Annotated in this window: 54 protein-coding genes (1 of these 54 only partly in view); 25 read left to right on the top strand and 29 right to left on the bottom strand. The window is 68.3% G+C overall.

All coding sequences use genetic code 11. The features are described 5' to 3' along the window. The 3 genes in view from DK847_RS18765 to DK847_RS18755 are tightly spaced (at most 19 nt apart) and all read right to left on the bottom strand, a layout consistent with a single transcriptional unit that may run on beyond the window. On the bottom strand, window positions 1-1,449 hold the 5' portion of the coding sequence (locus DK847_RS18765) for an ABC transporter permease (RefSeq protein ID WP_245414675.1). Its footprint begins 531 nt before the window's first position; only the first 1,449 of its 1,980 coding nucleotides appear in the window; the start codon lies at window positions 1,447-1,449; its stop codon lies off the left edge, out of view. Then, window positions 1,442-2,509, bottom strand: coding sequence for a quaternary amine ABC transporter ATP-binding protein (locus tag DK847_RS18760; protein ID WP_111200081.1), 1,068 nt, complete (start codon window positions 2,507-2,509; stop codon window positions 1,442-1,444). The genes DK847_RS18765 and DK847_RS18760 overlap by 8 nt, the downstream gene beginning before the upstream one ends. 19 nt (window positions 2,510-2,528) lie before the next feature. Continuing rightward, window positions 2,529-3,440 (bottom strand): ABC transporter substrate-binding protein, encoded by a 912-nt coding sequence (locus tag DK847_RS18755; RefSeq protein WP_245414678.1) that lies wholly within the window; start codon window positions 3,438-3,440, stop codon window positions 2,529-2,531. 407 nt (window positions 3,441-3,847) lie between these two features. Here DK847_RS18755 and DK847_RS18750 point away from each other — a divergent pair, with 407 nt between their 5' ends. Beyond that, entirely contained in the window at window positions 3,848-5,272 is a 1,425-nt protein-coding gene (locus tag DK847_RS18750) for an alpha/beta hydrolase (RefSeq protein ID WP_161957374.1), read from the top strand. A gap of 56 nt (window positions 5,273-5,328) precedes the next feature. Here DK847_RS18750 and DK847_RS18745 read toward each other — a convergent pair whose 3' ends face one another. The 12 genes from DK847_RS18745 to DK847_RS18690 all read right to left on the bottom strand — a co-directional run bounded on the left by DK847_RS18745 (window position 5,329) and on the right by DK847_RS18690 (window position 19,098). Continuing rightward, window positions 5,329-6,342 carry a LacI family DNA-binding transcriptional regulator gene (locus DK847_RS18745; protein WP_111200078.1) on the bottom strand — a complete coding sequence of 338 codons (1,014 nt, stop codon included), beginning with the start codon at window positions 6,340-6,342 and terminating at the stop codon, window positions 5,329-5,331. A gap of 10 nt (window positions 6,343-6,352) precedes the next feature. Further along, window positions 6,353-7,516, bottom strand: coding sequence for a dihydrodipicolinate synthase family protein (locus DK847_RS18740; RefSeq protein ID WP_111200077.1), 1,164 nt, complete (start codon window positions 7,514-7,516; stop codon window positions 6,353-6,355). A 3-nt stretch (window positions 7,517-7,519) separates the two neighbouring features. Continuing rightward, window positions 7,520-9,106 (bottom strand): GMC family oxidoreductase, encoded by a 1,587-nt coding sequence (locus DK847_RS18735; protein ID WP_111200076.1) that lies wholly within the window; start codon window positions 9,104-9,106, stop codon window positions 7,520-7,522. A gap of 10 nt (window positions 9,107-9,116) precedes the next feature. Beyond that, on the bottom strand, window positions 9,117-9,875 hold the full coding sequence (locus DK847_RS18730; RefSeq protein ID WP_111200075.1) for a 3-ketoacyl-ACP reductase: 759 nt from the start codon (window positions 9,873-9,875) through the stop codon (window positions 9,117-9,119). Next, window positions 9,872-11,371 carry an FAD-dependent oxidoreductase gene (locus DK847_RS18725; RefSeq protein WP_111200074.1) on the bottom strand — a complete coding sequence of 500 codons (1,500 nt, stop codon included), beginning with the start codon at window positions 11,369-11,371 and terminating at the stop codon, window positions 9,872-9,874. The genes DK847_RS18730 and DK847_RS18725 overlap by 4 nt, the downstream gene beginning before the upstream one ends. After that, window positions 11,368-12,480 (bottom strand): ABC transporter ATP-binding protein, encoded by a 1,113-nt coding sequence (locus DK847_RS18720; RefSeq protein WP_111200073.1) that lies wholly within the window; start codon window positions 12,478-12,480, stop codon window positions 11,368-11,370. The genes DK847_RS18725 and DK847_RS18720 overlap by 4 nt, the downstream gene beginning before the upstream one ends. A 3-nt stretch (window positions 12,481-12,483) precedes the next feature. Continuing rightward, complete coding sequence (locus DK847_RS18715; RefSeq protein ID WP_111200072.1) at window positions 12,484-13,362, bottom strand: carbohydrate ABC transporter permease; 879 nt, start codon at window positions 13,360-13,362, stop codon at window positions 12,484-12,486. Further along, window positions 13,362-14,255, bottom strand: coding sequence for a carbohydrate ABC transporter permease (locus tag DK847_RS18710; RefSeq protein WP_111200071.1), 894 nt, complete (start codon window positions 14,253-14,255; stop codon window positions 13,362-13,364). The genes DK847_RS18715 and DK847_RS18710 overlap by 1 nt, the downstream gene beginning before the upstream one ends. 75 nt (window positions 14,256-14,330) lie before the next feature. Further along, window positions 14,331-15,584, bottom strand: a complete 1,254-nt coding sequence (locus DK847_RS18705; protein ID WP_111200070.1) for an ABC transporter substrate-binding protein — start codon at window positions 15,582-15,584, stop codon at window positions 14,331-14,333. A 159-nt stretch (window positions 15,585-15,743) separates the two neighbouring features. After that, on the bottom strand, window positions 15,744-16,511 hold the full coding sequence (locus DK847_RS18700) for an enoyl-CoA hydratase/isomerase family protein (RefSeq protein ID WP_111200069.1): 768 nt from the start codon (window positions 16,509-16,511) through the stop codon (window positions 15,744-15,746). Then, window positions 16,508-18,091, bottom strand: coding sequence for an acyl CoA:acetate/3-ketoacid CoA transferase (locus DK847_RS18695; protein WP_111200068.1), 1,584 nt, complete (start codon window positions 18,089-18,091; stop codon window positions 16,508-16,510). The genes DK847_RS18700 and DK847_RS18695 overlap by 4 nt, the downstream gene beginning before the upstream one ends. Beyond that, window positions 18,091-19,098 carry a Gfo/Idh/MocA family protein gene (locus DK847_RS18690; RefSeq protein ID WP_161957376.1) on the bottom strand — a complete coding sequence of 336 codons (1,008 nt, stop codon included), beginning with the start codon at window positions 19,096-19,098 and terminating at the stop codon, window positions 18,091-18,093. Before DK847_RS18690 ends, DK847_RS18695 begins: the two co-directional genes overlap by 1 nt. A gap of 132 nt (window positions 19,099-19,230) precedes the next feature. Here DK847_RS18690 and DK847_RS18685 point away from each other — a divergent pair, with 132 nt between their 5' ends. After that, entirely contained in the window at window positions 19,231-20,892 is a 1,662-nt protein-coding gene (locus tag DK847_RS18685; protein WP_111200066.1) for a CYTH and CHAD domain-containing protein, read from the top strand. A gap of 34 nt (window positions 20,893-20,926) precedes the next feature. On the opposite strand, the gene DK847_RS18680 is transcribed toward DK847_RS18685, so the two are convergent. Continuing rightward, on the bottom strand, window positions 20,927-21,274 hold the full coding sequence (locus DK847_RS18680; protein ID WP_111200065.1) for a YigZ family protein: 348 nt from the start codon (window positions 21,272-21,274) through the stop codon (window positions 20,927-20,929). 219 nt (window positions 21,275-21,493) lie between these two features. Between DK847_RS18680 and DK847_RS18670 the strand changes: the two genes are divergently transcribed. The 5 genes from DK847_RS18670 to DK847_RS18650 all read left to right on the top strand — a co-directional run bounded on the left by DK847_RS18670 (window position 21,494) and on the right by DK847_RS18650 (window position 25,921). After that, window positions 21,494-21,898 carry a carboxymuconolactone decarboxylase family protein gene (locus DK847_RS18670; protein WP_111200063.1) on the top strand — a complete coding sequence of 135 codons (405 nt, stop codon included), beginning with the start codon at window positions 21,494-21,496 and terminating at the stop codon, window positions 21,896-21,898. Continuing rightward, complete coding sequence (locus DK847_RS18665) at window positions 21,882-23,000, top strand: serine hydrolase domain-containing protein (RefSeq protein ID WP_111200062.1); 1,119 nt, start codon at window positions 21,882-21,884, stop codon at window positions 22,998-23,000. Before DK847_RS18670 ends, DK847_RS18665 begins: the two co-directional genes overlap by 17 nt. 112 nt (window positions 23,001-23,112) lie before the next feature. Beyond that, window positions 23,113-24,150, top strand: a complete 1,038-nt coding sequence (locus DK847_RS18660; RefSeq protein WP_111200061.1) for an LLM class flavin-dependent oxidoreductase — start codon at window positions 23,113-23,115, stop codon at window positions 24,148-24,150. Between the two features lie 11 nt (window positions 24,151-24,161). Continuing rightward, a complete protein-coding gene (locus tag DK847_RS18655) occupies window positions 24,162-24,965 on the top strand; it encodes a carnitinyl-CoA dehydratase (protein WP_111200060.1) in 804 nt (267 codons plus the stop codon). Window positions 24,966-24,967: 2 nt separating this feature from the next. After that, window positions 24,968-25,921 (top strand): 3-hydroxyacyl-CoA dehydrogenase NAD-binding domain-containing protein, encoded by a 954-nt coding sequence (locus DK847_RS18650; protein ID WP_111200059.1) that lies wholly within the window; start codon window positions 24,968-24,970, stop codon window positions 25,919-25,921. On the opposite strand, the gene DK847_RS18645 is transcribed toward DK847_RS18650, so the two are convergent. Further along, window positions 25,918-26,982 carry a GlxA family transcriptional regulator gene (locus tag DK847_RS18645; protein ID WP_111200058.1) on the bottom strand — a complete coding sequence of 355 codons (1,065 nt, stop codon included), beginning with the start codon at window positions 26,980-26,982 and terminating at the stop codon, window positions 25,918-25,920. The genes DK847_RS18650 and DK847_RS18645 overlap by 4 nt on opposite strands. A 111-nt stretch (window positions 26,983-27,093) precedes the next feature. On the opposite strand from DK847_RS18645, the gene DK847_RS18640 reads away from it, so the two are divergent. The 7 genes from DK847_RS18640 (at window position 27,094) to DK847_RS18610 (ending at window position 35,146) form a co-directional block, all read left to right on the top strand. Beyond that, window positions 27,094-27,981 (top strand): beta-keto acid cleavage family enzyme, encoded by an 888-nt coding sequence (locus DK847_RS18640; protein WP_111200057.1) that lies wholly within the window; start codon window positions 27,094-27,096, stop codon window positions 27,979-27,981. Then, window positions 27,978-29,012 (top strand): ABC transporter ATP-binding protein, encoded by a 1,035-nt coding sequence (locus DK847_RS18635; protein WP_111200056.1) that lies wholly within the window; start codon window positions 27,978-27,980, stop codon window positions 29,010-29,012. Before DK847_RS18640 ends, DK847_RS18635 begins: the two co-directional genes overlap by 4 nt. Before the next feature lie 63 nt (window positions 29,013-29,075). Further along, complete coding sequence (locus DK847_RS18630) at window positions 29,076-30,185, top strand: extracellular solute-binding protein (protein WP_111200096.1); 1,110 nt, start codon at window positions 29,076-29,078, stop codon at window positions 30,183-30,185. A 53-nt stretch (window positions 30,186-30,238) separates the two neighbouring features. Further along, window positions 30,239-31,087: an ABC transporter permease gene (locus tag DK847_RS18625; protein ID WP_111200055.1), complete on the top strand. Its 849-nt coding sequence runs from the start codon at window positions 30,239-30,241 to the stop codon at window positions 31,085-31,087. After that, complete coding sequence (locus DK847_RS18620; RefSeq protein WP_111200054.1) at window positions 31,084-31,878, top strand: ABC transporter permease; 795 nt, start codon at window positions 31,084-31,086, stop codon at window positions 31,876-31,878. Before DK847_RS18625 ends, DK847_RS18620 begins: the two co-directional genes overlap by 4 nt. Window positions 31,879-31,895: 17 nt before the next feature. Next, entirely contained in the window at window positions 31,896-33,056 is a 1,161-nt protein-coding gene (locus tag DK847_RS18615; protein WP_111200053.1) for an acyl-CoA dehydrogenase family protein, read from the top strand. Further along, window positions 33,053-35,146 carry an acetate--CoA ligase family protein gene (locus tag DK847_RS18610; RefSeq protein WP_111200052.1) on the top strand — a complete coding sequence of 698 codons (2,094 nt, stop codon included), beginning with the start codon at window positions 33,053-33,055 and terminating at the stop codon, window positions 35,144-35,146. The genes DK847_RS18615 and DK847_RS18610 overlap by 4 nt, the downstream gene beginning before the upstream one ends. On the opposite strand, the gene DK847_RS18605 is transcribed toward DK847_RS18610, so the two are convergent. Further along, entirely contained in the window at window positions 35,136-36,611 is a 1,476-nt protein-coding gene (locus DK847_RS18605; RefSeq protein ID WP_204508403.1) for an aldehyde dehydrogenase, read from the bottom strand. The two genes, DK847_RS18610 and DK847_RS18605, sit on opposite strands and share 11 nt — an antisense overlap. A 151-nt stretch (window positions 36,612-36,762) precedes the next feature. Between DK847_RS18605 and DK847_RS18600 the strand changes: the two genes are divergently transcribed. From DK847_RS18600 to DK847_RS18580, 5 genes are read left to right on the top strand one after another with little or no spacing between them, the layout of a single operon-like run. Next, on the top strand, window positions 36,763-37,155 hold the full coding sequence (locus DK847_RS18600) for a RidA family protein (RefSeq protein ID WP_245414674.1): 393 nt from the start codon (window positions 36,763-36,765) through the stop codon (window positions 37,153-37,155). Between the two features lies 1 nt (window position 37,156). Further along, window positions 37,157-37,954 (top strand): alpha/beta fold hydrolase, encoded by a 798-nt coding sequence (locus tag DK847_RS18595; protein WP_111200050.1) that lies wholly within the window; start codon window positions 37,157-37,159, stop codon window positions 37,952-37,954. Continuing rightward, window positions 37,947-39,131, top strand: a complete 1,185-nt coding sequence (locus tag DK847_RS18590; protein ID WP_204508399.1) for a CaiB/BaiF CoA transferase family protein — start codon at window positions 37,947-37,949, stop codon at window positions 39,129-39,131. Before DK847_RS18595 ends, DK847_RS18590 begins: the two co-directional genes overlap by 8 nt. A 15-nt stretch (window positions 39,132-39,146) precedes the next feature. After that, entirely contained in the window at window positions 39,147-39,755 is a 609-nt protein-coding gene (locus DK847_RS18585; protein ID WP_111200048.1) for an amino acid synthesis family protein, read from the top strand. 5 nt (window positions 39,756-39,760) lie between these two features. Next, a complete protein-coding gene (locus tag DK847_RS18580; RefSeq protein WP_111200047.1) occupies window positions 39,761-40,255 on the top strand; it encodes a flavin reductase family protein in 495 nt (164 codons plus the stop codon). A 12-nt stretch (window positions 40,256-40,267) separates the two neighbouring features. Here DK847_RS18580 and DK847_RS18575 read toward each other — a convergent pair whose 3' ends face one another. From DK847_RS18575 to DK847_RS18535, 9 genes are all read right to left on the bottom strand, one after another. After that, entirely contained in the window at window positions 40,268-41,380 is a 1,113-nt protein-coding gene (locus DK847_RS18575) for a DUF1513 domain-containing protein (protein ID WP_111200046.1), read from the bottom strand. Window positions 41,381-41,383: 3 nt separating this feature from the next. After that, window positions 41,384-42,391: an imelysin family protein gene (locus tag DK847_RS18570; protein ID WP_111200045.1), complete on the bottom strand. Its 1,008-nt coding sequence runs from the start codon at window positions 42,389-42,391 to the stop codon at window positions 41,384-41,386. Window positions 42,392-42,395: 4 nt separating this feature from the next. Beyond that, a complete protein-coding gene (locus tag DK847_RS18565) occupies window positions 42,396-43,610 on the bottom strand; it encodes a di-heme oxidoredictase family protein (RefSeq protein WP_111200044.1) in 1,215 nt (404 codons plus the stop codon). Continuing rightward, window positions 43,607-44,890 carry an imelysin family protein gene (locus tag DK847_RS18560; RefSeq protein WP_111200043.1) on the bottom strand — a complete coding sequence of 428 codons (1,284 nt, stop codon included), beginning with the start codon at window positions 44,888-44,890 and terminating at the stop codon, window positions 43,607-43,609. The genes DK847_RS18565 and DK847_RS18560 overlap by 4 nt, the downstream gene beginning before the upstream one ends. A 14-nt stretch (window positions 44,891-44,904) precedes the next feature. Beyond that, window positions 44,905-45,372 carry a hypothetical protein gene (locus tag DK847_RS18555; protein ID WP_111200042.1) on the bottom strand — a complete coding sequence of 156 codons (468 nt, stop codon included), beginning with the start codon at window positions 45,370-45,372 and terminating at the stop codon, window positions 44,905-44,907. A 105-nt stretch (window positions 45,373-45,477) separates the two neighbouring features. Then, entirely contained in the window at window positions 45,478-46,614 is a 1,137-nt protein-coding gene (locus DK847_RS18550; protein WP_111200041.1) for a cytochrome-c peroxidase, read from the bottom strand. A 78-nt stretch (window positions 46,615-46,692) separates the two neighbouring features. Beyond that, the gene (locus DK847_RS18545; protein WP_342634766.1) at window positions 46,693-47,373 is read right to left on the bottom strand and encodes an urease accessory protein UreF; all 681 of its coding nucleotides are present in this window, start codon (window positions 47,371-47,373) and stop codon (window positions 46,693-46,695) included. After that, window positions 47,370-47,996: an urease accessory protein UreG gene (gene ureG, locus DK847_RS18540; protein WP_111200040.1), complete on the bottom strand. Its 627-nt coding sequence runs from the start codon at window positions 47,994-47,996 to the stop codon at window positions 47,370-47,372. Before ureG ends, DK847_RS18545 begins: the two co-directional genes overlap by 4 nt. Window positions 47,997-48,044: 48 nt before the next feature. Beyond that, window positions 48,045-48,566, bottom strand: a complete 522-nt coding sequence (locus DK847_RS18535; protein WP_111200039.1) for an urease accessory protein UreE — start codon at window positions 48,564-48,566, stop codon at window positions 48,045-48,047. 178 nt (window positions 48,567-48,744) lie between these two features. On the opposite strand from DK847_RS18535, the gene DK847_RS18530 reads away from it, so the two are divergent. The 6 genes from DK847_RS18530 to DK847_RS18505 all read left to right on the top strand — a co-directional run bounded on the left by DK847_RS18530 (window position 48,745) and on the right by DK847_RS18505 (window position 54,612). Then, window positions 48,745-49,599, top strand: coding sequence for an urease accessory protein UreD (locus tag DK847_RS18530; protein WP_111200093.1), 855 nt, complete (start codon window positions 48,745-48,747; stop codon window positions 49,597-49,599). A gap of 21 nt (window positions 49,600-49,620) precedes the next feature. Then, window positions 49,621-49,923: an urease subunit gamma gene (gene ureA, locus DK847_RS18525; protein WP_111200038.1), complete on the top strand. Its 303-nt coding sequence runs from the start codon at window positions 49,621-49,623 to the stop codon at window positions 49,921-49,923. A 10-nt stretch (window positions 49,924-49,933) separates the two neighbouring features. After that, a complete protein-coding gene (locus DK847_RS18520) occupies window positions 49,934-50,245 on the top strand; it encodes an urease subunit beta (protein ID WP_111200037.1) in 312 nt (103 codons plus the stop codon). Window position 50,246: 1 nt separating this feature from the next. Continuing rightward, a complete protein-coding gene (gene ureC / locus DK847_RS18515) occupies window positions 50,247-51,950 on the top strand; it encodes an urease subunit alpha (protein ID WP_111200036.1) in 1,704 nt (567 codons plus the stop codon). Between the two features lie 79 nt (window positions 51,951-52,029). Further along, window positions 52,030-53,091, top strand: coding sequence for an urea transporter (locus DK847_RS18510; protein WP_111200035.1), 1,062 nt, complete (start codon window positions 52,030-52,032; stop codon window positions 53,089-53,091). Window positions 53,092-53,166: 75 nt separating this feature from the next. Beyond that, window positions 53,167-54,612 (top strand): GntP family permease, encoded by a 1,446-nt coding sequence (locus tag DK847_RS18505; protein WP_111200034.1) that lies wholly within the window; start codon window positions 53,167-53,169, stop codon window positions 54,610-54,612. Between the two features lie 13 nt (window positions 54,613-54,625). Here the strand turns inward: DK847_RS18505 and DK847_RS18500 are convergent, their stop codons facing one another. Beyond that, a complete protein-coding gene (locus tag DK847_RS18500) occupies window positions 54,626-55,111 on the bottom strand; it encodes a hypothetical protein (RefSeq protein WP_146256190.1) in 486 nt (161 codons plus the stop codon). 220 nt (window positions 55,112-55,331) lie between these two features. Then, window positions 55,332-56,682, bottom strand: a 1,351-nt coding sequence (locus DK847_RS18495; protein ID WP_204508396.1) for a hypothetical protein, incomplete at its 5' end; no start/stop codon positions are given.

Below are 56,682 nucleotides of genomic sequence, written 5' to 3'. Positions count from 1 at the left end.
GATGACGCAGGCCACCAGCGTTGCGGCCCCCGCGAGGTAGAGCGTCTGCATGGCCGGGACCCACAGGCCCGAGGCGGCGGCGAAGAAGCCGAGCGCGGCGACCAGCAGCGCCAGCCGCCAGCCGCCCAGCCGCCAGCCGAGCGCCACGACGACCAGCAGCACGCCGAACCACGGCAGCGCCTCGAAGCCGGCGCGCATCGGGTTCAGGAAGTGGAGCAGCACGAAGACGCGCAGCGCCTCGATGGCATCGAACAGGTGCAGGGTGAGCCAGTCGACCCCCGCCTTCCACCAGGGTGCGGTGGTGAGGGTGAGCGACTTGGGGAAGTCGGCAAGGGCCGGGATCACCAGGGCCAGCAGCGTGGTGACCGCCAGCAGCCCCAGTGCGATGATGAGGTTGCCGTGGCGCGCCCAGGTTCCTTCCCGCGCCGCGATGGCGGGCTGGCGGTGGGCAATGGCCTGGCTCAGCCGGTCAAGCACGATGGCGATGATGACGATGGCGAGGCCCGCCTCCATCGCCTGGCCGATCTTCAGGGCCCGCAGCGCCAGCAGCACGTCGTAGCCCAGCCCGCCGGCACCGATCATCGACGAGATGATCACCATGTTGAGGGCCAGCATGATGACCTGGTTCACGCCGATCATCAGCGACGGCTTGGCAGAGGGAATGAGCACGCGCCACAGCTTCTGCCGCCGGGTGCAGCCCGCCATGTCGGCGAAATCCTGGATCTCGGAGGGCACCTTGTTCAGCCCCAGCAGGGTGGCGCGCACCATGGGCGGGGTGGCGAAGAGGCCGGTCGCCAGCAGCGCCGACACCGGGCTCGAGCCATACAGCAGCAGCATGGGGATGAGATAGGCGAAGGTCGGGATGGTCTGCATCAGGTCGAGCGCAGGCGTGATCAGCCAGTTGTTGAAGCGCGGCGAGCGATAGCTCCAGATGCCGACCAGCAGGCCGGTGATGACGCAGAACGGCACGCAGATGACGATCAGCGCCAGCGTCAGCATGGCGTTGTCCCATACGCCGAACAGGGCGAGCGCGAAGAAGCCGCCGCCGCACAGCAGCGCCAGCCGCCAGCCGCCATTGATGTAGCCGAGCCAGCCCATCACCGCCACCACGCCCGCCCAGGAGAGGCGCGGCAGCACGGTGGCCTCGGGTCCGCTGCCAAGCTTGAAGCCCTTGGCCAGGAGGTTGAAGGCGAAGCGCAGCGGCACGTCCATGATGGCGGCGAGCGAGCGGGTGAACCAGGTGAGGTTCACCTTCATCCAGTTCATCACGGCGCCGATCCAGTCCTTGAACGGGATGATGGCGGCATCGGGATAGGTGGTGAGCGACGGCACCACGTCGCGGGCCAGGAAGATCGCCACCGCCGCCGCCACCGCGAGCAGCACCAGGTAGCGGCCGGCGTCCTCAGCCTTGCGGGTGACGGGCGGGCGGCTCGCGGTCACGTCAGTCACGCAACGGCTCCCGTCCCCTGCCGGTGAGCACGTCGAGCACGTCGCGCGGCATGACCTCGCCCACGATCCTGCCGGCCGCGTCCTCGACGGCGAAGGGCTGGGCCGACTCGACGATCTCGGCGGCGAAGCTCTCGACCTTCTGGGCTGCCTGCACGCGCCGCAGCGACGCGGCTGCCGGCGAGCTTTGCCGCATGATGCCGCCCGCCGACAGCACCCGCGCACGATTGACGTCCTGGGTGAACTTGGCGACGTAGTCGGTTGCCGGGTTACTCACCAGGTCCTCCGGCCTGCCGATCTGGATGATCTCGCCATCCTTCATGATGGCGATGCGGTCGGCGAGGCGGATCGCCTCGTCGAAGTCGTGGGTGATGAAGATGATGGTCTTCTTCAGCACGTTCTGCAGGCGGATGAGCTCGGCCTGCATCTCGCGGCGGATCAGCGGGTCGAGGGCCGAGAAGGGTTCATCGAGGAACCAGATCTCGGGCTCGACGGCGAGCGATCGGGCGATGCCCACGCGCTGCTGCTGGCCGCCCGAAAGCTCGGCCGGGAAGCGGCGCTCGCGGCCCTTGAGGCTGACGAGCTCGATCATCTGCATGGCGCGCTCTTCGCGCGCCTTGCGGGCGACGCCCTGGATCATCAGCGGAAAGGCGACGTTGTCGAGCACGTTGAGGTGCGGGAGCAACGCGAAGTGCTGGAACACCATGCCCATCTTGTGGCGCCTGATGTCGATCAGTTCCGCTTCCGTCATGGTCAGCAGGTCCTGGCCGTCGACGGTGAGCTCTCCCATCGTCGGCTCGATCAGCCGTGACAGGCAGCGTACCAGCGTCGACTTGCCGGACCCCGACAGTCCCATGATGATGAAGGTCTCGCCCTCGCGCACCTCGATCGAGGCGTTGCGGACGGCCCCCACCATGTGGGCCCTTTCGAGATCGGCAGAGGTGACCTTGCCGCCATGGGCGGCAAGGAACTGTGCTGCATTGGGGCCAAACACCTTCCACAGCCCGTGGCAGGAGAGTTTGACCGGGCGCGGCGGCGCCGCGCCCGAGGCCGTGTTGTTCATGCACGACGCCTGGCGCGCATCACTGCGCCCAGGCCCTCCACTTGGGCTCGTTGGCAGCGACCCAGGCTGCGGCGACCTCCTCGATGGTCTTGCCGTCGAGATCGACCTGGCCCGACATGGCATTCAGCTCGTTGGTGTCGATCTGGTAGTTCTTGGCGACCTTGTAGGCGACGGGCCACTTGTCCTTCATGCCGCCCCAGGCATATTTCCAGATCTCGCCATGCGGCTTGCCGCAGTCATAGGCCTTGTCGGGGTTCACGCCGGCCTTGGGATCGCTGTAGCACTCAGGCGAGTATTCCGGGAACTGCACCCACTCGCCTTCATACTTGGCGGGGGCCCAGTGCGGCGAATAGATCCACAGCATGATCGGCGCCTTGCGCTGGTAGGCGGAGTCGAGTTCCGCGAACATCGCCGCATCGGTGCCGGCATGGATGACGGTGAAGGGCAGGTTGAGGGCGACGACGCGTTCGTCGTCGAAGCCTTCCCAGGTCACCGGGCCGCCCAGGTAGCGCCCGTTGGGGGCCGTCTCCGGGGTGGAGAAGGCCTCGGCGCATTTCGGGTCCTTCAGCGCCTCCCAGTTGGGAAGGCCGGGGCATTTCTCCTTCATGTAGAGCGGATACCACCACTCCTCCTTGGCCTTGGGGCCGAGCATGCCGAGCTTCTCGGTCTGGCCGGTGGCATCGGATGCCTTCATGGCTTCGCCAGCCGTGGTATCCCAGTATTCCATGCCGACCGTGATGTCGCCATTGGTGAGGCCGGTGGTCAGCGAGGACAGGTAATCGCCCGTCGGATACTCGACGGTGTAGCCCAGCTTCTCGAGAATATCGCCCAGAATTCGGGCATTGAGGTTCACGCTGGTCCAGTCGAACAACGCGATCTTGATCGGATCGTTGGATTCCACCGCCTTGGCCGGCAGCGGCGCCAACGCCATCGCCACCACCGCGGTGACGGCTAAAATCCTTGACTTCCAGCCACTTAATTCGCTCATTTGTTCCCTCTCCTGTGTGTCGCCGTGTCTTGATCGCCGGCCTTGCAAAACAGTGTCGCCCCATGCTTGGCGCAGAGTCAATCGCGGGCTTTCCAGGAATCGCACTTCCCGGATCGTGCCGGGACGGCATGCTCCGGGCGCAGGAGAAAGCTCATCACCGTTCCGATTTGCGGGGCACGTCGTCGCCGATGCGCTTTGCTGCCTGCGCCGAAGCCGGATAAAGACGCCAGGTTGCGGGTCGCACGTGGCGGGTTGCGACGTCCGGGGATCGCGCCGTCGTGCTTCGCGTGGAGGCGGGCATGGAACATGGAGATTGGCCGTTGCTGCGCCATATTTGGGTGAGAGTGGGAGTGCCCGTCCTGCTGATGCTGATGGGGGCGTGCATTTCGCTCGCCGCCGCCGCGGCCATCTACATCTCCTATCGGCCCGCGCTCAGCATCTGGCATGAGACCCTGCTCAGCGACGAGTTCACGGCAGGCGCGGGCGTGACGGACTGGCAGCAGTACCTCGCGCGCGAGGACGCCCTGTTCCGGCAGCTCGACGCGGAGATCATCCAGCGCGTTCCGGCGGCCGCGCGGACAAGGTTCAACCGCTTCAGCGCGGGCAGCAGGTCCGACCCGGCGCAGTGGCCGGTGAACTGGAACCGCAGCTTCGAGTGGACTGTGCACGATGCCCGCTTTGGCGTGCTCCTGCTGCACGGCTATTCCGACAGCCCCTACAGCCTGCGCGCCCTCGGCGAAGCGCTCCATGCAAGGGGCGGGCAGGTCCTCGGCCTGCGCATTCCGGGACATGGGACGGCCCCCAGCGGCCTGCGGCTGACAACCGCGGAAGACATGAATGCGGCGGTGGCGCTGGCCATGGCCCACCTCCATCGGGAGCTGCCGGGCAAGCCGGTCATCATCGTCGGCTACTCGAATGGCGCGGCGCTGGCACTTCACCACACTTTCGCGGCGATCAATGCCGGACGTGCGGAGCGGCCTGCGGCGCTGGTGCTGATCTCGCCCGAGGTCGGCATTTCACCGGTTGCGGCTCTGGCGAGCTGGCAGGCCTGGATCGGCGAGATCCTGGGTACCGCAGAACTCGCATGGGATTCGATCGAGGCCGAATTCGATCCCTTCAAATACAACTCCTTTGCCGTCAATGCCGGGGCACAGGCCTACCGCATGACGCAACTGGTGCAGGCGCAGATCAGCGCAGTGGCGGCGGCCGGGCGCCTCAAGGAAGTTCCGCCCATTCTCGCCTTCCAGTCCGAAGCGGATGCGACGGTCACCGCGACGGCCGTCAAGCGCGAACTGTTCGACCGTCTCGAGTCGGATGACGCGGAACTCGTGCTCTTCGACGTCAACAGGGTGTTCGAAACCGAGGGCCTCGTCATCCAGCCCGCCGGCTTCGACACCGCGCTGGCCGGGCCGCCGCACCGCTACACCGTGAGCATCCTGACCAACCGCACCCCGCAGGACCTGGCGGCCGTGGTGCGTCGGCGCCTGCCGATGGCTGATGCCGTCACGACCGAGGACACGGGGCTGAGCTGGCCCAGGGACGTCTACTCCCTCGCCCATATTGCGCTGCCTTTCCCGCCAGAGGACCCTCTCTACGGGGACGGGCGGGCCACCCGGCTCAACAGCCTCAACCTCGGGCGCGCCGTGCTGCGGGGCGAGAAGGGCCGGCTGGAGATTCCCGACAGCGCCATGACGCGGCAGCACTGGAACCCCTTCTACCCCTACATGGAAAGCCGGATCCTGGCCTTCGTGGACCGCGCCGTTTCGGGCAGGTGAGGCATTCACACAGCCCACGGCAGGGGGCCGGGTGTTGCCGGGGCGCGCAGCCCCTCTCAGGCCTGCGTCAGACCGCTCGAGCGGCGCACCAGCAATTCGACGGGCGTGCGGAGTTCCGGTGGCGGCACGGTTCCGTCCTGCAGCCAGCCGAGAACGGTGGCGGCGATGCGCACGCCGAAATCCGCGATGCCGCAACCGATTGACGTCAGGGACGGATAGGCCTGCGCCGCCTCCTCGATATTGTCGAAGCCCACGATCCGGAAGGCGCTGCCCACGGTGTGCCCGGCTTCCGCAAATCCGGACATCATGCCCAGGGCGACCATGTCATTGAAGCAGATGGCGCCATCCAGGCGGGGCTGCCGGGCGAGGAGCTGCCGTGCGGCTTCGCGGCCGAAGGCGCGCGTCGCGCGGCCATGGAGGGCAAAGGGCTCGAGCCCCGCCCGGTCCAGCTCCGAGAGATAGCCCGCCATGCGCTCCTGCGTCACGCCCCGGTCGGACATGCCGCCGACGAAGGCAATGCGGCGGCAGCCTTCAGCCAGGAGGTGGCGCGCGGCGAGAAGTCCACCCGCCATGTAGTCCGGTGCGGCGAAGGGAAAGCGCTCCGTGCGGGGGTTCACCTTGCGCAGCACCTGCATGGCGGGAACGCCGGCACGCTCGATCATCTCGAAGGCCGTGTCGCCGTCGCCATAGGCTGGCGAAATGATGAGCGCCGAGACGCCATGCTCGAGCATGGCGGAGATCACCTGCACCTGCAGGTCCGGGCTTTCATCGGTGTTGGCGATGACCGTGGCGAAACCGCGCGCCGACAGCGCCATCTGCAGCGAGGTTGCGAACTCGGTGAAGAAGGGATTGCGCAGGTCATTGATGACGAGGCCGATGAGGCCCGCGCTGGACGAGCGCATCATGGCGGCGGAACGGTTGTAGACATAGCCGAGGCGCGCCATCGCGGCACGCACCTCGGCGCGCGTCTCGGCGCGCACGCTGGGGCTGTTCTGCAGCACGAGGCTCACCGTCGACTTGGAAACCCCCGCCTCGCGCGCCACGTCGATGATGGTGGGTCTGCGGTCCATGGCGATTCGGTCAGTCGATTCCGTGCAGGGCGAGAAGGGTCTTCATCCTCTCTACCGCGAGATCGGGCTTCGTCAACAGCCCTGCGGCATCGGCGAGGCGGAACACCGCGGCATAATGCGTGATGTCGCGGCTCGACTGGAAGCCGGCCGGCATGATGAAGTGCCTCTGATAGCCGTTGAGCCATGACAGGAAGGCGATCCCCGCCTTGTAGAAGCGGGTGGGCGCACGGAAGATCTCGCGTGACAGCGGCACGGTGGGGGCGAGCAGCGCGTGGTAGGTCGCCATGTCGTTGCGGGCCAGCGCCTCCAGCGCCTGGGATGCGGCGGGTGCGATGGCCGCGAAGATGCCGAGCAGCGCGTGCGAGTGGTGCCGGCCGTCACCGGCGATGAGATCCGCGTAGTTGAAGTCATCGCCGGTGTAGAGCCTGACGCCGGCGGGTAGCCGCGCACGGAAGGCCTCCTCATGCGCCTGGTCGAGCAGCGAGATCTTGATGCCGTCGACCTTCGACGGATTGGCGGCGATGAGGTCCAGCACGACGTCCGACGCGGCCTCGACATTTCCGGAGCCCCAATAGCCCTTCAGCGCAGGGTCGAACATGTCGCCCAGCCAGTGCAGGATCACGGGCTCCCGCGCGCCGTCGATGAGCCGGCGGTAGACCGCGGCATAGGTTTCAGGTGACGCGGCGATGGCGGGGAAGGCGCGGCTCGCCATGAGGATGAGCTGGCCGCCCGCCGCCTCGATCGCTTCCGCCTGCGTTTCATAGGCAGCGGTGATGGCCGCGGCGTCACGCAGGTCCGACAGCGGCACGTGATCGGTGCCCGCGCCGCAGGCAACGCGCGGCTTCATCGGGTGCGCCTTGGCCGCTCTCATGGTGCGCTCGATCAGTTCCTTCGCGGTCAGCCAGTCGACGCCCATGCCGCGCTGGGCGGTGTCCATCGCCTCGGCGAGGCCCAGGCCCTGGTCCCACAAGCCGATGCGGAAGGCGAGTGTCGCATCCCAGTCCACCGCGGGGCGCGTGTCCCACGGGTTGCGCTCGCTGAGCGGGTCCGACACGACATGGGCGGCGGCAAAGGCCGTGCGGGTGAGCGGGATCCTTGGCGCGCGCGGCACCAGCGGCGCACCGCGCAGGCGGTAGGGTTCGAGGCGGTGGTCGTCGGTGGGCAGCGTGAGCATGGGTCAGGTCCCGTGGCTGGCGCGGATCATGTCCGCGGCCTTTTCCGCGATCATGATGGTGGCGGCATTGGTGTTCGAGGATACGACCGTGGGCATGATCGAGGCATCGACCACCCGCAGCGCCGCGATGCCGTTGAAGCGCAGCGTGGGGTCGACCACCGCGGCGGGATCCGCCCCCATGCGGCAGGTGCCGGCGGGGTGATGGTCGGTCTTGGCATGGCGGCAGGCATAGTCGACATAATCCTGCTCGGTCTTCACCTCCGGTCCCGGCAGGCGCTCCGCCTTGACGAAGGGCTTGAGCGCGTCCTGGCGCATGATCTCCTGCGCCAGCTTGAGGCCACGGATCGACATCTCGCGGTCATGCGGGTCAGTCCAGTAATTGGGATCGATCAGCGGAGCCGCCAGCGGATCAGCGGAGGCGAGCCGCACGCTGCCACGCGAACGCGGGCGCAGATAGGCGGAGTTGAGGGTGACGCCGCCATCGGGCATGGCGGCCACGCCCGCCTCGATGCCGGAGCCCAAGCCCAGATGCAGCTGGATGTCAGGCGAGCGGGCGTTGGGATCGGCATACCAGAAGCCGCCGGTTTCGAAGAGGCTCGACGCCACCGGGCCCTTGCGGGTGAGCAGATACTGCACGCCCGCCAGCGCCGACCACAGGGGCTTCGCGTAGCGGTCATAGGTGTGGGGACCGGTGCATTCGGCGATGACGAAGAGGTCGATGTGGTCCTGCAGGTTGGCGCCCACTTCCGGCTGGTCCAACACCACAGGCAAGCCGAGACTGCGCAGGTGATCGGCGGGCCCGATGCCTGAGAGCATCAGGAGGCGCGGGCTGCCGATGGCACCGGAGGAGAGGATGACCTCGCGCTCCGCCCGGATGAGGCCGTCGGCTGCCGTCTCGACGCCCACCGCCCTGCCCTTCTCCACCACGATGCGCAGCACCTGCGCAGCCGTGCGCATGGTCAGGTTGGGCCGGGAGCGCGCGGGGTTCAGATAGGCAATCGAGGCGGAGGAGCGGCGCACGTTGCGCTGGGTGAGCTGGTAGTAGCCCACACCGTCCTGCCGCTCGCCCGTCATGTCCGGGTTGCGGGGAATGCCGAGTTCGGCCGCGGCGGCGAAATAGGCCTCGCAGATGGGCAGCGGGGCGGCCGGGCGGCTTACCCCCAATGGGCCGCCCTTGCCGTGATAGCGGTTGTCGAAGCTGTCATTGTCTTCCGCCTTGCGGAAATAGGGCAGCACATCCTCGTAGGACCAGCCGGTGCAGCCGGCCTGGCGCCACTCGTCGTAATCCAGCGCATTGCCGCGGGTGTAGATCTGGGCATTGATGGTGGAGCCGCCGCCCAGCACGCGGGCCTGCGTGTAGCGGATGACCATGTTGTTCATGTGGCGCTGCGGCACGGTGTGCCAGCCCCAGCTGCCGATGCCCTTGGTCATTTTCGCGAAGCCGGCGGGGATGTGATAGAAGGGGTGCCAGTCACGCGGGCCTGCCTCGAGCAGCAGCACGCGCGTCGCGCTGTCTTCCGACAGGCGCGCCGCGAGGACCGAGCCTGCCGAGCCGCCCCCCACGATCACGTAATCATAAATCCCGTTCATCGAAGCCTCGTCACAAGCGCGCCAGGGAGAGGCCGCCATCCACCGGGACGACGGCGCCCGTGGCGAAAGCCATCTGGCCTGTGGCCATGGGCACCGCCACGGCGCCCACATCGGCAGGCTCGCCCCAGCGCCCCGCCGGAACCAGGCCGCCGGCGATGCGCTGGCCATAGGCCTCGCGCACGCCCGCCGTCATCGGCGTGGCGATGATGCCCGGGCGGATCTCGAAGACGCCGATGCCCTCGCCCGCCAGGCGCAGCGCGAAAAGCTGCGTCATCATCGCGGCCCCCGCCTTGGAGATGCAGTATTCCGCCCGCTCCACCGAGGCCATGGCGGCGCTGACGGAGGTGATGAAGATCAGCGCGCGATAGGGTTCCGGCGGCGCCTGCAGCATGCGCAGTGCCACCTGCTGGGCGAGGAAGAAGCCGCCGCGCAGGTTGATGTCCATCACGTGGTCGAAATTCTCCGGGCTCAGCGCCAGCATGTCGCCGCGGATCCTTGCGGGCACGCCGGCATTGGAGACGAGCGTGGTGACGGGGCCGAGTTGCGCCGTGACCGTATCGAGCAGTGTGGGCACCGCATCGACGTTGCGCACATCATGGGTGAAATAGGAGGCCCGGGGCCCGAGTTCGGACAGGGCCGCAGTCACCTCAGGCGCATCGGGCTCACGCTCGGCGGCAAGCGCAACACGGAAACCGGCGCTGACGAGCGCGCGGGCAATGCCAAGGCCGATGCCCTGCTGGCCGCCGGTGATGAGGGCCACACCGCTCATGCCGCGAGCTCCCGCTCCGCGATGTGGCGGCCTGCGCGCAGGGCCAGCGCCGCGACGGTGAGCGACGGGTTGACGGCTGACGAGGTGGGCAGCACCGATGCATCGGTGATGAAGAGGTTCGGGTGCTCATGGGCGCGGCAGAAGGGATCGACCACGCTGTGGCGCGGATCGTGCCCCATGCGCGCCGTGCCGCACTGGTGGCTGGGCGTGCGCCGGTCGAAGGCGCGGGACAGCACGAGCGGAAAGCCCGCCTTGCGCAGCACGTCCTTCAGCTTGGCCACCAGCAGCTCATGCGTCTGCCAGTTGGAGCGCTTCCAGTCGAGCACGATGCGGCCATCTTTGAGGCTCACCCGGCTTTCGGGATTGGGGAGGTCCTCCGACATGGCATAGAGGTCGATGGAGCGGCGCGCCAGCCAGCCCGCCAGCAGGCGCGGCACCGGCGCACCCGAGGCGAGGATCGTGCCGCTGATCTTGCCGAGGAGCTGGATATTGCCCAGCGGCTCGCCGCCCGGGCCGCCGGTGAAATAGAAGTCATTCACCTGCAGCGTCTTCTGATAGACGCAGTCATTGCGGCGGAACGGGTGCACCGCCAGCACGGCAGAGCAGTTGTGGTTCATGAAATTGCGCCCGAGCTGGCCCGAGCCATTGGCAAGCCCCGCCGGGTGGGCCGCATCGGCCGAGCCGAGCAGCAGCACCGCGGACTGCACCGCACCTGCGGCCAGCGCGATGACAGGTGCCGGGAGGCTTTCAGCCTTTCCGTCGCGCATGACCTCCACGGCGGTGATCCGGTTGTCCGCGCCACAGACGAGCCGGGTGGCGCGGGTGTTGGTGAGGAGCGTGACGTTCGGGTGCTTCAGCGCTGCGGCCAGCGCCGCCGTCTCGGCATCGAGCTTGCCGCCGCAGGTGTCGGGGAAGGCATCCCACGTGGTGCGGCCAGCCCCAAGCCAGCGCGGTAGATCAACCGCCAGCGGCAGTGACGACGGATGCAGGCCCACGGCCTTGAGGCGCCGGCGCAGGTCGGCGATGGGCGGCTCGTCCGGCACCGGGGGAAAGGGATAGGCGCCGGAATGCGGCGGCTCGGTGGGGTCCTCGCCCAGCCGCCCGCGCACTTGGAACAGCTCTTCCGCATGCTGGTAGAAGGGTTCGACTTCGTCATAGGAGAGCGGCCAGCCTGCCGTCATGCCGCCCAGGTGGCGGATGGGGCGGAAGTCCTCCGCCCGGTAGCGGATCAGCACCGCGCCATAGAACTTGGAATTGCCGCCCACGTGATAGTAGTTGCCGGGGTTGAAGGCCACGCCATTGCCGTCGAGCCATTCCTCGTCCGGCCGGAAATGGCCGCGCCCGAAGATCGCTTCGTCGTCGCGGTCGGCCGCACCGGGACGTAAGCGATCGCCGCGCTCGAGGATGAGGATGCGGCGGCCCGTGGGCGCGAGCGCCGCGGCGAGCGTCGCCCCGCCCATGCCGGAGCCGATGATGATGACGTCCGGCGCTGTCATGCCAGTATCCGGGCCTCGGTTTCCGGATCGAAGGCGACGGCCTTGTCCATGTTGATGGCGAAGTCGAAGACCTGCGCCGGCACGACATTGGCATCCGCCCGCATGCGCGCGATCACGTCCTTGCCCGACAGCGTCATAGTGACGAAGGTGTCGGAGCCGGCAGGCTCCGTCACTGTCACGCGGTTCCGGAGCTGCTGGATGTTGCCGGACTTGCGGTCAGCCCCTTCCGGGTCGGTGATGGCCTCGGGCCTGATGCCGAGCAGCACCTTGCGGCCTGCCCATTGCGCCATGGCCTGCTGGCTGAAGCGCAGCCGCCGTGGCGCGCCCTCCGCATCGGTTATCTCGGCATGGGCGGCGCCATTCTCCGTCACCACCGTGGCGGGCAGGATGTTCATGGCGGGCGAGCCCATGAAGGTGGCGACGAAGAGATTGGCGGGCTGGTCGTAGATCTCCTTCGGCGTGCCGAGCTGCTGCACATAGCCCTTGAACATGACGGCGATGCGGGTCGAGAGCGTCATCGCCTCGATCTGGTCATGCGTCACATAGACGATGGTGGTCTTGAGCTTCTGGTGCAGCTTCTTGATTTCGGTACGCATGTCGACGCGCAGCTTGGCATCGAGGTTGGACAGCGGCTCGTCGAACAGGAAGACGTCCGGGTTGCGCACCAGGGCACGGCCCATGGCGACGCGCTGGCGCTGGCCGCCCGACAGCTGGCCGGGCTTCCTCGCCAGCAGATGGTCGATCTGCAGGAGCTTCGCCACCTCGGCCAGTGCCTTGTCACGCTCGGACTTCGGCACGCCATGCATCTCGAGGCCGAAGGTGATGTTCTGCGCCACCGTCATGTTGGGGTAGAGCGCATAGCTCTGGAACACCATGGCGATGTTTCGCTTGGACGGATGCACGCCGTTCATCGGCCGGCCGCGGATGGCGATGTCGCCGGAGGTGATCGACTCGAGCCCGGCGATCATGTTGAGCAGCGTGGACTTGCCGCAGCCCGAGGGGCCGACGAGCACCAGGAACTCGCCTTCCTCCACTTCAATGTCCACCTCGTGCAGCACCTGGACATTGCCATAGGCCTTGGTGACGTTGCGGATATCGAGAAAGCCCATGACCTATCCCTTCACTGAACCTGCCATGAGACCGCGCACGAAGTAGCGGCCGGCGACGATGTAGACCAGAAGCGTGGGGAGTGCCGCCAGAATGGCACCGGCAAAATGCACGTTGTATTCCTTCACGCCGGTTGAGGACTGGACGAGGTTGTTGAGCGCCACCGTCATCGGCTGGCGCGTGCCGCCGAACGAGACGCCGAACAGGAAGTCGTTCCAGATATTGGTGAACTGCCAGATCACCGACACCACCGTGATCGGCCCGGAGACGGGCAGCAGGATGCGCCAGAAGATGCGGAAGAAGCCCGCCCCGTCGATCATCGCGGCGCGCACCAGCTCGGTCGGGAACGCCGCATAGTAGTTGCGGTAGTAGAGCGTGGTGAAGCCCAGCCCATAGACCACGTGGACGAGGACGAGGCCGGGGACCGAGCCCGCGAGGCCGAGCTTGCCCAGCACCACCGCCATGGGGATGAGCACGATCTGGAAGGGGATGAAGCAGGAGAACAGCAGGAGCCCGAAGACGATGCCGTCATATTTGAAGCGCCACTTGGTCAGCACATAGCCGTTGAGTGCCCCCAGCACGGTGGAGATCGCCACCGCCGGCACCACCATGAGGATCGAGTTGATGAAATAGGGCTTGAGGCCGGTGGGCTCCACCCCGATCTGCGCGGTCGACCAGGCGGAGAGCCAGGGTTCGAGCGTGAAGGTCTGCGGCAGCGACATCATGTTGCCGCCGGTGATCTCAGGGAGCGGCTTCACCGAGTTCACCACCATGACATAAAGCGGCAACAGGTAGTAGAGCGCGAAGAGCAGCAGCACGAGGTAGATGAAGGTCCTGGTCACGCGGCCGGTGGAGACGGCGGTTTCCTGCGAGGCGGCGGACATCAGGCCTTCTCCTTCAGCTCGGAATAGAGATAGGGGATCATGATGGCGGCGATCGCCATGAGCATCATCACCGCCGAGGAGGCGCCGATGCCCATCTGGTTGCGGGTGAAGGTGTAGGAATACATGAAGGTGGCGGGAAGCTCGGTGGCGCGGCCCGGCCCGCCGCCGGTGAGCGCGATCACCAGGTCATAGGACTTGATGGCAAGGTGGCTGAGGATGACGAAGGCCGAGAGGAAGGCGGGCCTCAGCAGCGGGATGACGATGCGCCGGTAGAGCTGGAAGGACGTGGCGCCGTCGATCTGCGCGGCCTTCAGGATCTCGTTGTCGATGCCGCGAAGGCCCGCGAGGAACATGGCCATGACGAAGCCGCTGGTCTGCCAGACGGCGGCGATGACGATTGTGTAGATCGCCATGTTGCTGTCCTTGATCCAGGTGAAGGAGAAGCTCTCCCAGCCCCACAGATGCATGGTCTTTTCGAGCCCGATGCCGGGGTCGAGGAACCATTTCCAGGCCGTGCCGGTGACGATGAAGGACAGCGCCATGGGATAGAGGTAGATCGGGCGCAGCACGCCCTCGCCCCTGATCTTCTGGTCGAGGAAGATCGCCAGCATCAGCCCCACCGCGGTGCAGATGACGATGTAGCAGGAAGCGAAGATGGCGATGTTGATCAGCGCCGTGTGCCAGTGCTCCAGCGCCCAGAGCTTGCGGTAGTTCTCGAACCCCACGAAGGTGTAGAGCGGCAGCATCTTGGAGCCGGTGAAGGACAGGACCACCGTGAAGATGATGAAGCCATAGACGAAGAGCAGTGTCGCCGCGAAGGACGGCGCCAGCACGAGCTTTGGCAGCAAGTCCTGGAGGCGGGTGCGGAAATCGGCGTCGGCAGCTTGGCGCATGGCGCTTGATCCTGGGGCGGGACGCTGGGCGGAGAGAGGTGACGGGGCGGCACCATGGCCGCCCCGCCGTCATGTTTACTTGGCGGCGGCCACCGCGCTGGCAAGGGCCTGGGCGGCTTCGGTGCCGTCCTTGTACTTGCCGTTGAAGGCGCCGGTGACGACGTCATAGACCGCGTTCTTCACGGCCGCCGGTGCGGCGTGGCCATGCGCCATGGAGCCGAACAGTGTGCCGTTGGTGTTGGCCTCTGCCAGGTCCTTGATGCCCTTCTTGCCGCAATCGTCGAAGTCGGTGTCCGGCACGTCGGTGCGGGCGGGCACCGAGCCCTTGACCACGTTGAAGGCCGACTGGAACTTCGGGCTCTCGATCGAGGAGGCCATCTGCGCCTGGGCCTTCTGCTTGTCGTCACCCTGCACGTTGAACATGGCGAACTGGTCGGAGTTGAAGGTCACCGAGCCCTGCGTGCCGGGGAAGCGGATGCAGATGAAGTCCACACCCGGCTTCTTGCCGGCCTTGAGGAACTCGCCCTTGGCCCAGTCGCCCATGATCTGCATGCCGCCCTGGCCGTTGATGACCATGGCGGAGGCGAGGTTCCAGTCGCGGCCGGAGAAGTTGTCGTCGACATAGGTGCGCAGCTTCATCAGCCGGTCGAAGGCATCCGCCATCTGCTTGCCGCCGAGGGCTTCCGGATCGAGGTCGATGAAGGCCTTCTTGTAGAAGTCATTGCCTTCCGACAGCACGATGCCATCGAAGATGGTGGCTTCCTGCCAGGGCTGGCCGCCATGGGCCAGCGGCGTGATGCCGTTGGCCTTCATCTTGTCGAGCACCACGACGAGCTCGTCCCAGTTCTCCGGCGCCTTGCCGCCGGCCTTGTCGAGCGCGTCCTTGCTGATCCAGATCCAGTTGGTGGAGTGGACGTTGACGGGTGCCGCGATCCAGTGGCCGTCATACTTGGAGAAGCGCTGCAGGGCGGCGGGCACCACCTTGTCCCAGCCCTCGGCGGTGGCCACGGCATCGAGATTGCCGAGTGCTCCCTGCTCAGCCCAGTCCTGGATGTCGAAGCCCAGCATCTGCACGGCAGTGGGCGGGTTGCCCGCCGTGACGCGGGCGCGCAGCGCCGTCATCGCGGCCTCGCCGCCGCCGCCGGCGACCGGCATGTCGACCCAGCCGATGCCCTGGCTCTTGAGGTCTTCCTTCAGCACGTTGAGGGCCGCGGCCTCGCCGCCCGACGTCCACCAGTGCAGAACTTCCACGTCGGCCGCCTTCGCCATGCCCGCCGAAAGGGCGGTGATGGCCACGGCCGCTAGCGCCTTTGCAACAAAACCACGCATTGGATCCTCCCATGTGTTTGCGCAGAATGTCTTTCGCCGCCCCCGCAGGGCCGGCCCGTCTTCACCCGTGATTCTCGCCTGTGGCGCCTTGCGCCTTGCGAGGCTGAAACCCCGGGGAATTCCAAACGCCGTCACTTGAATGCTCGCACATCTTTGCACTCACGCTCCGGTAAAATTGGGTTTGCGCTTGGCGCGGAAGGCGGCAACGCCCTCCTGCTTGTCGGCGCTGGCGGCGATCATGCCACTGGCCAGGGCCTCCACCATGGCGGGCGCATCCTCGCCGGCGGCGGCATGGATCATGTATTTGGCGACCTCGGTGGCGCGCGGCGACGTGCCGAGCAGGCGCTCGGCGATGGACCGCGCAGCGCTGAGCGGGTCCTCCGCCAGCTCTGCGACGAAGCCCAGCGCCAGGGCCCGCTCGGCCGAGAGCCTGCGGCCGAAGAGCGCCATCTCCTTCACCACGGGCTCCGGCAGCAGGCGCATGAGGCGCTGGGTGCCGGACCAGCCGGGAACGATGCCGACCCCGGTTTCCGGCAGCGCCAGCGTGGCGGCGGGCGCCATCACCCGGATGTCGCAGGCGGTGGCAAGCTCGAGGCCGCCGCCGAAGGCATGACCGGTGAGCACGGCGATGGTCGGCTTCGACAGCCTGGCCAGCCGGTCGAAGATGCGGTGCCCGTCGCGCACCCAGCGGCGGGCGAAATCGGCGGGCGCCAGGTCGCCCCAGGCATTGATGTCGGCACCCGTGCAGAAGGCGCGGTCGCCTTCTGCTGTGAGCAGCACGCAGCGCACCCCATCATCCCGGTCCAGCGCGTCACAATGGGCTTCGAGGCCCGAGAGCATTTCGGGCGTCAGCGAATTGAGCTTGGCGGGATTGTCCAGCCGGAGGATGGCCAGCGGGCCCTCGCGATCGAGATGGATGGCGCTCATGATTTGCTCCCCGGCGACCAGCCCGTGGGCCCTTCTGCCAACAGGGAATGCGGCATCACGCGCGCATTGGCGGCGATTGTCACACGGCCATGGCTGGCCGCGACGATGTCACGCGCGGGGTCGATGCCCGGCATGATCTCGACCGCCACCAGCCCCTCGGGGCGGAGCGCGATGACGCAGCGCTCGGTGACATAGAGCACCTCCTGCCCCTGCGCCCTGGCGCGCGCGCCGGAGAAGGTGACGTGCTCCACCTTGTCCACCATCTTGGTGAACTTGCCGGGCTTCAGCACCTTCACGCCGTCAGGCCCCAGTGCGATGTCGGCACCCGCCTCGAACCAGCCGGAGAACACGATCTTGCGGGCATGCGCCGTGATGTCGACGAAGCCGCCGCAGCCTGCGGTGAGGTAGGGCTTCTTGCCGAGCTTCGAGACATTGACATTGCCCTCCACATCGACCTCGAGGAACGACAGGAAGGACATGTCGAAGCCGCCGCCCTGGAAGTAGGTGAACTGGTTGGGCGAGGGCACATAGGCATCGGCGTTCGACGCGCAGCCGAAGGCGAAGCCGGTGAGCGGCATGCCGCCGACCGCCCCCTGCTCGATCGCCCAGGTGACGGACTGGGCATGGCCCTCCTCGAGCAGCACGTAAGGCACCATGGCGGAGATGCCGAAGCCCAGATTGGCGGTCATGCCCTCGCGCAGCTCCATGGCGGCACGCCGCGCGATCACCTTCTCGATGCCGTGGGGCGCGGGCTCGAAGCTCGACCAGGGACGCATCACCTCGCCCGAGATGGCGGGGTCATAGGGCGTTTCGGTGGTCTGCTTCTGGTCGGGGTCGAGAACCACGAGATCGATGAGATGGCCGGGAACGCGCACGGTGTGCGGGCGGAGCGAGCCATAGGCCGTCATGCGCTTCACCTGGGCGATGACGAGGCCGCCATGGTTGCGCGTGGCGATGGCCTGGTCGAGGCCGCCGAGATAGGCGCCCTCATGCTCATAGGTGAGGTTGCCGCGCTCATCCGCCGTGGTGGCGCGCAGGATGCAGACATCGGGCGCGATATTGGGAAAGTGCAGCCAGGTCTCGCCGCCGAATTCGGCGCGCTGCACGATGGGGGCCGCGGCCCCCCTGGCATTCATGGCGCAGCCTTCGCGCTTCGGGTCGACGAAGGTGTCGAGCCCCACCTTGGTGAGAACGCCCGGGCGGCGCGCGGCCACATCGCGGTGCATGTCGAAGAGGATGCCGGAGGGCACGTTGTAAGCGGGGATCGCATCATCGACGATCATCTTCCAGATCGCCGGCATGGGCAGGTTGGAGGGGCCCGAGGGATAGGACCCGGCGATGACCCGGGCGAGCAGGCCCTCCTGCGCAATGTGGTCCATGCCCTTCACGCCATACATGTCACCCGCCGCGATGGGATGGATCGTGGTGATGTTGCGCGGATGGCCGGTGTCGCGGAAGCGTTCGCCGATCGCCTGCAGCACGCGGTCCGGGCAGCCGAGGGCCGAGGAAGACGAGACGGTGACCACTGCGCCATCCCTGATGCGCGCCGCGGCTTCGGCGGGGGAGACGAGCTTGCCCATCAGAAGCCCCCGTAATCGATGCGCTGGCGGGTGCCGCTGCGGGCGGCCTCGCGCACCGCAAGGGCGATGGCCAGCGACTTCACGCCGTCTGCGCCATCAGCCGCCGGGCGGCCCCTGCCCGCCACCGCGGCCTCGAAATCGGCAACACCTTGCGTGTAGAGATCATAGTTCGAATAGGGCACGCGCTCGCGGCCCGCTGCGGTGACGAGTTCGATCTCGCCCACCGGCTTCTGGGTCATGATGCCCCGGCCGAAGATCGAGCCCTCGGTGCCGTGGATCTCCAGCCCGCAGCCCGCGAAGCGGTGGGTGAAGCTGTCATGCGCGAAGACCTGCACGCCCGACGGCGTGGACCAGACCGACATGCAACTGTCCTCGACGCCCTGGCCGAGGCCGGACTGGGTCATCTGCGCCACCACCTCGACGGGGTCCTCGCCCAGATGGAAGCGCACGGTGTCGGCGTCATGCACGGTGATGTCCGGGATGACGCCACCGCCCGCGGCCGGATCGTTCAGGCGCCAGCCCTGCAGGTGCGGCGGCAGGTGGACCGCATGATGGACCCGCATCGACAGAACCCTGCCGATGCGCCCCTGCGCGACGGCCGCCCGGATGGCGCGGTGGCTGCCGGCGCAGCGCAGGTGATGGTTGGTGGCGAAGACCACGCCGCGGGCTTCCGCCGCGCGCACCATCTCGCCTGCTTCGGCGAGGCTCATGCCCAGCGGCTTCTCGCAGAGCACGTGCTTGCCGGCGGCAATGGCGGCCATGGCCTGCGCATGATGCTTCTCATTGGTGCTCGAAACATAGACGGCCTCGATCCCGGGAGCGGCAAGGGCAGCATCGAGGTCGGTGCCCCAGGCCGGGATCTGGTAGCGGGCCGCGAAGTCCGCCGCCCGCGCCGCCGAGCCGCTTGTCACCTGGGCAACCGAGCCTCCGGGCAGGGCACGCATCGCCCAGATCATATATTCCGCCGCAATGGTGCTGGCACCCACGAGCAACCACTTCACGACCAGGCCTCCGTACGATTGGATCGTTCCATTGGAACGTTCCGATCTAGCCGGTGACCGGGACGGAAGTCAATGGCCAACTGTTGCGCCGGGTCGGCGCGCAGGCGTGCGGCGTGAGACCGTCGGTTGATTGTGACGATGCGCCTCCCTATCCAGTTCATGGACAGGGCAACGGCGACCCAGCAGGAAGGGACGAGGCAGATGAGTGGCGAAACGGTTGGCCAGGCCGCGCCCTCCCCGGCGTCACCGGGTGACCCGCCGGCAGACCAGCCCACGGAGATCGAGATCAAGTTCCAGGCGGACCGGGCAGCGCTGGAGCGCGTGCTCGCCGCCCGCCATCTGCAGGGTGCCGCCATTGCGCCCGAACGCGAGCTGCTGTCCACCTACTTCGACACGCCCGGGCGTGAGCTGCAGCGCGCCGGCCTCACCCTGCGGCTGCGCCGCAAGGGCCGGGCCACTCCCGTCCTCAGCGTCAAGTGGACAAACACCGGCGCAGGCGACCTGTTCATCCGCGGCGAAGTCGAGACCCGCGCGCCGGAGGGCGAACCCGACATCGCGCTCTTCGCGCCCGCCCTGCGTGACCGGCTGAAGCAGATCGTGGGCGACCGGCCGCTCGCCCCCGTGTTCAAGACGCATGTGCAGCGCCGCACCGCGGTCGTCCGCCATGGCCGCTCGGCCTTCGAGCTCGCACTCGACGACGGCGTCATCCTGGCCAACGACCAGAGCCGGCCGGTGACCGAGGTGGAAGTGGAGCTGAAGAGCGGTCACGCCCAAGACCTGCTCGGCCTCGGCCGCGCGCTTGCGCTGGACTGCGGCCTGAGCCTGGCCTTCGAGCCCAAGGCCGGGCGCGGCTACCGCCTGGCCGACCAGGCCGTGGCGCGCCCGCACAAGGCAAGGCCGCTCGACATCGCCCCGCAGGCCAGCTTCGAGGATGTGATCGCCGCGGTGATCGGCAACTGCCTCTCCCACTTCACCGCCAACTGGGCGGCCCTGCGCGAAACGGACGCGCCGGAGTCGGTGCACCAGCTGCGCGTGGCCCTGCGCCGGCTGCGCAGTGCGCTGCGCATCCTCCGCAAGCGCATTTCCCTGCCGGAGCTCGAGGACATCCGCGCCCGGGCGCGCGACATCGCATCGGCCCTGGGGCCGGCGCGCGCGTGCGACGTCTTCCGGCACAATGCCCTGGCAGGCCCGTTCCATGACCAGCCCGGCCGCCTCGCCGCCGCCGCACCGCTTCTCGACGCGGTGGAGGTGGCGCGGCGCGACGCCTATGCCGCGGCGCGCCGCGTCATCGATGACCCCGCAACCTCGCTCTTCGTGCTCGACGTCCAGTCCGTCCTGCTGCAGCGCGCCTGGCGCACCGCGCCTGCGCCGGAGGATCTCGGCCTTCTCACCGCCCCGGCGCGTGACGTCGCGGCCAAGCTGCTGGACGGGCTGCGCAAGCGGGTCCTGAAGCGCGGCAAGCACCTGCCCGGCATGCCGGACGGCGAGCGCCACGACCTGCGCATCGCGCTCAAGAACCTGCGCTATGCGGCGGAGTTCTTCGGCCCGCTCTTCGCCCGGGACAAGGCGCAGCGCAGCTTCCTCCGCCTGGTCTCCGACCTGCAGGAAGACCTCGGCGCCCACAATGACGCCGCCACCGCCGAGGCCTTCATCCAGTCGCTGAACCTCGCCGCCGACGCGCCGGCGCAGTTCGCCGCAGGCTACGTGCTCGGCTTCTATCGCCACGCCATGCTGGCGGCCGACACGCATCTGGCAAGGAAGTGGAAGGATTTCCGCCGCGCCGGCGCCTTCTGGGCGTGAGCGCGAAGGGCGCCGGCCGCGGCGCCTCCCTCCCTCACATGGCCTTGAGGTAGGTCCGCACGGCGTCCTGCACATGGCGGAAGCGGTCGCCGCCGAGGTGCTTGCCGCCGAACCACCGGGTGACCACGATGATGTGGTCGTGAAGTCCCTCGCGTTCGAGCATGCGCAGGATGACCATGCCGGCGCCCGCCTCGCCGTCATCGTTCTTGATCATCTGTCCGCCGCAGATGAGGGCCCAGGAATTATGCGTGGCCTTGGCGAACTTCTTGGTGCGCTTCAATTCCGCCAGGAACATGCGGGCCTCCTCGGCGGAGCGGCAGGGGCCGCCGGACACCGCATATTTCGACCCGCGGTCCACGATGACGTTGTCGAGGATGATCATGCGTCCGAACCCGCCCCGGCAAAAGCCAGCCCTCGCAGGTGCGCCAGCGCCTGCGCGCCGAATTCGTCGCCGTCTCCCATGCCGCCGCCCCGCCAGTGTTCCGCGCCCGGCAGCAGCATGTCATTGATGAACCACGGTGTCACCAGCGCCAGGGTGGCCGCCGGTCTGGTCTCCGGGCGGCAATTGCTGGTAAGCATCGGCAAAGGGGAGGACCGCCAGGTGGACGAGACGCTGTTCGACAAGGGGCTGAAGAAGCGCGGGGAAACGCTGGGGGCGGATTACGTGGCGCAGAACCTGAAGGCCGCCGATTCACTCACCCGCCCCTTCCAGGAAGCGATGACGGCCTGGTGCTGGGGCTTCGGCTGGGGCGACGAGACCATCGATGCCAAGACCCGCTCGATGATGAACCTCGCCATGCTGGGCGCGCTGGGCAAGATGCATGAGTGGGAAATCCACTGCAACGGCGCCCTCAACAATGGCGTGTCGGCCAGGGAAATCCGCGCCATCGTCCATGTCGTGGGCATCTATTGCGGCGTGCCGCAGGCGCTCGAATGCTTCCGCGTGGCGCGCAAGGTGCTGACCGAGCGCGGCCTGCTGCCCATCGACGATGCCGCGCAACCCTGATCTCGAGGTCAATGCGCAGCGCCTCGCGCTGTGGAACACCGCCGGCCGGCGGCGGCAGAGCTTTCGCGACCTCCACAACATCCAGCGCCGCGGCCTCGGCTTCCGCGCGGCGGAGGTGCTGGCCCTGCGGCATGCGGAGAACGCGATGCTGGCGCAGCGGCCCGGCCTCGCCCGCCTGCTGGCCGCGCCGGAGTTCTGTGCCCTCGTCATCGTAAAGGACGACCGCATCGTGCTCGAGCGCCATGCGGCGGACTTCGCCGCCGACCGGCTGCACAGCATGCAGTCGATCACCAAGACCTTCGTGCACCTGGCCCTGGGCCGCCTCGTCGCGGCCGGCGCGGTGGATCCCGCGCGCGCCGTCGGAGACTATGTGCCGGAGGCCGGCGAAGCCTATGCGGGGGCGCGCCTGCAGCAGGTCCTGGACATGGATGTCGCCAGCAATTTCGCCGAGGACTATGCCGCACCCTATGCGCCTGCCCCGGCCCGCGGAGAACCCGTTGGCTATGCCCGGCAGGAGATCGCCATGGGCTGGCGCCTGCCGCCGGCGGGGGAAGCCGAATTCGGTGTCCGCAGCTTCGCCGCGGGCCTCACCGCCGCCCCGCGTGGCGATGATCGCGCCACGCGCTACGCCTCGCCCAACACCGACATGCTGGGCTGGGTGATCGAGAGGGCGTCCGGCCGGCCCTTGGCCGCGCATGTCGAGGAGATCGTGGCGGAGGCGGGACTCGAGGCGGTCTTCCATGTCTCCGCCGACTGTGACGGTGTGCCGGTGCTGAGCGGCGGCGGCGTGATGACGGCACGCGACCTGGCCCGCTATGGCCTGTTGCTGGCGCGGCGCGGCGGCGCCTTCCTGGCCGATGCGATGAGCGGTGCCGGCACCCATTATGGCGGCGCGCCCGGCCTGCGCTACCGCAATCACCTGATGAGCAACGGCACCTGGGCGGGCCACCCCGGCTATGGCGGCCAGTTCCTGATGGTGGACCCGCAGCGCCGCGCCGCGGCAGCCTTCTTCAGCGTGCTCGAAACCGCGTATGGCGAGCGTGACGGGTATTTTGCCGAGATCATCGCAGCCCTGGCGGATGCGCTGAATCACCTCGCCTGAGGCCCGGCGAATTCCCTGCGATGCTGTCGGATTTCTGATAGTCTCGGTTCCAGACGCGACAGACACTCGCGCCAGTGCTCGCAAGAAGCAAACCACGCCAGGAGGGACTGCCATGAAATTCCAGCTCGCCATCAACCTCGAACGCATGGACGAAAGCCTCGACATGCGCGAGGTCGCCCGCCACACGCTCGAGATGGTGCAGATGGCGGAAGACGGCGGCTTCAACATCGCCTGGGCGGCCGAGCACCACGCCCTCGAGATGACCATCGCCCCGGACCCGTTCCAGATCCTCACCTGGTGGGGCGCCCACACCTCGAAGATCCGGCTCGGCACGGCGGTGGCGGTGGCCCCCTACTGGCACCCCATCAAGCTGGCGGGCGAAGCCGCCTTCACCGACCTCATCACCGGCGGCCGGCTCGAATTCGGCATCGGCTCCGGCGCCTACCAGCGCGAGTTCGACCGCATGCACCCTGGCCTCCTGCAATCCGATGGCTGGAAATACATGCAGGAAATGCTGCCCGCCGTGCTCGCCCTGTGGCAGGGCGACTATGCCCATGATGGCACCTACTGGAAATTCCCCACCTCCACCTCGGTGCCCAAGCCCCTGCAGCAGCCGCATCCGCCGCTCTGGGTGGCGGCGCGCGCCCCCATCACCTATGATTTCGCGGTCAAGCACGGGCTCAACATCATGTCCTGGCCGCTGACGCGCCCGATGAGCGAGGCCGAGCTCTACAAGTCGCGCCTCGACGAGGCCATGGCCAACAATCCCGGCAAGAAGCGCCCGGTCTTCGCCATGATGCGCCACACGGCACTCTACGACAAGAAGGAAGACTGGATGATGCCGGTCAGGGCCGCGCAGCGCCAGCTCGGCCAGTTCGAGAACCTGTTCAAGAACATGGGCGACGTGAAGAACGGCTTCCCCAAGGAAGTGGACCTGCACGACATCGCCAACCGCAGCGAATATGACCCCAAGATGCTGTCGACCAACCTGATGTTCGGCACGCCCGACGAGGTGATCGCCAAGCTCAGGCCCTACGAGACGCTGGGGGTGGACGAGTTCACCTATTACGCCAGCCTCGGGCTTGGCCTGAAGGAGCAGAAGCGCTCGCTCGAGCTGTTCTGCAAGGAAGTGATCCCCGCCTTCGCGTGAGTGTGCCCGCCATGACCGGTTTCGTCGACGTCACCCGCAACGGCCACATCCTCGAGGTCAGGCTCAACAAGCCCAAGGTCAACGCCATCGACCATGCGATGAGCCGCGACATGGGTGCGGCCTTCGCGCTGCTGCGCGATGATCCGGACCTGCGCGTCGGCATCCTCACGGCGGCGGGCGAGAAGATCTTCTCCGCCGGCTGGGACCTGAAGGCGCTGAACTCCGGCGACATCAAGCTCGACAACTGGTGGGAGGACGGCGACTACGGCGATGGCGGCTTCGCCGGGCTGACCGAGAACTGGACCCTCAACAAGCCGGTGATCGCGGCGCTCAACGGCCTCGCCATCGGCGGCGGCTTCGAGATCGCCCTGTCCTGCGACCTCGTCATCGCGGCGGACCACGTGCAGTTCGCGCTCCCCGAAATGCCGCTCGGCATCGTGCCGGATGCGGGAGCGCTGCAGCGCCTGCCGCGAAGGCTGCCTTACAACATCGCCATGGAGATGCTGCTGCTGGGCCGCCGCATGGGGGCGGAGGAGGCCGCGCGCTATGGCCTCGTCAACAAGGTGGTGCCTTATGCCGAGCTGATGACCGAGGCGCGTGCCTGGGCAACCCAGCTTGCCAAGTCGGCGCCGCTCGCCATGCAGACGGTGAAGGAAGTGCTGCGCGCCATCGAAGGCAAGCCGATGCGCGACACCTTCGAGACCATGCGCAAGGGCGAGCTTCCGGTCTACCGCGCCATGCTGAAGTCGGAGGATGCGGCCGAGGGCGTGAAAGCCTTCGTCGAGAAGCGCGAACCGGTATTCAAGGGGAAGTGAGCATGACCAGGCCAGCCGTGACGGCAGTGAAGAAAGTGGCGAGCATCGGCGGCGGGCCGATCGGTGCAGGCTGGGCCGCACATTTCCTGGCGCGCGGCTATGACGTGGCGGGCTATGTCCATTCCATGGCCGAGGAAGCCACCTACCGCAAGGTGCTCGACACAGCGTGGATCAGCCTCACCGCGCTGGGGCTTGCACCCGGCGCCTCGCGCGAGCGGCTGACGCTCACGGACAATCTCGAAACCGCCGTGGCCGATGCCGGCTTCGTGCAGGAAAGCGCGCCGGAACGGCTGGACCTGAAGCAGACGCTCTACGAAAAGCTTGGCCGCATCGTGCCGCCGGGCGTGGTGATCGCGTCCAGCACCTCGGGGCTGATGATGACCGACATCCAGGCGCTGTGCCCCACGCCGGAGCGCACGGTGATCGGGCACCCCTTCAACCCGCCCTATCTGCTGCCGCTGGTCGAGATCATCGGCGGCGGCAAGACCTCGCCCGAGGCGGTGGCCTGGGCGCGCGACTTCTATGCCCATGCCGGCAAGGCACCACTGGTGATGAAGAAGGAAATTCCCGGCTTCGTCGCCACCCGCCTGCAGGAGGCGCTGTGGCGCGAGGCGCTGCACATGGTGGCCAATGGCGAGGCGACGCCCGAGGACATCGACATCGCGCTGATGAACGGCCCGGCCCCGCGCCTTGCCATCCAGGGCCAGTGCATGGCCTTCCACGTCGCCTGCGGGGAAGGCGGCATGGCCACCAACCTCGACCAGTTCGGCCCGGCCCTCAAGCTGCCGTGGACGAGACTCGCCGCACCCGAACTGACCAAGGAGCTGCGCGACCGCATGGTCGATGGCTGCAACGAGATGGCGGCGGGACGCCACTTCGAGGACATGGCCGCCGAGCGCGACCGCGCCATCGTCGGCGTGCTCAAGGCGGTGAAGGCGGCGCGCGCCGGCGCCTAGCCGCGCTTGCGCGGCTGCTTCCGCGCCGTCTGCAGATAGGCATAGACGGTGCCGGGCCATGACGGCGCGGCATCCTTCTCCGGCCAGGCCTGGCGGTATTCGCTCGGCTTCTTGCCGAAGGCCTGCAGGAAGCTCTGCGAGAAATAGGACATGGAGTTGAAGCCGCAGGCGGCCGACACCTCGCGGATCGACATGCGCGTCGAGCTCAGCAGCACGCGCGCATATTGCAGCCGCAGCAGCTTCGAATACTGCACGATGGTGCAGCCGATGTCGCGCTTGAACAGGCGCTCGAGCTTCCTCTGCGACACGCCGAGCTCGCGGCAGACGCGCGGCACCGGTGTCGGGTCCTCGATGCGGCCCTCGAGCAGCGTCATCGCGGCGCGCACGTCCTGGTGCACGTCGTCATGCTTGCCGCCGGTGGCGTGGCGCTGCAGCGATTCGGGCGGACGGCGCGGGTGGTGCATCACCTGGTTGGCGATCTCGGCGGCCAGCTGGTCGCCGTTCTTGCGCCCCACGATGTGCAGCATCAGGTCGAGGCCCGCCGTGCCGCCGGCACAGGTCATCACCGGCTTCTCCACCGAATAGAGCTGCTCCACCACCTCGAGGCCGGGATGCGCCTCGGCCAGCCCCGCCATCATCGACCAGTGCGTCGTCACCTTGTGGTCGGTGACGAGACCCGCCTTGGCGAAGGCATAGATGCCGAGTTCCACCGCCACCATCTGCACCTGGGCGCGGGCGTTGCGGCGCAGCCAGCGGAACAGCCGCTGGTCGTTCATGTGCTCCGCCCCCCAGCTGCCGCACACCGCGATGATGTCGGGCTTCGCCAGTCCCTCCTCGTCGATGGGGCGGCAGGCGACGCTGAGGCCGTTGCTGGCCGACACCGGCCCGGCGGCGGTGGCGCGGAAGTCCCATTCATAGAGTTTGTGCGGTGCAAGATAGTTGGCGATGCGCATCGGCTCCATGAGCATCGTCAGCGTCATCATGTTGAAGCGCGGCAGCAGCACGAAGCTCACGCGGGTCACGTCACCCGGCTCCGTTGCCACATCAGCCGATTGCGCCATGATTTCGTGACCGGCGAAAAAAACGAATTGATGGCGAAAATTCTATAACGCTCCGCGGCATTCGGGCAAATCATTTCGGCCATAACAAGAAAAGCCTGAGGGAGAGACAGCGTGAACTTCGAAGTCATCGTGACATGTGCGGTCACCGGCGCGGGCGATACGCTGGGCAAGCACCCGGGCGTGCCCGTGACGCCGGAGCAGATCGCCCAGGCGGCGATCGACGCCGCCAAGGCCGGCGCAACGGCGGCCCATCTCCACGTGCGCGACCCGGCCACCGGCAAGGGCTCGCGCGATCCTGAGCTGTTCAGGCGTGCGGTGGACATCGTGCGCTCCAGCGGCACCGACGTCGTCATCAACCTCACCGCCGGCATGGGCGGTGACTGGATGATCAGCGAGGCAGACCCCTGCAGGCCCGGCCCCGGCACCGACATGATCGGGCCGGAGGAGCGGCTGCGCCACGTCGAGATGCTGCGCCCCGAGATCTGCAGCCTCGACTGCGGCTCGATGAATTTCGGCGACGGCAATTACGTCTACATGTCCACGCCGCCCTATCTCCGCCGCATGGCCGCACTGGTGAAGGAATGGGGCGTGAAGCCCGAGCTCGAGGTCTTCGACTTAGGGCACATCCGGCTGGCGAAGCAGCTGATCGCCGAGGGCCTGATCGAGGACCCGCCGATGTTCCAGATCTGCCTCGGCATTCCGTGGGGTGCCGACCAGTCGGTCGACAACATGAAGGCGATGAAGGACCAGCTCCCCGCCAACGCGAGCTGGGCCAGCTTCGGCATCTCGCGCATGCAGATGCCGATGGCCGCCGCGGCGGTGGCGATGGGCGGCAACGTGCGGGTGGGTCTCGAGGACAACCTCTATCTCGACCGCGGCGTGCTGGCGAGCAATGCCCAGCTCGTCGAGCGCGTCGTCGGCATCATCGAGCGCATGGGGGCAAGGGTGCTGACGCCGGCCGAGGCGCGCAAGAAGCTCGGGCTCAAGAAGCAGGGATGAGCGCCAGCCCTTCCGGCATCGGTGTCGTCTTCCAGGGCGTCACCAAGCGATACGGGAAGATGACCGCCGTCGACGGCGTGTCGCTCGACATCCGCGCGGGCGAGTTCCTGACGCTGCTGGGGCCGTCCGGTTCCGGCAAGACCACGCTGCTGATGATGCTGGCGGGCTTCCAGGACATCACGCAGGGCGACATCCTGGTGGGCGGCGCATCGATTGCCGCGACCCCGCCCGAGAAGCGCAATTTCGGCATGGTGTTCCAGGGCTATGCCCTGTTCCCGCACATGACGGTGGCGAAGAACATCGCCTATCCGCTCGAGATCCGCCGGAAGCCCAGGCCCGAGATCGACGCGCGCGTCGGCGAGATGCTGGACCTCGTGCAGCTCAAGGGCTTCGCCGGCCGCTATCCGCACCAGCTGTCGGGCGGCCAGCAGCAGCGCGTGGCGCTGGCCCGCGCGCTCAGCTTCTCGCCCCGCGTCCTGCTCCTCGACGAGCCCCTGGGCGCGCTCGACCGCAAGCTGCGCGCCGACGTGCAGGAGCAGCTGAAGGAGATCCACAACCGCGTCGGCACCACCTTCATCTACGTGACGCATGACCAGGAGGAAGCCCTCACCATGTCGGACCGCATCGTGATCATGAATCGCGGCAAGGTCGTGCAGGTGGGCAGCCCGGAGGCACTCTACGAAAGGCCGCGCACCGCCTTTGCCGCGAGCTTCCTCGGCAAGAGCAACTTCATCCACCGCGATGGCCGGACCTTCGCGCTGCGCCCCGAAAAGATCGAGGTGTTCCACGCCGGCCGGGGCCATGGCCAGAACCGGCTCACTGGCACCATCCGCGGCATCACCTACATGGGCGCCACCCTCAAGCTGATGGTCGTGGCCGAGGGCCACCCGGTGATCGAGGTTCACGTCCCCGCCTGGCGCAATGCGGGGCCGTTCAGTGACTCACAGGCCGTCGATCTCTGCTGGAGCGATGATGCTCAGGTCGAGGTCGAGGGCGGTGACGGCGAAGAAGCGGGCGCAAGATCCGCATGAGACCGGGCGCAGGCCCGCAACGATGACCGCGGCCGAGGCCGCAGCAAAATGGAGGACGTGACCATGAAAGACAAAGCTTTCCTGAATGACCTCGCGCGCGAGGGTGCAATTGCCTTCAAGTCCGGCCGGCTCGACCGCCGCAGCTTCCTGATGCTGTGCGGCCTGGCGGGAGTCGCCACGCTGGCGGTGAAGGCCGGCGACGCCGAAGCCGCCGCCAACGAGATCGTCATGTGGAACTGGGGCGGTGAATCCGAGAGCTGCCACGGCAGCGCCATCGGCAAGCCCTTCACCGCCGCGACCGGCATTCCGCTGAAGTTCGACACCTCGGGGCCGCTCCAGGGCAAGATCAAGGAGATGGTCGATTCCGGCAAGGTGACGGCCGACGTCTGCGACGCCGACGGCTTCGATGCCATTGCGCTCGGCAAGTCGGGCCATCTCGAGGCCATCGACTACAACATCGTCAACAAGAAGCAGATCAAGGACGGCTTCGCCTGGGACTATGGCGTCTGCGTCATCTTCTACGGCTACGCCTTCATGTATGACACCAAGGCCTTCGGCGACAATCCGCCCCAGGGCTGGGCCGACTTCTATGACACCGCCAAGTTCCCCGGCAAGCGCTCGCTCTACAAATGGGCCAACGGCTCGATCGAGAGCGCGCTGGTCGCCGACGGCGTACCGAAGGACAAGGTCTACCCCTGCGACGTGCCGCGCGCCATCACCAAGATCAAGACCATCAAGGGCGACAGCCTCTACTGGGGCTCGGGCTCGGAAGCCCATGACATGATCGTCAACGGCGAAGTGGCGATGGGCATGATCTGGCAGAACCGCGGCAAGACCATCGAGGAGCGCACCAATGGCCGCTACAAGATGGTGATGAACGAGGCGATCGCCATGCCCGGCGCCTACATCGTGCCGCGCGGCAACCCGGCGGGCCGCGACAACGTGATGAAGTTCATCGCGCAGGCCCTGCAGGTCGACTCGCAGCTCGCCATCCTCGACTGCCTCGGCATGACGCCGTCGAACCCCGAAGCCTTCGCCAAGATCCCGGAGGCCATGGCGCCCTATGCCGTCAACTCGGCGCAGAACATCGACAAGGTGATCTTCAACGATCCGGTGTGGTGGGCCGACAATGGCGGCGACGCCGTCAACGCCTTCCTCGACGCCATCGGCTGACACAGGAGAACGATGCACGCGCCCCGCCCGCCGGGGCGCGTGCCTCCCCGCCCATGAACACGCGCCGCTTCACGTTCAATCCCTACTGGCTGCTGGTGGCGCCCGCGGTGCTGCTGGTGCTGGCGCTCTATGTGGCGCCCATCGTGAACGTGCTGCTGCTGAGCGTCACCGACCCGAAGCCCGGCCTCGGCAACTATGCCAAGATCTTCGAGAGCGACACGGTGGCCAACCTGATCTGGCGCACCATCAGGCTCTGCCTCATCACCACGGTGGCCGCGGTCACGCTCGGCTACATCGTGTCCTATGCCATGCTGCATGCGCTGGCCGGTGTGCGCCGGCGCATGATGTCGATCCTGCTCATCTCGTTCTGGATCTCGGTGCTGGTGCGCTCCTTCGCCTGGCTCATGCTGCTCGGCCACAATGGCCTCCTGAACGACATGCTGCTGAGGCTGGGCATCATCGCGGAGCCACTGCCCCTCATGCGCAATGAGCTCGGCGTGCTGATCGGCATGACCGAATACATGCTGCCCTACGCCATCCTGCCGCTGCTCGCCAACATGCAGGGCATCGACCCGCGCGTCTCCAGCGCCTCGCGCAGCCTCGGCGCCAGCCATGCCCAGACCTTCTTCCGCGTCTTCCTGCCGCTCACGAGGCCCGGCATCATCGCGGCCGCGCTGCTCGTCTTCATCAGCTCGCTCGGCTTCTACGTGACCCCCGCCATCCTCGGCGGCGGCAAGGTGCAGATGATCGCCGAATACATCTCGGTGCAGCTGCTCGTCACCGTGCGCTGGGGTGTGGCCGCCATGCTGGCCACGCTGATGATCGCCAGCGTGCTGGTGCTGATGTATGTGCTGAACCGCTTCATGAAGCTGTCGGTCGTCTTCGGCGGAGCAGCGCGATGAAGCCCTCGCTCGCCGGCCGCATCAACCGCATCGCCGCCTGGGTGATCCTCTCGATCCTCATCATCCCGTCGCTCGTCGCCTTCCCGGTTTCCGTCACCGGCAAGACCTACCTCTCCTTCCCGTGGGAAGGCGCCTCGCTGCGCCACTTCCGGAACCTGCTGACCAGCCCGGAATGGATCTCGAGCTTCGGCCAGAGCCTGCTCATCGCCATCGTCTCCTCGGCGCTTGCCACGCTGCTCGGCACGCTGGCCGCCATCGGCCTGTGGCGCCTGTCGGGGCGCTTCATCGAGGCGATCCGCGCCTTCCTGCTGCTGCCGCTGATGGTGCCGCCGATCATCTCCGCCATGGCCTTCTATCGCTGGTGGGTGCCGCTCGGCCTGATCGACAGCTACATGGGCATCATCCTTGCCCATGCCATCCTGGCAATTCCCATGGTGGTGATCACCGTCTCGGCGGCACTGGCCAATTTCGACCTCAGGCTCGAACAGGCCTCGCGCAGCCTCGGCGCCTCGCTCCCGACCACGGTGCGCCGTGTCATCCTGCCGGTGATCCGCCCGGGAATCGTCGCGGGCGCGGTCTTCGCCTTCATCCTGTCATGGGACGAGATCGTGGTGACGCTGTTCATCTCCAAGTTCGACGTCTTCACCCTGCCGCGCCGCCTGTGGAACGGCATGCGCGAGAACACCGACCCCACCGTCGCCGCCGCGGCAGTGGTGCTGATCTGTACAACCCTCGTCTTCATCGTCGGCTTCGCGCTCCTGTCGCGCAGGCGCGGCGAAGAGGCCGCCTGAGCCCCGTGGAGGATCGCTTGAGTCTCGTCAGTTCCCACGAAAACCGCCTGCTGCTGGAAACCGTCCAGGCCTTCATGAAGGCCGAGCTCCACCCGCACGAGGACCTCGTCGACAGGCTGGGCGAGGTGCCCCTCGAGATCGGCCGCCAGATCGAGGCGCGCGCCCATGAGGCGGGCCTCTATGCCGCCAACCTGCCGGAGGAAGTGGGCGGCGGGGGCCTGAGCCTCGAGGCCAAGGTGATCATGGAGCGCGAATTCGGCAAGACCAGCCACGCGCTGCACAGCTGGGTGGCGAGGCCCACCGAACTGCTGCTGGCCTGCGAGGGCGAGCAGCGCGAGCGCTACCTCTACCCCTGCGTGAAGGGCGAGAAGCGCGAGCTTTTCGCGCTGACCGAGCCCGAGGCCGGCTCCGACGTGATGGGCATGAAGTCGAACGCCCGGCGCGACGGCGACGACTGGATCCTCAATGGATCGAAGCATTTCATCTCGGGCCCGGTGATGCCGGATTTCGCCATCGTCTTCGCCGCCACGGGCGTCGATGAGGGCCCGCGCGGGTCCAGGAAGCGCGTCACCGCCTTCCTCGTCGACGTCGGAACGCCGGGCTTCGACGTGCGCGACGGCACGCATTGCGTCAGCTACAGGGGCTACAAGACCTTCCAGCTCAGCTTCGACAACGTGCGCCTCCACCAGCGCCAGATCCTCGGCGAGGAGGGCAAGGGGCTGGAGCTTTCGGGCCAGTGGCTCACCTATGGCCGCATCTTCGTCGGCGCCTCGTGCTGCGGCAAGGCGGAGCGGCTGATGGGCTATGCCACAGAATGGGCGGCGAGCCGCAAGCAGTTCGGCCAGGCCATCGGCAAGTTCCAGGGCACCGGCTTCAAGCTCGCCGACATGGCCACCGAGCTGCGCGCCGCCGACCTCCTCGTCGAGGACGCCGTGCGCCGCGCCAATGAGGGCACGCTCAGCGATGCCGACATCTCGATGGTGAAGCTCTACTGCTCCGAGATGGTGAACCGCGTGGCCGACAACACGGTGCAGATCTATGGCGGCATGGGGCTGATGGAAGAGCTTCCCATCCAGCGCCTGTGGCGCGACGCCAGGCTCGAGCGCATCTGGGACGGCACCTCGGAAATCCAGCGCCACATCATCTCGCGCGCCATCCTGCGGCCGCTCGGCGCATGACGCCGAAGGCCCGCGCCAATCTCGACCGGCTGCTGCGCCCGCGCCATGTCGCGGTGATCGGCGGGCGCGACGCCGAGACGGTGGCGGCGGAATGCAAGCGCATCGGCTTTGCGGGCCCCTTCTGGCCGGTGAACCCGAAGCGCAGCCAGGTCGGCGGCCACGCCTGCTTCGCCAGTGTGGAAGATCTGCCGGAAGCGCCAGACGCGGTGTTCCTCGCGGTGCCGAAGGAAGCGGCCATCGAGGCGCTGCACAAGCTCAGCGCCATGGGGGCGGGTGGTGTCGTCTGCTACACGGCGGGCTTCGGCGAAACGGGTGCCGAGGGGGCCGATGCCGAGGCGCGACTGGTGCAGGCGGCGGGCAATCTCGCACTCGTCGGGCCCAATTGCTATGGCGTCATCAATTACGTCGACAGGGTTGCGCTGTGGCCCTTCACCCATGGCGGTGCCTGCCCCGGTCATGGCGCTGCCATCATCACGCAATCCGGCATGCTGTCCTCCGACTTCACCATGAGCCAGCGCGGCGTGCCCTTCGCCTACATGGTCTCGGCCGGCAACCAGACGCTGCTGCGGCTCGAGGATTTCGTCGATGCGCTGTGCGAGCGCCCGGAGGTGCGCGCCATCGGGCTGCACATCGAGGGGCTTAAGGACGTCGCCGCCTTCGAGCGCGCGGCACTGAAGAGCCTGTCTCTCGGCAAGCCCATCGTGGCGCTGAAGACCGGCACCTCGCGGCTGGGGTCAAGCCTCACGGTCAGCCACACCGGTTCGCTGTCCGGAACGGAAGAGCTCTACGATGCGCTGTTCGACAGGCTGGGCATCATCCGCGCCGACAGTCCGGCGCAGCTGCTGGAGACGGTGAAGTTCCTGTGCGTCGCGGGTGTTCCGAAGGGCCGGCGTCTGGCGGGCCTCACCTGCTCCGGCGGCGGCGCCACCATGCTGGCGGATTATGCCGAGCGGCTGGACTTGAGCTTCACGCCACCCGATGCGGCAACAGCCGCGAGCCTGCGGGTACTCCTTCCGCAGACCGCCACCGTTTCCAACCCACTCGACTATACGACGCCGATCTGGGGCATTCCGGAAAAGACGCGGCCGGTGTTCGACACACTTTTCGCACAAGGCCATGACGCGGCGGTGATCGTGCAGGACTATCCCGCCCCCGGCCTCGACGAGAGCAAGCCCTGGTATCGCAACGACACGCTGTCCTTCATCGCCGCGGCGAAGGCGCGAGCGCTGCCCGCCGCGGTGTGCAGCACGATCCCCGAGAACCTGGACGAGGAGACGCGCAGCTTCCTCGTGGCGCAGGGCGTGGCGCCGATGCAGGGCATCGAGCAATGCATGGCGGCGATTGCCGCTGCCGCGTGGCATGGCGAGCGCCGCGCCGAGATCGCGGCCAGTCCGACAGCACCGTTGCTGCCGCAGCAACCTGCCGGAGACGTGCGCCTCATCGACGAGGCCGCTGCAAAGACGTTGCTTGCCGCAAAGGGCATCGCGGTGCCGCACAGCCGGATTGGCAGCGGCGCGGAGATCGCCGCGCTGTCGCGGGAGCTGGGCTATCCGGTGGCCCTCAAGATGGTGAGCGAAAAACTGCCGCACAAGACGGAAGCCGGCGCCGTGAGGCTGGGCCTGCGCTCGGCGGAAGACGTCACCGCGGCCGTGCAGCGCATGCGGGCCGACGTCGCGGCCTACAATCCGGCTGCCCTCACGGATGTGTTCCTCGTCGAGGCCATGGTGGCCCAGCCCGTGGCGGAGCTGATGGTCAGCATCCGGCGCGACCCGCAATTCGGCCTTGCGATGACGCTGGCCGCCGGCGGCATCCTCGTCGAACTCCTGGCCGATGCCGTCACCGTGCTGCTGCCCGCCTCGCGCGCCGATCTCGCCCGCGCCCTGTCGCGCTTGAAGATCAGCCGCCTGCTCGCTGGCTATCGCGGCAGGCCCGCCGCGAACCGCGAGGCCCTCCTCGACACGCTCGAACGCCTCGCCGCCTTCGCCGCCGACCCGGCCAATGAGGTGGCGGAGATCGAGATCAACCCGCTCTTCGCCGGCGTCCATGAAACCTGCGCCGTCGACGTGCTGATGCAGCGCCTCAGCGCATGACGAAGGGGTTGGCCAGCGGCTGGTCGGAGGTGTTGATCCACACCGTCTTGGGCCGCGTGTAGTCGTAGATCGCCTGGAAGCCGCTCTCGCGGCCATAGCCCGACTCCTTGAAGCCGCCGAATTCGGCGATGGGCGAGACGACGCGATAGGTGTTCACCCACACGATGCCGGCGCGCAGCTGCTTCGTCACGCGCAGGGCGCGGGCCCCGTTGCGGGTGAAGACGCCGGCGGCGAGGCCGTGCTTCGTGTCGTTGGCGAGCCGCACCACCTCGTCCTCGTCCTTGAAGCGCAGCACGCTCAGCACCGGGCCGAACATCTCGGTGTCGACGATGCGGTCCTGCTGGCTCCGGCATTCGATGATGGTGGGTTCGTAGAACAGCCCGCGGTTCTGGCCCGGCGGGCGCTGGCCACCGGTGAGAAGCTTGCCCCCCTGCTCCTGTGCGAAGGCCACTTCCTTCTCGATGCGGGCGAGCTGGCCGTGGGTGGCGAGCGGGCCCATCTGGGTCTCCTCCAGCAGCGGATCGCCGATGCGGATCTGGCGGGCGCGAGAGACCATCGTCTCGAGGAACTGGTCCGCCACCTTCTCCTGCAGGTACAGCCTGGAGCCCGCCACGCAGGACTGGCCGGTGGCGCCGAAGATCCCCGAGATCGAGCCGTTCACCGCACTCTCGAGGTCGGCGTCGTCGAACACCAGGAAGGGCGACTTGCCGCCCAGTTCCAGCGACACCTCGGCGAAGTTCTCCGCCGAGTTGCGGATGATGTGGCGCGCCGATTCAGGCCCGCCGGTGAACGAGATGCGCTGCACCAGCGGATGGGAGGTGAGCACCCGCCCGCAGGGGTCGCCATGGCCCGTCACCACATTGAACACGCCGGGCGGGAAGCCCGCCTCCTCCATGAGCTTCGCGAAATCCAGCATCGGGGCGGAAGCATGTTCGGAGGCCTTCAGCACCACGGTGTTGCCCGCCGCCAGCGCCGGGCCGATCTTCACCGCCACGAGGAACAGCTGCGAGTTCCACGGCACCACGGCGGCCACCACGCCCAGGGGCTCGCGCAGCGTCATCGCCAGCATGTCGGGCTTGTCGATGGGCAGCGTGTTGCCCATTACCTTGTCGGCGGCCCCGGCATAGAACTGGAAGAACTCGGCGATGTACTTCGCCTGCCAGCGCGTCTCCTTCAGCATCTTGCCGGTGTCGATGGTCTCGGTGCGGCCCAGCTCCTCGGACTTCTGCGCCAGGAGTTCGGCGAGGCGGCGGAGATACTTGCCGCGGGTGGTGGGGAGCGCACTGGCCCATTCGCCGCTGGTGAAGGCGCGGTGCGCGGCCTCCACCGCGCGGTTGACGTCGGCTGCCGTCGCCTCGGGGATCTCCGACCAGTCGTCGCCCGTCGTCGGATTCATCGAGGTGAAGGTCCGCCCATCCGCGGCATCGACCCACTGGCCGTCGATGAACATCTGGTAGCGCTGCAGCGTGGTCATGGGTCGGGCCTCCTTCGACTGCATCCGAGACTAGGGTCGACGCAGGGCGGTGATGCAAGATTTTCGCCGGGCGCTGTCGGAAATCTATTACAATGCCCGGAGCATGCACGCATAGTTTTTCGATGTTTCGGGGGAGGGCCTGGTGAGCAGCAAGCAGGTGATCGGCGGACCACTGGTGATCGGCGGCCGCAAGCTGTCGCTGTCACGCGCCATCCGCGCGGGTGACTTCGTGTTCCTCACCGGCCAGGTGCCGTTCCGGGACGGCCAGGTGATGACCACGGGAACGGTGGAGGAGCAGACCCGCGCCGTGCTCGACGCCATCACCGCCACGCTGGCCGAAGCCGGCTGCCAGCGCTCCGACGTGGTCAAGGCCATGGTCTGGCTGCGCGACCGCGCCGATTTCCCCGGCTTCAATGCCGTCTATGGCGAATATTTTCCCGATGAACCGCCGGCCCGTTCCGCCGTGGTGAGCGACCTCCTCGTCGATGTCCGCGTCGAGGTGGAAGTCGTCGCCTACAAGCCGGTGGCGGGCTGACATGGCCTCCCGCACCCCGCGCGGCACGGCCTATGAAAGCTTCGGCTCAGGTGAGCGCACCATCGCGCTCGTCCATGGCCTCGGCCTCAACCGGCACTCCTGGCAATGGCAGGTGCCGGCACTCGCGGCCAAGCACCGCGTCATCACCTATGACCTCCATGGCCATGGCGACAGCAGCGTGCCGCCGCGGACGCCATCACTCAGCCTGTTCGCGGAGCAGCTGGCGGAGCTCCTCGACCATCTCGGCATTGCACGTGCCTCGGTCTTCGGCTTCTCGCTCGGCGGCATGATCGCGCGGCGCTTCGCCATGGACCATGGCGGGAGGCTCGATGCGCTCGGCATCCTGCACTCCGCCCATGCGCGCGACACGGCGGCGCACGAGGCGATCCAGGCCCGCGTGGTGCAGGCCGCAAGGGAGGGTCCCGCCGCCACCGTGGAGGCAGCGCTTCAGCGCTGGTTCACCGACGGCTTCCGCGCGAGCCACCCGCAGATGATGGACGAGGTGCGACGCTGGATCCTCGCCAACCGCAAGGACATCTATGCGCCGATCTACCAGGTGCTGGTCAACGGCGTGACGGAGCTCGTGGCGCCGAAGCCGCCGATCACCGCGCCCACGCTGGTGATGACCGGCGAGGAGGACCATGGCAATTCCCCCGCCATGAGCCGCGCCATCGCGGCGGAGATCGCAGGTTCCGAACTCGTCATCCTGCCGGGCTTGCGCCACATGGCGCTGGCCGAGGCGCCGGAGCTGTTCAATGCGAAGCTCCTTCACTTCCTGCAGCGGGTGCAGGGTGGCTGAGGCGCCGCGCGGCATCCTCGCCGGCATCCGCGTGCTGGACCTGAGCCGCATGCTCTCCGGCCCCTATTGCACCATGATGCTCGCCGACCACGGCGCCGAGGTGATCAAGATCGAGGGGCCTGAGGGCGACACCAGCCGCTCCAACGGCCCGTGGCGCGCCGATGACGCGGCGCATGACTGGGCGGGCTATTTCGTCAGCCTCAACCGCGGCAAGAAGAGCCTCGTGCTCGACCTCAAGCAGGAGGAGGCGAAGGCCACGCTGCGCGGGCTCGTTCGCTCGTCGCATGTCGTGGTCGAGAATTTCCGCCCCGGCGTGATGGAGCGGCTGGGGCTTGGCTACGAGGAGCTGGCGAAGCTCAATCCCGCCCTCGTCTATGCCGCGATCCGCGGCTTCGGCGACCCGCGCAGCGGCGAGAGCCCCTATGCCGCCTGGCCCTCCTATGACGTGGTCGCCCAGGCCATGGGCGGGCTGATGAGCATGACGGGGGCGGACCGCGACCACCCGATGAAGACCGGCCCCGGCATCGGCGACGTCTTCGCCGGCATGATGCTGGCCTTCGCCATCGTCGCCGCGCTGCGCCACGCGGAGCAGACCGGCCAGGGCCAGTTCGTCGACATCGCCATGTATGACGCGATGCTGAGCCTGTGCGAGCGCCTGGTCTATCTCTACGACATGGAAGGCAGGGTGGCGGAGCCCGCCGGCAACGGCCACCCGCTGCTCGCCCCCTTCGGCCTGTTCCCGGCCGCCGATGGCTGGGTATCGATCGGCGTCGTCGACGATGGCTTCTGGCGCGAGCTCGCCCGCATCATGGAACGCCCCGACCTCGCCGATGACCCGCGCCTTGCCGGCAAGTCCGGCCGCCGCGCCCATGCGGCGGAGGTGAACGAGGCGGTGAGCACATGGACGAGGTCCCGCAGCAAGGCCGAGCTCACGGCGCTGCTTGGCGGCCGCCTGCCCTTCGGCCCGGTCAACGACGCGCGCGACATCTTCGCCGATCCGCATGTGGCGGCGCGCGGCATGATCGCCGAGGTGCCGCATGCCGAGCCCGGCCGCAAGGCCTGGCGCGTCGCCGCCAACCCGGTGCGTTTCAGCCTCACCCCTGCTATTCCCGCTTCGACACCCCCGCGGCTGGGCGAGCACAATCCCGTGTTCGCGCCCGCCAAACCCGTCACCTGAACGCCGGAGACCGCCATGGAACTGAAGATCAGAAAGCTCGTGAACTTCGAGGAGGAAATCCATCTCGAGGGCGAACGCGCCGCCACCCCGCCGCTGCGCATGCTGGGCGTCGCCGCGGTGGTGAAGAACCCCTGGGCAGGCCGCGGCTATGTCGCAGACCTGAAGCCCGAGATCCGCGCCTTCGCGCCCATCCTCGGCAAGCTCCTGACCGAGCGCATCGTCGCCATGGCCGGCGGGGCGGACAGGATCGAGGCCTATGGCAAGGCCGCCATGGCGGGGCTCGACTGCGAGCAGGAACATGCCTCCGCCCTCATCCACACCCTGCATTTCGGCAATTTCTACCGCGAGGCGCTGGGCGCCAAGACCTATCTCGGCTTCACCAACACGCGCGGGCCCGCCAACACGCAGATCCAGATCCCGCTGATGGACAAGCACGACACCGGGCGGCGCTCGCATTACCTCACGGTGCAGTTCTCGATCGCCGACGCGCCGGCCGATGACGAGCTGATCGCCGCGTTCGGCGGCGCCACGGGCGGGCGCCCGCACCACCGCATCGGCGACCGCTACCAGGACCTCGCCGACATCGGGGCCGACGTCAGCGATCCGGCCCGCCTCGGGCGCTAGGCGGCATGGAGGGCCTTCACCCCGTCTCGCGCGAGTTGTTCATCCGCGGCATGCGCCAGGTGGCCAGCAGCGTGGCGGTGGTCACCACCCATGGCGCCGCGGGGCGCCATGGGGCCACGGTGAGCGCCTTCTCCTCGGTCTCGGCCGATCCGCCGCAGCTCCTCGTCTGCCTGCGCTCGGCCAGCCGCATCGCCGCGGCAGTGGAGGCCAATGGCGCCTTCTGCCTCAACATCCTGTCGCACCGCCACCCGCATGTGGCCGAACGCTTCTCGGGCAGCCATGACAGCGCGGTGGCCGACCGCTTCGAGGGCATCGACGCCCACCACGCCGCGCATGGCTTCGTGGTGCTGCCGGACGCCACCGCCTTCGCCTGCACCGTCTCCGGCCGCCTCGCTGCCGGCACCCACACCATCTTCCTCGGCCAGGTGCAGCAGGTGCAGACCTCGGACCATGATCCCCTCACCTACCAGCAGGGCCGCTACCGCCAGCTGGCGCAGTGACCGCGGTTCGCCTCAATCGTCTGCCTGGCCTGCCTCCCGCAGCACGCGGGCGTGATTGTCCCAGATCCAGCGCTGTTCCACCCCCGGCCCCGCAAGGCCCGACAGGCCCAGCGTGGTGATCCCGGCATTGCCCGAGGTGACGATGAAGGACTGCCGGCCATTGGCCGCCGCGCCGCACACGTCCGGCAGGCGCAGGCTGGCCGCAAGCCTGTCGCCCGCCATGTCCCAGATGAGCGCCGCACCGCCCTCGGGGCTGGTGGCGATCAGGCTGCCGCCATCATCGTCGAAGGCCACCGAGCCGATGTAGTTGTTCATGGCGAAGAGCGCGTCGCCTTCCACCGCCAGCATGGCGGGCGTGCCGCCCGGCCGCAGCAGGCCGATCAGCGGCGGCGCATCCTCGGCAGCACCCTGGTACTGGCCGCCGAAGGCCACCACGCCATCGCCGCGCACCGCCAGGTGGCGGATGCTCAGCCTGCGCAGCTCGGCGGCCAGCTCGTGGCGCGCCGTCACCTCGCCGTGGCGGAGGTCGAGCAGCGCGAGATTGGGCTTCATGTCCTCCGGGTTCAGCGTCTCGCGGCCCGTGTCCGGGTGGGTGCGCAGACCGCCATTGGCGATGATGAGGCCGCGCCCGCCGGGCAGCAGCGCCAGGTCATGCGGCCCGATGCCGCCCGAGGGCATTTCACCGATGCGGCGATAGCCGTCGCTGGCATCATAGATGCCGATCAGCCCCTCGCCCGTGGCGATCAGGTTCTCGGTCGCATGGAGCAGCCTGCCATCGGCCGAAAAGGCGCCGTGGCCATAGAAGTGGCGTCCCTCGGCCGCCTCGACCACCTGGCGCAGGCTGCCGTCGGCACTGCCCAGCACCGCGAACCAGTTGCCGGGCCGGCGCGCGAAGGCCACGATCTCGGCGGCCCGCGGGCGCCGCGTCACGTCATGGCCGCGCGCCGGCAGGCTGGTGGCGAAGACCTCCCGGCCGTCGCGGTCGAAACAGGCGACGGAGGCATTGTCGGCTGCATCCCTGCGGCAGGACACGAAGAGCCGCCCTCGCGGCACGTCCGCCCCCGCCCCGCCGGCCATGAACCCGGTGAGCATGACGCCCAGCAGCTGGCGCCGGTCGATCAGCACGCCTCAGTCCCCATCGAGGCTGTTGAACCCGATGGTCACGCCCAGCGCCGAGGGCACCTCGATGATGGCGCGGTCCGCCGCCGCCGTCACCGCATCGCGCAGCAGCACCGCCTCGTTGCGCGTCGCGGTGTTGCCGGCGGTGGCGGCCAGGTCATCGATCGTCTCCGCAATCCCCAGCGCGGTCTTCGTGGTGTGCGGCAGGGCGATGTCGTCGGGCGGATAGGGGAACAGCAGCGCGCTGACCGCCGCCAGCCCGGCCAGGTTCTGGCTGATGTCGCGCATCGTGCGGCCGCTGCGCCAGAAGGCTCCGGCATGCGGCCTGACCTTGTCCTCGTCCTTGCCCATCACCGCCTCGATCTTCTGGTCCTTGAGGATCGCATAGGCGGTCACGATGTCGGTCGCCAGCTGGGCGCGCACCTCCTGCGTCACGAGGCCGGGTGCCGCGGCCCAGCCTGCCGCCATGTCCGCCGCCAGCCCCGCCGCATTGGCGGAAATCACGCTGCCCGCGGTGCAGCGCACGCCCTCCTCCGGGTCGCTGCCCAGCCCGGCGTCCGGCTGGCCGTCGGCATAGAGCAGCCGCTCCAGCGCGGGGAGGCCCTGCACCGCGGCGGATTGCCGGCGGATGGTGGCGGGGTCGAGGGCCTCCGGGTGCTTCAGCAGCGCGCCGAGGCCGCGCTCCACCGCATTCTTGCGCTCCGGCCAGAAGGCGAAGCGCTCATTGCGGAAGTCCTGCGAGGACGGGCCGTAGCGGATGATGCCCACTTCCGCCCAGCGATCGGCCAGCGACTGGAACGACGCGGCGAGCGCCGCCAGCCCCTCGGGCGAAGGCGCCTGGCAATAGGCCGCCCACTCCGCCGCGTGGCGATTCGCTTCCTCCGCCAGCGCCGCGAAGCCCGGGCGGATGAAATCGGTGAGGACGTGCCGGTAATGCTCGTCGGCCGCCTGCTGCGCCTGCGCGTGGAGGGTGGAAAGCCCGAGGAGAATGACGGCGAGAAGCGTGCGGAGGGTCATGGCGCTACAGTTTCGCAAGGAAGTCTAGGATCATCTGCTGGCGGCGTCCATCAACCCCGGCGAAGGCATCGCGGGCTGCTGCCGCCTCGCCGCCGTGCGCGGCAATGGCCGCGCGCAGTGTCGCCGCGCGGCCATCGTGGAAGTAACGCCGCTCGCCATCGCGCGGGGCGAGTCCGGCAAGCGGCGTGGTGCGCCATTCGCCCGGCGCCGCACCGCCCGCCGTGATGCGCGAGGCACCTTCGGCGCCCAGGTCATGCAGCAGCAGGTCGCTGAACACCTGCCGCATCCGGCCGTCGCGACCCGGCAGGTCCGGCACGTGGCAGGCGGCACAGCCCGCCGCGGCGAAGAGCCGGAAGCCCGGCGTGGTCCGGTCAGCCGGCGCGGGCCTGAGGCTGGCGAGATAGGCCACCACCCGCTCCACCGCCGCGGCGGAGATCTCCTCGCCATCCGCCATGGCGCCGCGGCCGCTGGGCCGCGCCCGGCAGGCAGGCTGCGCTGCCGTGCAGTCACCAAAAGGCTGCGGCACGAGGGGTGAGGACAGCCCCATGTCGAGTGCTGCCGCTTCGGCCGTCTGGCGCAGCAGGCTCGCGCCCGTCGCCTTGTATCCGAAGCGTCCCAGCACCATGGCGCCGCTGTCGTCCGGCACCATGTGCGCGCGGCCTGAAATGCCGTCGCCGTCACGGTCCTGCGGGTCGGCCAGCGCCAGCACGGCGGCGTCATCTATGTCATCCAGCGCCGCCCGCCCGGTGAGCGGCGGCGCGATGCGGGTTTCGAAGATGGCGGGCTGGCGTGGCCCGGCCGCAAGATCGGTCTGCACCGCCAGCGCGCCCTGGCGGATCGTCACCGTGAGCCGCGCTTCCGCGGCGAGGCCCGGAACGGCGCGGTCCTGGATCTGCGCGCCGAGTTCGGGGTGGGGTCCGCCATCCGCTGCCGCCACCCGCACCACGAGGCCCTGCGCCCGCGTGCTGTCGTCGCGCCGGGTGAAGCGCGCCGCGCCCCCGTCCTGATGGCAGCCCGCGCAGGCGCGCTGGTTGAACAGCGGGCCCAGCCCGTCGGCCGCGGCGGTGGAGGATGGCGCCGCCACCCACAGCCGTTCGAACAGCGCCTTGCCCAGCGCCACGTCGAGGCCCTGGCCAGTCTGCGCCGCACCAGCCGCAGCGGCGCAGAGGCTCGTGGCGGCCACGCCCAGCGCGGCGAGCAGGCTGCGCCGCGACTTCACTGCGGCGCCACCGCCGAGGGGCTGTCGAGGCTGTCGGACCCCTCGACCTTGATCGACAGCTGCATGGCGGCGACCAGCGCCTCGATGCCGCGCGTCTGGGTGATCAGGCTGTCGATCGCGGCCTGTACCAGGGCATTGCCCTCATCGTTGCCGGCAGCGATCATCTGGTCATAGGCCATGGCGCCGCTGTCGGCCTTGTCCTTCAGCGCCCGGAAGGCGGCCAATGTCGCCTGCATGTCGGCGGTGAGCTTCGCCCCGGCGGCGGGTGCCGCGACGGCGGCAAGCTCCTCGATGCCGGGGCCCTGCATCACCGTGCCGTCGCGGCGCGGCACGCTGCCGGAGTAGATCGCCCACATGCCCGCCACGTCATGATAGTGCGAATTGTGGGTGTTGTCGGAGAAGCAGTCCTGCTCTTCCTCGGGGTCGTGCAGCAGCAGGCCCAGCTTCATGCGCTCGCCAGCGAGTTCGCCATAGGACAGGCTGCCGAGACCGGTGAGGATGCGCGACAGGGCCTCCTTGTCGTTCCTCGCCAGATAGTCCTGGCGCGCCGCGCCGCCCTCATTCCAGCTCGCCGCCATCTCGTCGAGGTCGGCCACCAGCAAGGCGGTCACCGCCGTCAGGTAGGCCGCCCGGCGGTCGCAGTGGCCGCCGGTGCAGTTGGCGGTGTCGAAGTCGGTGAAGGGGCGGTTGCCGGCGCCGGGGCCGGTGCCGTTCAGGTCCTGCCCCCACAGCAGGAACTCGATGGCGTGGTAGCCCGTCGCCACATTGGCCTCGCTGCCGGCGGCCTCGTGCAGCGAGCGCACGAGCTCGGGCGTGATGGTGCCGGCATCGATGGTCTCCGTCCCGATCGTCAGCGAGGGGTTGGCGATGACGTTGGCGGTGAACAGCGCGTTCTCCTCCGACTCCTCGCCATAGCTGGCGGTGTCGACGTAGTCGATCAGGCCCTCGTCCAGCGGCCAGGCATTGACGCGGCCTTCCCAGGCATCGACCAGCGGGTTGCCGAAGCGGAATCCCTCGGTCTGCATGTACCAGGGCCGCGCCTCCACCCAGGCGGCGCGCGCCGCCGCGAGGCTTGCTTCCGACGGCGCGGCGACCAGCGCGGCCACCGCCTTCTGCAGGTCATGCCCTGCCGCTGCCGCATCGCCGAACATCGCCGCGGCGGAGGCCGCATAATGCTGCGTCACGGCTTTCGCCGTCACCGCCTCGGCATGGGCCAGCGACAGGATGGAACAGGCGGTGAGTGCCGTGGCGCAGAGAAGGCCGGTCCAGGGAAAGCGCATTCATTCGTCTCCGGTCAGTTGAGGGTTCGCAGGGCGAAGAGCGGGCAGGCCTGCATCCGGCAGCCGGAGCAGGTGAGCGCCGTGGCGAGGTGGCAGGAGGCCTGCCACACCTCGCGCAGCCGCGCCGCCTCGCCGCTGCCGGTCAGCAGGCTGGCGGCCTCGCAGCCCGTGCTGGCATCGCCTGCCTGCGCGGCGGCGACCAGCGTCAGCGCCATGCACTCGTCCTCGCACAGCAGCCCGCTGCATTGCGGGTAGAAGCCCAGGGCGCGGGCGCTGCAGGCGCGCAGCGTGCGCACCCAGTACTGCACCTCGCCCACCGTGCGGCGCGCGTCCTCGGGCCCGAGTTCGCGCGTGAAGGCGCGCCAGATTTCCTCCCAGCAGGCGCCATCGCCCAGGTCCAGCGCCGCCATCATGTTGCGGTAGCCAGAGATCACCAGGCGCTCGGCGGGATGGTCCGGCAGGTCACGGCGGGAGCGGGTCATGGCGTGGGGTTCCTATTTCCGACTATTTTTGTCGGATATCAGAGCGAACCCCGTCATGCAAGAAAAATCATTTGAATTTCAATGATTTAGAATGATTCTAAAGAATCAGCGGGCGAGCAGCGGCTCATAGCGCTGGTCGGTCAGGGTCTTCAGGAAGGCCACCAGCGCGTCGATCTCGCGGTCCTTGAGGGCGGGTCCGGCCTCGAGTTCCTTGAGCGCCACGGTGTCCGCCACCTCGGGGGCGGCCCAGGGCTGGCCGGTCTCGGGGTTGATCTGGCGCCTGGCCGACTTGCTGTTGTACTTGTTGTAGAACAGGATGACGGTGCGCAGGTCCCGGAACACGCCATTGTGCATGTAGGGGCCCGTCACCGCCACGTTGCGCAGGCTGGGGGTGCGGAACTTGCCGCGCTGGGCAGGCTCGCCCTTCACCGCCGGATTGGCCGCAAGGCCATCGTCGATGCGGCCCGGGGCGGAGCCATTGGCCGCCCTGAGGGCGGTGTTCACCGGCACGCCGATATTGTGGAACGCATAATTGGAGAAGGTCTCCTCCGCGGCACCACCCAGCGCCTGCAATTGATGGCAACTCCTGCAGTTGGTGAACTGGTTGGAGAAGAACAGCACGCGGCCCAGTTCCTCCTCCTCCGTCAGCTTCGCCGCGCCGCGCAGGAAGCGGTCATATTTCGAATCGAAGGGCGAGAACTCCGGCGTGCGCTCGAAGGCGGCGATGGCCGAGGTCATCGCGGCATAGGCCTTCGCGTCGTCCTCCAGCACGCCGGCGCCGTGGAGCGCCTCGAAGGCGGCCACGTAACCGGGGTTCTCCTTCAGGCGCGCCACCACCGCGGCCTTCGAGCCCATGCCCATCTCGGCGGGGTTGAGCGGCGGGCCGCCGGCCTGGTCCTCCAGCGTGGCGGCACGCCCGTCATGGAACAGGCCGCCGGCCCAGTTGCCACTGGCGTTGCGCCCGAAGGCGGGCACGAAGCGGGCATAGGCGGCGGTGGGCGCGTTGCGGTCGCCGATCGATGTGCCGTCATCGCCCAGCGAGGCAGCCCCTGCCGCCGTGCCGCGGCCATCGCTGAAGGCGCGCTCCGGCATGTGGCAGCTGGCGCAGGACTGGCTGCGGTTGTGCGACAGGTTGACGTCGAAGAACAGCGCCCGGCCGAGTTCGGCTTGCGTCCCGGCCGCACCGGCCGGCGTGGCGAGCGGCAGAACGAGGGCGAGAAGGACGAGGTGACGGCAGCGCATGCGCCGGGCCCATACGCCAACCGGCGGCCCGGCGGAACCGGCCTGTTGCGGCAGGGGCCCCCGCCGCCGCTGCATGGCTCAGGAGCGGAACAGCCGCGAATACTGGGTCTCGTGCCAGGCGCTGGCCATGGCCAGGGCGACCGAGACATTGCCGATCTCGTCATCATCGAGCGTCATGGCGCGCGCCGCACTGCGCTCGATCACCGCACTGGCGGCGATGAGGATGCGCTGGCCCGCGGTCTGGCCCAGCCGGGCAAGCCGCAGGGCCGCCGCCACCTGGGCGTCGGCTACGGCCCACATCAGGCCCTTGAGCGCCGCGGCCGGCGCCACCTGCCCGTGCCGGGCGGCCAGCGCGAAGGCCCCGGCATAGGTGGTGACGGCGGCGAGGCGCGGCTCCGGCAGCGCGTCGAGGTCGGCGAGCAGGGTTGCCAGCGCCTCGGCCATGCGGCGGTCCTCGCGCTGCAGTTCGAGGCTCTCGCGCGCCGCGGCAAGCCACGCGTCATGGCCGAGGAAGCCATCATGGTCGCCCGCCGCGAGTGCCGCCATCATGCGCCAGAACATGGCGCCGTCGAGCGCTGCCACGCTGTGCTCCAGCGTGCCGAGGATCCACGCGCCGGCCGTCGCCTCGTCCTTCACCCAGCCCGCCTCGACGGCCGACTCGAGCCCGCGCGAATAGGAAAAACTGCCCACCGGCAGGCTGGGGCTGACCAGCCGCAGCAGCTGCAGCGGCAACCCGTCGGGTGCGTTGGGCATGCTCATCCGGCGCGCCGGGCGAGCCCGCCCATGTCGAGGATGTAGTCCGTCACCGCGTCGAGGCCCTGGCCGCGCCGCAGGTCGGTGAAGCCGAAGGGCCGGCCGGCGCGCATGCGGGCGGCGTCGGCGCGCATCACCTCGAGGTCGACGTCGACATGCGGTGCAAGATCGCTCTTGTTGATGACGAGGAAGTCGGAGCGGGTGATGCCGGGGCCGCCCTTGCGCGGGATCTCCTCGCCCTGGCACACCGAGATCACGTAGATCGTCACGTCGGCGAGTTCCGGCGAGAAGGTAGCGGCCAGATTGTCGCCGCCCGATTCGATGAACACGATGTCGAGGTCGGGAATGCGGCGGCGCATCTCGGCGATGGCCTGCAGGTTGATCGAGGCGTCCTCGCGGATCGCGGTGTGCGGGCAGCCGCCGGTCTCGACGCCCATGATGCGGTCCTCCGGCAGCGCCTGCTTGCGCGCCAGGATCATGGCGTCCTCCTGGGTGTAGATGTCGTTGGTGACGACGGCGAGCGAGAAGTCATCGCGCAGCGCCCGGCACAGCTTCTCGGTCAGCGTGGTCTTGCCGGAACCGACCGGTCCGCCGATGCCGACGCGCAGGGGGCCATTGCTGGAAGTCATGAAGCGAACCTCGGAAGAAGAATGAAACTGCAGCTCTACGCCAGGTGATCAACCGTTGCCATTGCCGGCCACGCCGTCAAGGCGAAAGTCGAGGCTGGGGCCACCGCCAGGCTGCGCCCCGTGGGCATGCGCGCCATGGCCCGAATAGGCGCCGCGCAGCGGGTTGAAGGGCCGCACCACCTCGCTCACCCGCGCCCCCAGCCCTTCCAGCATGGCCTTGATCACATGGTCGCGCAGGATGAAGATGCGCCCGCCCGCGATCTCCGCCGGCAGGTGGCGGTTGCCGATGTGCCAGGCCAGCTCCACGAGGTGAACCGGGTCGCGGCCCGCCACCTCGAGCAGCGGTTCCTCGGCGGCGATGATGGCGATGGCGCCACCATCCTCCAGCAGCAGAACGTCGTCGCTGCCCAGCGCCACCGTCTCGGGAAGATCGACCAGCAGCTTCTGCCCGTCGGCAAGGTCGAGGCGGCAGCGGCGCAGGTGGCGCTGCCCGTGGTCGAGCACGGCGCGCCCGCGCAGCGCATGCCCCCCAGCCGTGGCTGCCTTGCCACTCGACGTTGCCTTCCACATGCCCTGCCTCCTCTCGAATTCACAACCCTGCGGGCGCGCCACTCAACCTGCTGCATGTTTTCACTTGCGGACCAGTGGTGCCGATGAGATAGCATCTGGAACGATGACGGCAATGGCAGAGTGCATTTCCCTTCGCGGTCCCCGCGATGGCGCAACCAGCGCAGCGCCGGCGCGCGCCATGACCCGCGCCACGCTGTCGGCCTCTGCGCCCGCCGCCTCCTGGAAGGCCGAACTCGAGTTGTGGTTTGCCCCCGCCGCCGGCAAGACGCGGCTGGCGCGCCGCCGCCACCTCGGGCCCTTGATGGTGCAGAGCCCGTTCCACCCGGAGAAGGACGGCACCTGCCACGTCTATGTGCTGCATCCGCCGGGCGGTGTCGCCGGCGGCGACGAACTGGCGCTCAAGTTCCACCTCGCGCCCGCCGCCCGCGCCCTGCTGACGACGCCGGGCGCCACCAAGTTCTACTGCACCCGCACCGGGCTGAGCCGGCAGGTGACGGCGATCGACGTGGCCGATGGCGGCATGTGTGAATATTTCCCGCAGGAGACCATCCTGTTCGACGGCGCCCAGGCCGAGGTGGTGACCGAGGTCGACCTCGCGGGCAGCGCGGGCTTTGCCGGCTGGGACTTCTTCTGCCTCGGCCGGCCCGCGGCCGATGAACGCTTCGCCACCGGGCGCCTCCGCCAGCGGGTCGAGATCCGGCGCGACGGGCGGCCCCTCTGGGTCGAGCGCAGCAACCTTGCCGGAGGCTCGCCCATGCTGGGTGCGGCCCATGCGCTGGCCGGCCACACCACCTGGGGCACCATGGTCTACGTGGCGGCGGGCCTCGACTCCGCGGCCGAGCGGGTGCGCGCCGCGCTGGGCGATCAGGGCCAGGGCCGGTTCTCCGTCAGCTGCCTCGCCGAGGTGGTGGTCTGCCGCTATCTCGGCCCCCACGCGGCAGAGGGCAAGGCGCTCTTCGCCCGCGCCTGGGGGGTGCTGCGCAATCTCAGCCAGGGCAAGGCGGCCAGTCCGCCGCGCATCTGGGCAACGTAACAACATCGAGAGGGAACCGCGATGGAGCTTCTGCCCCGCGAGAAGGACAAGCTGCTACTGTTCACCGCAGCCCTGCTGGCCGAGCGCCGCAAGGCGCGCGGCGTGAAGCTGAACTACCCGGAGGTGGTGGCCTATATCTCGGCGGCCATTCTCGAGGGCGCGCGCGACGGGCGCAGCGTGGCCGACCTCATGTCCTATGGCGCAACGCTGCTGACGCGCGACGACGTGATGGAGGGTGTCCCCGAGATGATCCACGACATCCAGGTCGAGGCGACCTTTCCCGACGGCACCAAGCTGGTGACCGTCCACAACCCCATTCCGTGAGGGCGAAGCCATGATTCCAGGTGAAATGCTGATCGAGGACGGCGAGATCGAGCTGAACGCCGGCCGTGACACCATCGTGGTCGAGGTCGCCAATTCGGGCGACCGGCCGATCCAGGTGGGCTCGCACTACCACTTCTACGAAACCAACACGGCGCTGACCTTCGACCGTGCGAAAACGCGCGGCTTCCGGCTGGACATTCCGGCGGGCACCGCGGTGCGCTTCGAGCCGGGCCAGGCCCGGCCCGTCACGCTCGTGGCCTTCGGCGGCGCGCGCAAGGTCTACGGCTTCAACGCCAAGGTCATGGGAAAGCTGGAGGCCTGAGATGACGAAGATCACGCGTGAGAACTACGCCTCGCTCTATGGCCCGACCACCGGCGACCGCGTCCGCCTGGCCGACACCGCGCTCCTGATCGAGATCGAGAAGGACCACACGGTCTATGGCGAGGAAGTCACCTTCGGCGGCGGCAAGGTCATCCGTGACGGCATGGGCCAGGGCCAGGCCAATGCGGCGGAGGTCGCCGACCTCGTCATCACCAATGTCATCATCCTCGACTACTGGGGCATCGTGAAGGCCGATGTCGGCATCAAGGATGGCCGCATCTCCGGCATCGGCAAGGCCGGCAACCCCGACGTCCAGCCCGGCGTGTCGATCGTCATCGGCCCCGGCACCGACGTGGTGGCGGGCGAGGGCCGCATCCTCACGGCGGGCTGCATCGACACCCACATCCACTTCATCGCGCCGCAGCAGGCGGAAGAAGCCCTGACCAGCGGCACCACCACGCTGGTGGGCGGCGGCACCGGCCCCTCGGTCGGAACGCTGGCCACCACGGTGACGCCTGGTCCCTGGTACATCCACCGCATGCTGGAGGCGATCGAGGACCTGCCGATCAACGTGGGCCTCCTCGGCAAGGGCAATGCCTCGCTGCCGGAACCGCTGCGCGAGCAGGTGCGCGCCGGCGTCATCGGCCTCAAGCTGCACGAGGACTGGGGCACCACGCCCGCCGCCATCGACAACTGCCTCGCGGTCGCCGACGAGATGGACGTGCAGGTAGCACTCCATTCCGACACGCTGAACGAAAGCGGCTTCGTGGCCGATACCTTCGCGGCGCTGAAGGGCCGCGCCATCCACTCCTTCCACACCGAGGGCGCGGGCGGCGGCCACGCACCGGACATCATCACCGCGGCGGGCCAGGAGAACATCCTGCCCTCCTCCACCAACCCGACGAGGCCCTACACCGTCAACACCATCGACGAGCACCTCGACATGCTCATGGTGTGCCACCACCTGAGCCCGCAGATCCCCGAGGACGTGGCCTTCGCCGAATCGCGCATCCGCAAGGAGACGATCGCGGCGGAGGACATCCTGCACGATCTCGGCGCCTTCTCGATGATGTCGTCGGACTCGCAGGCCATGGGCCGCATCGGCGAGACCACGCTGCGCTGCTGGCAGACGGCGCACAAGATGAAGGTGCAGCGCGGCCCTTTGCCCGAGGACAGCGAGCGCAACGACAATTTCCGCTGCAAGCGCTATGTCGCGAAATACACCATCAACCCCGCCATCACCCATGGCTTCGCCCATGAGATCGGCTCGATCGAGGTGGGCAAGCGCGCCGATCTCGTGTTGTGGAAGCCCGCCTTCTTCGGCATCAAGCCCTCGCTGGTGCTGATCGGCGGCATGATCGCCACCGCGCCGATGGGCGACCCCAACGCCTCGATCTCGACGCCGCAGCCGGTGCACTACCGGCCGATGTATGGCGTGCTCGGCCGGGCCCGCGGCAAGACCGGCGTCACCTTCGTGTCGCAGGCAGCCCTGGACGAGAAGATCGGCGAAAGGCTCAAGCTCCAGAAGCAGCTGGTCGCCGTCAAGGGCACGCGCGGCGTGCGCAAGAAGGACATGATCCACAATTCCTTCACGCCGGAGATCACCGTCGATCCGCAGAACTATGAAGTCCGCATCGATGGCGAGCTCATCACCTGCGAACCGGTGGACAAGCTGCCGATGACGCAGCGCTACTTCCTGTTCTGACCGCCGGGCAAACAGCACGAGGCAGGACCCGCCGGGGCCGGCAGCACCCGGCGGGCTTCCACGAGGGGGACGAATTGACATGGCACAGTCCGTGAAGACGCTGGCCGCGAGCCTGGCAGACCACCCGGTGCTGGGCCCGGTGGACTGGCTGTTGCGCGGCATCGGCCAGGTGGTGTTCCAGAACAATGCGCTGAGCGGGCTCATCATCCTTCTCGCGCTGTTCTTCAACTCCTGGATCTATGGCGTCACCTGCCTGTTCGGCGTCGCGATCGCCACCGCCATGGCGGTGTTCCTGAAGGCCGACAGGGAGCTCGTCCGCAACGGGCTCTTCGGCTTCAACGGCGCGCTGGCAGCACTCGCCCTCGTCGCCTTCACCAGTGCCGACTTCCGCACCGGCGCCGTGCCCTCAGGGCTGATGATGGTCTACATCGCCTTCGCCGCGGCCATGACCACGGTGGTGTTCCAGGCCATCGCCACGCTGCTGGGGCCGCACAAGGTGGCGGCCCTCACCGCCCCCTTCGTGCTCACCGGCTGGCTCTTCCTCTTCGCCGTCCTGAAATTCGAGGGCCTCGAGGCCGGGCCGCTCATCAAGCCCATCTCGCCCGACCAGTTCGATGCCGCCGCGGCCTATGTGCTGCCCACCTGGTACATGGGCATCGGCAATGCCATCGGCCAGATCTTCTTCCAGGACAACTGGATCTCGGGCTACCTCATCATCATCGGCATCGCCGTCAATTCCCGCGTCTCGGCCGCCATGGCGCTTCTCGGGGCAGCGGGGGCGGCGCTCGTCGCCGCGCTGTTCGGCGGGCCGGAAGGGGCGATCCGCGACGGGCTCTTCGGCTACAACGCGGCCTTGACCGCCATCGCGCTGGGCGGCTTCTTCCTCGTTCTCACCTGGCGGTCCTTCCTCTACACGCTGTTCGGCATCGTGGTCACCACCTGGCTCTGGGCCTCGGTGGCCATTTTCCTCAAGCCGATCGGCATGCCGGTGCTCACCTCCGCCTTCGTGCTCGTCACCTGGCTCATGCTGCTCGGGCAATATGGCTTCCGGGCGCTGGTGCCGGTGCCGCCGGCCGAGGCGACGACGCCGGAAGACAATCGACAACGGCACCTCAAGGCCATGGCCAAACGGCCAGGCTGACGGGCTGCCCCGCGTGACCTGGTCCCTGCCTGCGCCTGCGGGCCGGGGCCGCAATGGGAGAAGGAGTTCTGCATCATGGGCCTCATCGGCATTCTCGTATCACTGGCGCTGCTCATGTGGCTGGCCTATCGCGGCTGGAGCACGCTGCTCGTGGCGCCCATCGCCGCGCTGGCCGCCGCCGCCTTCGCGGGAGAGCCGCTGCTCGCCAACTGGACGCAGACCTTCATGCCGGGGGCCGCGCGCTTCGTGGCCCAGTGGTTTCCCATCTTCCTGCTCGGCGGCCTGTTCGGCAAGCTGATGGACGACAGCGGCTCCATCGCCTCGATCGCCAAGTACATGACCGAGCGGCTGGGCACCAGGCGCACCATCCTCGCCGTGGTGCTGGCCTCCGCCGTCGTCACCTATGGCGGCGTCAGCGTCTTCGTCGCCTTCTTCGTGCTGGTGCCCATGGCGCAGCGCATGTTCGAATCGGCCGACATTCCGCGCCGCCTGATGCCCGCCACCATCGGGCTCGGCGCCTTCACCTTCACCATGACGGCGCTGCCCGGCACGCCGTCGGTCAACAATGCGATCCCGATGCCCTATTTCGGCACCACCACCTTCGCCGCACCCGGCATCGGCATCATGGCCTCGCTCATCACGCTGGCCTTCGGCCTGTGGTGGCTGGCCCGCGCCGAGGCCAAGGCGCGCGCCGCCGGTGAAGGCTTCGGCAGTGCCGCCGCCCTGCCCTCGCCCGTCGACGAGAAGCTGCGCGAGCTCACCACCGTCTCGGGCGAGTTCGACATCGCCGAGCTCGACCACGGCCAGAAGTCCAGGGACGAGCCGCCCTTCTTCCTCGCCGCGCTGCCGCTCGCCGTGGTCATCGTCGTCAACTTCCTCATGGCGCTGGTCATCCTGCCGCGGCTCGATTTCGCCTTCCTGTCGGATCCCGCCTGGGGCTCCACCTCGTTCGGCGCGGTGGGCGGCGTGTGGTCGGTCATGCTGGCGCTCGCCGCCGCCAACCTCACCGTCATCGCGGTCAACTGGCGGCGCATGCCGGGCCTGCGCGAAACCATCGATGCGGGCGCCAATTCCGCAGCACTGCCCATGCTCACCATCGCCAGCCTCGTCGGCTTCGGCGCCGTGGTGGCGGCGCTCCCAGCCTTCAACCAGGTGCGCGATGCGGTGCTCACCATCCCCGGCGGGCCGCTGATCTCGCTCACCGTTGCCATGAACAGCCTTGCCGCCCTCACCGGCACGGCCTCGGGCGGCTCGGCCATCGCGCTCGCTGCCCTGGGCGACCACTTCCTCGAGCTCGCCAAGACCTATGGCATCGATCCCGCACTGATGCACCGCGTCACCGTCATCAGCGCCGGCACGCTCGATGCGCTGCCCCACAACGGCACGGTGCTCATGCTGCTGCAGATCAGCAAGCTCACCCATGCCGAAAGCTATCTCGACATGGTCATGACGGTCATCGTCGGGGTGGTCATCTCGCTGATCGCCGTGCTCGTCGTCGGCTCGCTCTTCGGGTCGTTCTAGGCCGGCCCGCCGCCTAGCGCCAGAACTGCGCCCGCTCGCCGCGGGTCAGCTTCGCATAGCGCTGGGCGTCGGCGGCAATGGCCTCGAGGTAGCCGCGCGCCAGTTCCCAGAACATGCTGTCGCGCTCGGCCTCGGTCATCAGCCGCAGCAGGGTCGGGGCATAGGACCCGAAGAGATAGACCTGGGTCGAACGCGGCACCGCCTTGTTGTTGGCCAGCACGGCGAGGCGCTCGATCTCCAGCAGCATCAGGTGGAAGCGCGCCTCGGACTGGGGGTCGGCGGGGTCGCGCTGCATCGTGCCGTTCTCGATCGCCACCAGGTTCCGCGCCAGGTAGCTGTCCTCCGCGAACAGCCGCTGGTGAACCTGGTTGAAGCGCGCGATGTTCTCGATGCGCCGGCTGCGCGCCTGCGAGCGGGTGTTGACGATGAACACCATGAGCGCCACCAGGGCAGCCAGCACCGTGGCATAGTTCCGGAGTTCGTCACTGTCGAAATGCATGGATGGCCCGCCGTGGTTGGAAGCCGCCACCATGCCACATCGGCGGCGCCGGGGCAGGTGATCTGCAATCGATTTCTGCGACCTGTGAACATGTCATCGCGGTTGTCGTCCGCCAGGCATCGGCGACAACCAAAAGCATCATGTTTGTGCAACGGCGGCAATACGTCCGCGCAGCGAAATGCGGCCCTGCGCAAGGGCAGGGCCGCATGCCGATCCTGCGTCAGGGCGCCATCACCACGAGGCTCACCTCGTTGATGTTGCACGCCTGCCCGTTGGTGCTGGACCTGAAGTGCAGCGTGTAGGACAGGTTGCCCCCCTGCGCCACGCCGGTGGGCAGCACGAACACCTGGGTGATCACACCTGCCGCCGCCCCGCGCATCGAATAGGCATCCGCGGCACTCGTCTGACCAGGTCCCGCAAACGATATTATGCAGCGGGTGGACGTGGTATCGGCCGACAGCGTCAGGATGGCATTGCCCGATGCGCCGGCCTTGGTCGAGGCCGTGACGTTCATCGTGGCATAGCCGGTGACACTCGATGTCCAGTTGGTGTTCGTCCCACCCTGGATGCCGCCATTGCCGCTGTTATATGAGTAGGCCCCACCCACGGCCGCCATGCCCGTGGCGCCGGTCGCACCGGTAGCACCGGTAGCGCCTGTCGCACCGACGGCACCCGTTGCACCGGCAGCACCCGTCGCACCGACGGCACCCGTCGCACCCGTCGCACCCGTCGCACCCGCAGCACCTGTGGCACCTGTGGCACCGGTGGCACCCGTAGCGCCTGTAGCACCCGTGGCACCGGTGGCACCGGTGGCACCCGTTGCACCCGTCGCACCCGCAGCACCTGTGGCACCCGTTGCACCGGCAGCACCTGCCGCACCGACGGCACCCGTAGTGCCTGTAGCACCCGTGGCACCTGTTGCACCGGCAGCACCCGTCGCACCTGTTGCACCGGCAGCACCCGTCGCACCGGTAGCTCCGACAGCACCCGTGTCGCCTTTGGCGCCAGTCTCGCCCTGAGTTCCAGTCTCACCTTGGGCACCCGTGTCACCCTTGGCACCGGTCTCGCCCTGGGCACCCGTGTCGCCTTTGGCTCCAGTCTCGCCCTGAGCCCCGGTAGCGCCTACGGTACCGGTGTCACCCTTGGCTCCGGTCGCACCAGCCGCACCGGTAGCACCAACAGCACCCGTATCGCCCTTGGCCCCTGTTTCACCTTGCGCGCCGGTCGCACCAACTGCACCGGTCTCACCACGGGCACCCGTGTCGCCTTGAGCACCAGTCTCACCTTGGGCACCCGTGTCACCCTTGGCACCGGTCTCGCCCTGGGCACCCGTCGCACCGGTCGCACCAACAGCACCCGCGTCGCCTCTGGCACCGGTCTCGCCCTGGGCGCCCGTCGCACCAGCCGCACCGGTAGCACCAACAGCACCCGTGTCGCCTTTGGCGCCAGTCTCGCCCTGGGCTCCGGTCGCACCGGTAGCTCCGACAGCACCCGTGTCGCCTTTGGCGCCAGTCTCGCCCTGGGCACCCGTGTCGCCCTTGGCACCGGTCTCGCCCTGGGCACCGGTCGCA

It is taken from the genome of Aestuariivirga litoralis (assembly GCF_003234965.1).
Taxonomy (GTDB): Bacteria; Pseudomonadota; Alphaproteobacteria; order Rhizobiales; family Aestuariivirgaceae; genus Aestuariivirga; species Aestuariivirga litoralis.
Note: the sequence above shows the minus strand (reverse complement) of the source record. Positions and strands in the feature narration are given on the sequence as shown.

Bases quoted from the DNA above. Each gene is read 5' to 3' on its own strand.
- DK847_RS18760 (WP_111200081.1), bottom strand. From the start codon at position 2,509: ATGAACAACACGGCCTCGGGCGCGGCGCCGCCGCGCCCGGTCAAACTC.
- DK847_RS18755 (WP_245414678.1), bottom strand. From the start codon at position 3,440: ATGGCGTTGGCGCCGCTGCCGGCCAAGGCGGTGGAATCCAACGATCCG.
- DK847_RS18745 (WP_111200078.1), bottom strand. From the start codon at position 6,342: ATGGACCGCAGACCCACCATCATCGACGTGGCGCGCGAGGCGGGGGTT.
- DK847_RS18740 (WP_111200077.1), bottom strand. From the start codon at position 7,516: ATGCTCACGCTGCCCACCGACGACCACCGCCTCGAACCCTACCGCCTG.
- DK847_RS18735 (WP_111200076.1), bottom strand. From the start codon at position 9,106: ATGAACGGGATTTATGATTACGTGATCGTGGGGGGCGGCTCGGCAGGC.
- DK847_RS18730 (WP_111200075.1), bottom strand. From the start codon at position 9,875: ATGAGCGGTGTGGCCCTCATCACCGGCGGCCAGCAGGGCATCGGCCTT.
- DK847_RS18725 (WP_111200074.1), bottom strand. From the start codon at position 11,371: ATGACAGCGCCGGACGTCATCATCATCGGCTCCGGCATGGGCGGGGCG.
- DK847_RS18720 (WP_111200073.1), bottom strand. From the start codon at position 12,480: ATGGGCTTTCTCGATATCCGCAACGTCACCAAGGCCTATGGCAATGTC.
- DK847_RS18715 (WP_111200072.1), bottom strand. From the start codon at position 13,362: ATGTCCGCCGCCTCGCAGGAAACCGCCGTCTCCACCGGCCGCGTGACC.
- DK847_RS18710 (WP_111200071.1), bottom strand. From the start codon at position 14,255: ATGCGCCAAGCTGCCGACGCCGATTTCCGCACCCGCCTCCAGGACTTG.
- DK847_RS18705 (WP_111200070.1), bottom strand. From the start codon at position 15,584: ATGCGTGGTTTTGTTGCAAAGGCGCTAGCGGCCGTGGCCATCACCGCC.
- DK847_RS18700 (WP_111200069.1), bottom strand. From the start codon at position 16,511: ATGAGCGCCATCCATCTCGATCGCGAGGGCCCGCTGGCCATCCTCCGG.
- DK847_RS18695 (WP_111200068.1), bottom strand. From the start codon at position 18,091: ATGGGCAAGCTCGTCTCCCCCGCCGAAGCCGCGGCGCGCATCAGGGAT.
- DK847_RS18685 (WP_111200066.1), top strand. From the start codon at position 19,231: ATGCGCCTCCCTATCCAGTTCATGGACAGGGCAACGGCGACCCAGCAG.
- DK847_RS18680 (WP_111200065.1), bottom strand. From the start codon at position 21,274: ATGATCATCCTCGACAACGTCATCGTGGACCGCGGGTCGAAATATGCG.
- DK847_RS18665 (WP_111200062.1), top strand. From the start codon at position 21,882: ATGCCGCGCAACCCTGATCTCGAGGTCAATGCGCAGCGCCTCGCGCTG.
- DK847_RS18660 (WP_111200061.1), top strand. From the start codon at position 23,113: ATGAAATTCCAGCTCGCCATCAACCTCGAACGCATGGACGAAAGCCTC.
- DK847_RS18655 (WP_111200060.1), top strand. From the start codon at position 24,162: ATGACCGGTTTCGTCGACGTCACCCGCAACGGCCACATCCTCGAGGTC.
- DK847_RS18650 (WP_111200059.1), top strand. From the start codon at position 24,968: ATGACCAGGCCAGCCGTGACGGCAGTGAAGAAAGTGGCGAGCATCGGC.
- DK847_RS18645 (WP_111200058.1), bottom strand. From the start codon at position 26,982: ATGGCGCAATCGGCTGATGTGGCAACGGAGCCGGGTGACGTGACCCGC.
- DK847_RS18635 (WP_111200056.1), top strand. From the start codon at position 27,978: ATGAGCGCCAGCCCTTCCGGCATCGGTGTCGTCTTCCAGGGCGTCACC.
- DK847_RS18630 (WP_111200096.1), top strand. From the start codon at position 29,076: ATGAAAGACAAAGCTTTCCTGAATGACCTCGCGCGCGAGGGTGCAATT.
- DK847_RS18625 (WP_111200055.1), top strand. From the start codon at position 30,239: ATGAACACGCGCCGCTTCACGTTCAATCCCTACTGGCTGCTGGTGGCG.
- DK847_RS18620 (WP_111200054.1), top strand. From the start codon at position 31,084: ATGAAGCCCTCGCTCGCCGGCCGCATCAACCGCATCGCCGCCTGGGTG.
- DK847_RS18610 (WP_111200052.1), top strand. From the start codon at position 33,053: ATGACGCCGAAGGCCCGCGCCAATCTCGACCGGCTGCTGCGCCCGCGC.
- DK847_RS18595 (WP_111200050.1), top strand. From the start codon at position 37,157: ATGGCCTCCCGCACCCCGCGCGGCACGGCCTATGAAAGCTTCGGCTCA.
- DK847_RS18585 (WP_111200048.1), top strand. From the start codon at position 39,147: ATGGAACTGAAGATCAGAAAGCTCGTGAACTTCGAGGAGGAAATCCAT.
- DK847_RS18580 (WP_111200047.1), top strand. From the start codon at position 39,761: ATGGAGGGCCTTCACCCCGTCTCGCGCGAGTTGTTCATCCGCGGCATG.
- DK847_RS18570 (WP_111200045.1), bottom strand. From the start codon at position 42,391: ATGACCCTCCGCACGCTTCTCGCCGTCATTCTCCTCGGGCTTTCCACC.
- DK847_RS18560 (WP_111200043.1), bottom strand. From the start codon at position 44,890: ATGCGCTTTCCCTGGACCGGCCTTCTCTGCGCCACGGCACTCACCGCC.
- DK847_RS18555 (WP_111200042.1), bottom strand. From the start codon at position 45,372: ATGACCCGCTCCCGCCGTGACCTGCCGGACCATCCCGCCGAGCGCCTG.
- DK847_RS18550 (WP_111200041.1), bottom strand. From the start codon at position 46,614: ATGCGCTGCCGTCACCTCGTCCTTCTCGCCCTCGTTCTGCCGCTCGCC.
- DK847_RS18545 (WP_342634766.1), bottom strand. From the start codon at position 47,373: ATGAGCATGCCCAACGCACCCGACGGGTTGCCGCTGCAGCTGCTGCGG.
- ureG (WP_111200040.1), bottom strand. From the start codon at position 47,996: ATGACTTCCAGCAATGGCCCCCTGCGCGTCGGCATCGGCGGACCGGTC.
- DK847_RS18535 (WP_111200039.1), bottom strand. From the start codon at position 48,566: ATGTGGAAGGCAACGTCGAGTGGCAAGGCAGCCACGGCTGGGGGGCAT.
- DK847_RS18530 (WP_111200093.1), top strand. From the start codon at position 48,745: ATGACCCGCGCCACGCTGTCGGCCTCTGCGCCCGCCGCCTCCTGGAAG.
- ureA (WP_111200038.1), top strand. From the start codon at position 49,621: ATGGAGCTTCTGCCCCGCGAGAAGGACAAGCTGCTACTGTTCACCGCA.
- DK847_RS18520 (WP_111200037.1), top strand. From the start codon at position 49,934: ATGATTCCAGGTGAAATGCTGATCGAGGACGGCGAGATCGAGCTGAAC.
- ureC (WP_111200036.1), top strand. From the start codon at position 50,247: ATGACGAAGATCACGCGTGAGAACTACGCCTCGCTCTATGGCCCGACC.
- DK847_RS18510 (WP_111200035.1), top strand. From the start codon at position 52,030: ATGGCACAGTCCGTGAAGACGCTGGCCGCGAGCCTGGCAGACCACCCG.
- DK847_RS18505 (WP_111200034.1), top strand. From the start codon at position 53,167: ATGGGCCTCATCGGCATTCTCGTATCACTGGCGCTGCTCATGTGGCTG.
- DK847_RS18500 (WP_146256190.1), bottom strand. From the start codon at position 55,111: ATGCATTTCGACAGTGACGAACTCCGGAACTATGCCACGGTGCTGGCT.